This window comes from Sutcliffiella horikoshii (assembly GCF_020524325.1).
Classification (GTDB): Bacteria; Bacillota; Bacilli; order Bacillales; family Bacillaceae_I; genus Sutcliffiella_A; species Sutcliffiella_A horikoshii_D.
In genome coordinates, this window is sequence record NZ_JAIVKY010000007.1 from 115,344 (window position 1) to 173,014 (window position 57,671).

Annotated in this window: 55 protein-coding genes and 1 riboswitch (2 of these 56 cut by a window edge); of the genes, 37 read left to right on the top strand and 18 right to left on the bottom strand. The window is 42.9% G+C overall.

What is annotated here, in order from left to right; translation table 11 throughout:
• A protein-coding gene (locus tag LC091_RS09530) for an ABC transporter permease subunit (RefSeq protein ID WP_226681795.1) crosses the window boundary here: on the bottom strand, positions 1-627 show its 5' portion. It extends 66 nt beyond the left edge of the window; only the first 627 of its 693 coding nucleotides appear in the window; its start codon is at positions 625-627; its stop codon lies off the left edge, out of view.
• A gap of 93 nt (positions 628-720) precedes the next feature.
• Between LC091_RS09530 and LC091_RS09535 the strand changes: the two genes are divergently transcribed.
• On the top strand, positions 721-1,425 hold the full coding sequence (locus LC091_RS09535) for a response regulator transcription factor (protein ID WP_226681796.1): 705 nt from the start codon (positions 721-723) through the stop codon (positions 1,423-1,425).
• Positions 1,426-1,427: 2 nt separating this feature from the next.
• Positions 1,428-3,143 carry a sensor histidine kinase gene (locus LC091_RS09540; RefSeq protein WP_226681797.1) on the top strand — a complete coding sequence of 572 codons (1,716 nt, stop codon included), beginning with the start codon at positions 1,428-1,430 and terminating at the stop codon, positions 3,141-3,143.
• Positions 3,144-3,189: 46 nt separating this feature from the next.
• Here LC091_RS09540 and LC091_RS09545 read toward each other — a convergent pair whose 3' ends face one another.
• Entirely contained in the window at positions 3,190-4,587 is a 1,398-nt protein-coding gene (locus LC091_RS09545) for a hypothetical protein (RefSeq protein ID WP_226681798.1), read from the bottom strand.
• Between the two features lie 157 nt (positions 4,588-4,744).
• The gene (locus LC091_RS09550; RefSeq protein WP_226681799.1) at positions 4,745-5,089 is read right to left on the bottom strand and encodes a general stress protein; all 345 of its coding nucleotides are present in this window, start codon (positions 5,087-5,089) and stop codon (positions 4,745-4,747) included.
• A gap of 157 nt (positions 5,090-5,246) precedes the next feature.
• On the opposite strand from LC091_RS09550, the gene LC091_RS09555 reads away from it, so the two are divergent.
• Entirely contained in the window at positions 5,247-6,143 is an 897-nt protein-coding gene (locus tag LC091_RS09555) for an NAD(P)/FAD-dependent oxidoreductase (protein ID WP_226681800.1), read from the top strand.
• Positions 6,144-6,273: 130 nt separating this feature from the next.
• Positions 6,274-6,966 (top strand): tryptophan 2,3-dioxygenase family protein, encoded by a 693-nt coding sequence (locus LC091_RS09560; RefSeq protein WP_226681801.1) that lies wholly within the window; start codon positions 6,274-6,276, stop codon positions 6,964-6,966.
• A 552-nt stretch (positions 6,967-7,518) separates the two neighbouring features.
• On the opposite strand, the gene LC091_RS09565 is transcribed toward LC091_RS09560, so the two are convergent.
• A complete protein-coding gene (locus LC091_RS09565; protein WP_226681802.1) occupies positions 7,519-9,072 on the bottom strand; it encodes an ABC-F family ATP-binding cassette domain-containing protein in 1,554 nt (517 codons plus the stop codon).
• A 176-nt stretch (positions 9,073-9,248) separates the two neighbouring features.
• Here LC091_RS09565 and LC091_RS09570 point away from each other — a divergent pair, with 176 nt between their 5' ends.
• The 4 genes from LC091_RS09570 to LC091_RS09585 all read left to right on the top strand — a co-directional run bounded on the left by LC091_RS09570 (position 9,249) and on the right by LC091_RS09585 (position 14,306).
• Positions 9,249-10,280, top strand: coding sequence for a S16 family serine protease (locus LC091_RS09570; protein WP_226681803.1), 1,032 nt, complete (start codon positions 9,249-9,251; stop codon positions 10,278-10,280).
• Between the two features lie 10 nt (positions 10,281-10,290).
• The gene (locus LC091_RS09575) at positions 10,291-10,662 is read left to right on the top strand and encodes a hypothetical protein (protein ID WP_226681804.1); all 372 of its coding nucleotides are present in this window, start codon (positions 10,291-10,293) and stop codon (positions 10,660-10,662) included.
• Positions 10,663-10,738: 76 nt separating this feature from the next.
• Entirely contained in the window at positions 10,739-12,928 is a 2,190-nt protein-coding gene (locus LC091_RS09580) for a DNA topoisomerase III (RefSeq protein ID WP_226681805.1), read from the top strand.
• A gap of 280 nt (positions 12,929-13,208) precedes the next feature.
• Positions 13,209-14,306: a PRK06851 family protein gene (locus LC091_RS09585; protein WP_226681806.1), complete on the top strand. Its 1,098-nt coding sequence runs from the start codon at positions 13,209-13,211 to the stop codon at positions 14,304-14,306.
• A 76-nt stretch (positions 14,307-14,382) separates the two neighbouring features.
• Here the strand turns inward: LC091_RS09585 and LC091_RS09590 are convergent, their stop codons facing one another.
• Together LC091_RS09590 and LC091_RS09595 are read right to left on the bottom strand one after the other, a co-directional pair.
• Positions 14,383-15,177: an endonuclease/exonuclease/phosphatase family protein gene (locus LC091_RS09590; protein WP_226681807.1), complete on the bottom strand. Its 795-nt coding sequence runs from the start codon at positions 15,175-15,177 to the stop codon at positions 14,383-14,385.
• A 6-nt stretch (positions 15,178-15,183) separates the two neighbouring features.
• A complete protein-coding gene (locus LC091_RS09595; protein ID WP_226681808.1) occupies positions 15,184-16,827 on the bottom strand; it encodes a PTS transporter subunit IIBC in 1,644 nt (547 codons plus the stop codon).
• A 278-nt stretch (positions 16,828-17,105) separates the two neighbouring features.
• Between LC091_RS09595 and LC091_RS09600 the strand changes: the two genes are divergently transcribed.
• The 3 genes from LC091_RS09600 (at position 17,106) to LC091_RS09610 (ending at position 20,499) form a co-directional block, all read left to right on the top strand.
• A complete protein-coding gene (locus LC091_RS09600) occupies positions 17,106-17,600 on the top strand; it encodes a hypothetical protein (RefSeq protein WP_226681809.1) in 495 nt (164 codons plus the stop codon).
• Positions 17,601-18,236: 636 nt separating this feature from the next.
• A riboswitch (SAM riboswitch) is annotated at positions 18,237-18,349 on the top strand.
• Positions 18,350-18,438: 89 nt separating this feature from the next.
• Positions 18,439-19,491: an LLM class flavin-dependent oxidoreductase gene (locus LC091_RS09605; protein ID WP_226681810.1), complete on the top strand. Its 1,053-nt coding sequence runs from the start codon at positions 18,439-18,441 to the stop codon at positions 19,489-19,491.
• 51 nt (positions 19,492-19,542) lie between these two features.
• The gene (locus LC091_RS09610) at positions 19,543-20,499 is read left to right on the top strand and encodes an ATP-grasp domain-containing protein (RefSeq protein ID WP_226681811.1); all 957 of its coding nucleotides are present in this window, start codon (positions 19,543-19,545) and stop codon (positions 20,497-20,499) included.
• 229 nt (positions 20,500-20,728) lie between these two features.
• Here LC091_RS09610 and LC091_RS09615 read toward each other — a convergent pair whose 3' ends face one another.
• Both LC091_RS09615 and LC091_RS09620 read right to left on the bottom strand, forming a co-directional pair.
• A complete protein-coding gene (locus tag LC091_RS09615) occupies positions 20,729-22,084 on the bottom strand; it encodes a YjiH family protein (RefSeq protein ID WP_226681812.1) in 1,356 nt (451 codons plus the stop codon).
• 143 nt (positions 22,085-22,227) lie between these two features.
• The gene (locus LC091_RS09620; protein ID WP_226682386.1) at positions 22,228-23,259 is read right to left on the bottom strand and encodes an HD-GYP domain-containing protein; all 1,032 of its coding nucleotides are present in this window, start codon (positions 23,257-23,259) and stop codon (positions 22,228-22,230) included.
• A gap of 190 nt (positions 23,260-23,449) precedes the next feature.
• Here LC091_RS09620 and LC091_RS09625 point away from each other — a divergent pair, with 190 nt between their 5' ends.
• Positions 23,450-24,322 (top strand): Cof-type HAD-IIB family hydrolase, encoded by an 873-nt coding sequence (locus tag LC091_RS09625; RefSeq protein WP_226681813.1) that lies wholly within the window; start codon positions 23,450-23,452, stop codon positions 24,320-24,322.
• Positions 24,323-24,510: 188 nt separating this feature from the next.
• Here LC091_RS09625 and LC091_RS20490 read toward each other — a convergent pair whose 3' ends face one another.
• Positions 24,511-25,338, bottom strand: a complete 828-nt coding sequence (locus tag LC091_RS20490) for a methyl-accepting chemotaxis protein (protein ID WP_319003652.1) — start codon at positions 25,336-25,338, stop codon at positions 24,511-24,513.
• 226 nt (positions 25,339-25,564) lie between these two features.
• Here LC091_RS20490 and LC091_RS09640 point away from each other — a divergent pair, with 226 nt between their 5' ends.
• The 8 genes from LC091_RS09640 (at position 25,565) to LC091_RS09675 (ending at position 34,039) form a co-directional block, all read left to right on the top strand.
• Entirely contained in the window at positions 25,565-26,446 is an 882-nt protein-coding gene (locus LC091_RS09640; RefSeq protein ID WP_226681814.1) for a carbon-nitrogen hydrolase family protein, read from the top strand.
• 344 nt (positions 26,447-26,790) lie between these two features.
• Positions 26,791-27,300 carry a PTS sugar transporter subunit IIA gene (locus LC091_RS09645; protein WP_226681815.1) on the top strand — a complete coding sequence of 170 codons (510 nt, stop codon included), beginning with the start codon at positions 26,791-26,793 and terminating at the stop codon, positions 27,298-27,300.
• Positions 27,301-27,417: 117 nt separating this feature from the next.
• Positions 27,418-28,242 (top strand): PRD domain-containing protein, encoded by an 825-nt coding sequence (locus LC091_RS09650; protein WP_226681816.1) that lies wholly within the window; start codon positions 27,418-27,420, stop codon positions 28,240-28,242.
• 438 nt (positions 28,243-28,680) lie between these two features.
• Positions 28,681-30,066, top strand: a complete 1,386-nt coding sequence (locus tag LC091_RS09655; protein WP_226681817.1) for a sucrose-specific PTS transporter subunit IIBC — start codon at positions 28,681-28,683, stop codon at positions 30,064-30,066.
• A gap of 195 nt (positions 30,067-30,261) precedes the next feature.
• The gene (locus LC091_RS09660) at positions 30,262-31,206 is read left to right on the top strand and encodes an aminoimidazole riboside kinase (protein ID WP_226681818.1); all 945 of its coding nucleotides are present in this window, start codon (positions 30,262-30,264) and stop codon (positions 31,204-31,206) included.
• A gap of 15 nt (positions 31,207-31,221) precedes the next feature.
• On the top strand, positions 31,222-32,670 hold the full coding sequence (locus LC091_RS09665; protein WP_226681819.1) for a sucrose-6-phosphate hydrolase: 1,449 nt from the start codon (positions 31,222-31,224) through the stop codon (positions 32,668-32,670).
• A 363-nt stretch (positions 32,671-33,033) separates the two neighbouring features.
• Positions 33,034-33,507, top strand: a complete 474-nt coding sequence (locus tag LC091_RS09670) for a hypothetical protein (RefSeq protein ID WP_226681820.1) — start codon at positions 33,034-33,036, stop codon at positions 33,505-33,507.
• Between the two features lies 1 nt (position 33,508).
• Positions 33,509-34,039: a hypothetical protein gene (locus tag LC091_RS09675; RefSeq protein WP_226681821.1), complete on the top strand. Its 531-nt coding sequence runs from the start codon at positions 33,509-33,511 to the stop codon at positions 34,037-34,039.
• Between the two features lie 45 nt (positions 34,040-34,084).
• Here the strand turns inward: LC091_RS09675 and LC091_RS09680 are convergent, their stop codons facing one another.
• Positions 34,085-35,401 carry a short-chain fatty acid transporter gene (locus LC091_RS09680; RefSeq protein WP_404819676.1) on the bottom strand — a complete coding sequence of 439 codons (1,317 nt, stop codon included), beginning with the start codon at positions 35,399-35,401 and terminating at the stop codon, positions 34,085-34,087.
• A gap of 190 nt (positions 35,402-35,591) precedes the next feature.
• On the opposite strand from LC091_RS09680, the gene ccmA reads away from it, so the two are divergent.
• The 4 genes from ccmA to nfsA all read left to right on the top strand — a co-directional run bounded on the left by ccmA (position 35,592) and on the right by nfsA (position 38,794).
• The gene (gene ccmA, locus LC091_RS09685; RefSeq protein WP_226681823.1) at positions 35,592-36,317 is read left to right on the top strand and encodes a heme ABC exporter ATP-binding protein CcmA; all 726 of its coding nucleotides are present in this window, start codon (positions 35,592-35,594) and stop codon (positions 36,315-36,317) included.
• Entirely contained in the window at positions 36,314-37,324 is a 1,011-nt protein-coding gene (locus tag LC091_RS09690) for an ABC transporter permease (RefSeq protein WP_226681824.1), read from the top strand. The genes ccmA and LC091_RS09690 overlap by 4 nt, the downstream gene beginning before the upstream one ends.
• 24 nt (positions 37,325-37,348) lie before the next feature.
• The gene (locus LC091_RS09695) at positions 37,349-37,972 is read left to right on the top strand and encodes a TetR/AcrR family transcriptional regulator (RefSeq protein ID WP_226681825.1); all 624 of its coding nucleotides are present in this window, start codon (positions 37,349-37,351) and stop codon (positions 37,970-37,972) included.
• A gap of 72 nt (positions 37,973-38,044) precedes the next feature.
• Positions 38,045-38,794 (top strand): oxygen-insensitive NADPH nitroreductase, encoded by a 750-nt coding sequence (gene nfsA / locus LC091_RS09700; protein ID WP_226681826.1) that lies wholly within the window; start codon positions 38,045-38,047, stop codon positions 38,792-38,794.
• 429 nt (positions 38,795-39,223) lie between these two features.
• Here nfsA and LC091_RS09705 read toward each other — a convergent pair whose 3' ends face one another.
• Positions 39,224-39,775, bottom strand: a complete 552-nt coding sequence (locus LC091_RS09705; protein WP_226681827.1) for a VanZ family protein — start codon at positions 39,773-39,775, stop codon at positions 39,224-39,226.
• A gap of 76 nt (positions 39,776-39,851) precedes the next feature.
• Positions 39,852-40,340, bottom strand: coding sequence for an SRPBCC family protein (locus LC091_RS09710; RefSeq protein WP_226681828.1), 489 nt, complete (start codon positions 40,338-40,340; stop codon positions 39,852-39,854).
• 142 nt (positions 40,341-40,482) lie between these two features.
• On the opposite strand from LC091_RS09710, the gene LC091_RS09715 reads away from it, so the two are divergent.
• Positions 40,483-40,740, top strand: a complete 258-nt coding sequence (locus LC091_RS09715) for a GlsB/YeaQ/YmgE family stress response membrane protein (RefSeq protein WP_148965265.1) — start codon at positions 40,483-40,485, stop codon at positions 40,738-40,740.
• 49 nt (positions 40,741-40,789) lie between these two features.
• On the opposite strand, the gene htpX is transcribed toward LC091_RS09715, so the two are convergent.
• Positions 40,790-41,668 carry a protease HtpX gene (htpX, locus tag LC091_RS09720; RefSeq protein WP_088019828.1) on the bottom strand — a complete coding sequence of 293 codons (879 nt, stop codon included), beginning with the start codon at positions 41,666-41,668 and terminating at the stop codon, positions 40,790-40,792.
• A gap of 170 nt (positions 41,669-41,838) precedes the next feature.
• Between htpX and LC091_RS09725 the strand changes: the two genes are divergently transcribed.
• Positions 41,839-42,483, top strand: a complete 645-nt coding sequence (locus LC091_RS09725; protein ID WP_226681829.1) for a DUF1836 domain-containing protein — start codon at positions 41,839-41,841, stop codon at positions 42,481-42,483.
• 139 nt (positions 42,484-42,622) lie between these two features.
• Positions 42,623-44,032, top strand: a complete 1,410-nt coding sequence (gene gndA, locus LC091_RS09730; RefSeq protein ID WP_226681830.1) for an NADP-dependent phosphogluconate dehydrogenase — start codon at positions 42,623-42,625, stop codon at positions 44,030-44,032.
• 370 nt (positions 44,033-44,402) lie between these two features.
• Here the strand turns inward: gndA and LC091_RS09735 are convergent, their stop codons facing one another.
• On the bottom strand, positions 44,403-45,017 hold the full coding sequence (locus LC091_RS09735; RefSeq protein ID WP_226681831.1) for a cyclase family protein: 615 nt from the start codon (positions 45,015-45,017) through the stop codon (positions 44,403-44,405).
• A gap of 32 nt (positions 45,018-45,049) precedes the next feature.
• Positions 45,050-46,528, bottom strand: coding sequence for a glucose-6-phosphate dehydrogenase (gene zwf / locus LC091_RS09740; RefSeq protein ID WP_226681832.1), 1,479 nt, complete (start codon positions 46,526-46,528; stop codon positions 45,050-45,052).
• A gap of 353 nt (positions 46,529-46,881) precedes the next feature.
• Here zwf and LC091_RS09745 point away from each other — a divergent pair, with 353 nt between their 5' ends.
• The 8 genes from LC091_RS09745 to LC091_RS09780 all read left to right on the top strand — a co-directional run bounded on the left by LC091_RS09745 (position 46,882) and on the right by LC091_RS09780 (position 52,838).
• Positions 46,882-47,553 carry a uracil-DNA glycosylase gene (locus tag LC091_RS09745; RefSeq protein ID WP_226681833.1) on the top strand — a complete coding sequence of 224 codons (672 nt, stop codon included), beginning with the start codon at positions 46,882-46,884 and terminating at the stop codon, positions 47,551-47,553.
• Between the two features lie 64 nt (positions 47,554-47,617).
• Entirely contained in the window at positions 47,618-48,370 is a 753-nt protein-coding gene (locus LC091_RS09750) for an ion transporter (protein WP_264179278.1), read from the top strand.
• A 519-nt stretch (positions 48,371-48,889) separates the two neighbouring features.
• Positions 48,890-50,593: a methyl-accepting chemotaxis protein gene (locus LC091_RS09755; protein ID WP_226681835.1), complete on the top strand. Its 1,704-nt coding sequence runs from the start codon at positions 48,890-48,892 to the stop codon at positions 50,591-50,593.
• A 111-nt stretch (positions 50,594-50,704) separates the two neighbouring features.
• Positions 50,705-50,908, top strand: a complete 204-nt coding sequence (locus LC091_RS09760; protein ID WP_226681836.1) for a hypothetical protein — start codon at positions 50,705-50,707, stop codon at positions 50,906-50,908.
• A gap of 13 nt (positions 50,909-50,921) precedes the next feature.
• Positions 50,922-51,443 carry a DUF420 domain-containing protein gene (locus tag LC091_RS09765; protein WP_226681837.1) on the top strand — a complete coding sequence of 174 codons (522 nt, stop codon included), beginning with the start codon at positions 50,922-50,924 and terminating at the stop codon, positions 51,441-51,443.
• 23 nt (positions 51,444-51,466) lie between these two features.
• Entirely contained in the window at positions 51,467-51,811 is a 345-nt protein-coding gene (locus LC091_RS09770; RefSeq protein ID WP_226681838.1) for a YwdI family protein, read from the top strand.
• A gap of 153 nt (positions 51,812-51,964) precedes the next feature.
• Complete coding sequence (locus tag LC091_RS09775) at positions 51,965-52,264, top strand: hypothetical protein (RefSeq protein WP_010197523.1); 300 nt, start codon at positions 51,965-51,967, stop codon at positions 52,262-52,264.
• A gap of 205 nt (positions 52,265-52,469) precedes the next feature.
• On the top strand, positions 52,470-52,838 hold the full coding sequence (locus LC091_RS09780) for a DUF423 domain-containing protein (RefSeq protein WP_226681839.1): 369 nt from the start codon (positions 52,470-52,472) through the stop codon (positions 52,836-52,838).
• 153 nt (positions 52,839-52,991) lie between these two features.
• Here the strand turns inward: LC091_RS09780 and gerQ are convergent, their stop codons facing one another.
• Together gerQ and hemQ are read right to left on the bottom strand one after the other, a co-directional pair.
• Entirely contained in the window at positions 52,992-53,525 is a 534-nt protein-coding gene (gene gerQ, locus LC091_RS09785; RefSeq protein WP_226681840.1) for a spore coat protein GerQ, read from the bottom strand.
• 693 nt (positions 53,526-54,218) lie between these two features.
• Complete coding sequence (hemQ, locus tag LC091_RS09790) at positions 54,219-54,962, bottom strand: hydrogen peroxide-dependent heme synthase (RefSeq protein ID WP_010197518.1); 744 nt, start codon at positions 54,960-54,962, stop codon at positions 54,219-54,221.
• Between the two features lie 278 nt (positions 54,963-55,240).
• Between hemQ and pta the strand changes: the two genes are divergently transcribed.
• A complete protein-coding gene (gene pta / locus LC091_RS09795) occupies positions 55,241-56,215 on the top strand; it encodes a phosphate acetyltransferase (protein ID WP_226681841.1) in 975 nt (324 codons plus the stop codon).
• A 188-nt stretch (positions 56,216-56,403) separates the two neighbouring features.
• Complete coding sequence (locus LC091_RS09800; RefSeq protein WP_226681842.1) at positions 56,404-57,285, top strand: lipoate--protein ligase family protein; 882 nt, start codon at positions 56,404-56,406, stop codon at positions 57,283-57,285.
• Positions 57,286-57,351: 66 nt separating this feature from the next.
• Here LC091_RS09800 and LC091_RS09805 read toward each other — a convergent pair whose 3' ends face one another.
• Positions 57,352-57,671: the 3' end of an RsfA family transcriptional regulator gene (locus LC091_RS09805; protein ID WP_226681843.1), read on the bottom strand. 448 nt of this gene lie beyond the right edge of the window; 320 of the gene's 768 nt are visible here — the last part of the coding sequence; its start codon lies beyond the right edge, outside the window; the stop codon is at positions 57,352-57,354.

The following is a 57,671-nucleotide window of genomic DNA, read 5'->3' on the forward strand; positions in this document are numbered from 1 at the left end:
TATCAAAATGTAATAGTCTGCTAGAGAAGAATAGTAATACGGGGTGAGGAATTTAAACCACGTAATATACACCTTCCCCGAAAATATCGCCCAAAAGCTTAAAGCTGGAAACACTAAAGCAAAAGTAATCCCGACAAACATTGTAACGCCGGGCTTTGGTATCACAACGGAAAACACCAGGTTTAATGCCAACGCTACAGAAAGAAAGAGCATAGTATCTACTAAACCGAGCCACAAAAAGTCATTTGACTTAATGGTGATTAATAGAAAACAGATAATCATACAGAAAAGCCAAAAGAACCATACGCCTAAATATTTTCCCATTAATACATTCAATCTAGAAGTCTTCGTCACTAGAAACCGCATCGTTCGCTCGCTGACTTCCCGGTTTATGATGTCGTGAGAAAGACCGGTAATAAAGAAAAAACCAAGCACAAAGATTAAAATAATAATCCCCGTGGCATATCCGTCCGTCCCCAGCTCTGCCGCCTCTTCTGGGAAACTTGCCATCAGATTACTCATCAAATCAGCGGTTAGATACGTAACACCAAAAATAATCGCAATCACCACAATTGATTTGAAACTCTTAAAATGACCTTTAAATTCATTTATACAAATTGCCCACATTTCATCTCGCTCCCTTCATAGTTTAGTATAATAATGGTAGTTTATTAGAAAATTAAGGGAACCTTAACATTACCTTAAAAAAGGAGTTCACAAATGGAACACGCAAGGATATTAATGGTCGATGACGAACAATCCATAATAGATATGATGAAATTAGTGTTAATAAAAGAGGGATTTCAACAGGTAGATACATGCAGTACGGGTGAAATGGCCTTAAATAAATTGAAGCAACAGTCTTATGACCTGATTTTGCTCGACATCATGCTTCCTGATATGACAGGTTATGAGATTTGCCAGGCAATCAGGAAAACGACAGAGGCACCAATCTTTTTCCTCTCAGCCAAAACCTCAGACCTTGATAAATTGACCGGCTTTGCACACGGTGGAGATGATTATATAACCAAGCCGTTCAATCCGTTGGAAGTAGTGGCCAGAATAAAAGTGCAATTAAATCGATATTTAAAAAGCGCTCCAATCAAAGAGGAAGATGTCCTCGAATTTGGCAGATTCAAATTGAACCTCCAATCAGCAGAACTTACCGTGCTTGGGGAGAGCGTCGTATTAAGCGGACAGCTTTATCACTTGCTAGTGTTCTTCTGTAAAAATCCAAATAGAATCTTTACGAAAGAACAGCTTTATTACCACGTATGGGGAGATCATATCCTGGTTGATGAGAACACCGTCATGGTTCATATCCGCAAGCTCAGAGAAAAAATAGAAGAAAACCCAAGCAAACCCGAATATATTAAAACGATTAGAGGAATCGGGTATAAACTAGTACCTGCTACAGGTAATTAGAGATGAATGTTAGTAAAAAACTTGCTTTTCATTTTGTTAAACAACTGTTTGTCCTCTTGATAGTCATTATTATCGCTTTGACCTCTGCATTATTTTTTTTCGCCTCCCACTTAACAGAGTCGGAAATGAAAGCAAGTTTTACAAGGACGGACCCATATTTCCTCGAGCTTGAAATGGATGTGAAGTCAGAAGAGGATATTCAAATTAGTGAGGCCGTTAAAACAGCAGTCCGCCAAAATGACGGCTGGCTCCAACTGATCAATAAAGATGGAGTGGTATTGAAAGAGATAAATGCTCCTGAAGACTTAAAGGATGCCTACACCTTTCAAGAGCTTGCAGATTTTGAAGTACCCGGTTATCGGATTTCACACTGGAGGGTATTCAAGGATGACAGTGACCTTGCCGTATTGTACGGGGAGAAGAACCTGAGCGAAGGAATACTTACTGAGCTGCAAAAACTAGGCGAGTTATCAGCTATTACAGAGGAAAGTAGAAAGTTCCTTGAGGACCAAGAGGCATGGATACAAGTATATGATTCCAACGGGGAGAAAATCGAGCATTGGAATGCCCCGGAAGATCTTACACTTACAGCCAGGGACTTCCTTTCCATTAAGGAAAGCCCGTGGAACTACGCATATGATATATCCACCTTAACAGAAGGGGACAAGGTCTATGTTGTTGGAATGGAAAATGCCTATTATGCGCCGGATCACGTACTGGACGGTTTGGTAGGAGCCTCTTTGGTTAAAAGTTTCCTACTTGTCCTTGTAGTGCTTCTTGTGATCATCATCGCGCTCTCCATCTGGTACGGCAGGACGTTTGGGGTGCCTTTGCTTTACATGATGAACTGGATTAAAAGAATGTCTAAGGGTGACTTATCTGTACCAAGGAACAAAAAGGGTAAAATCCCATTCCGGAAAAAGAACGGCAAGCTTCACAAACGCTTCCGGATTTTTCGCGACATCCTTTTTTCCATACGAAAGCTTGCCAACACGCTGGAAAAGAACAAGCAATACCAAAAACGAGTTGATCAGACAAGGGAAGAGTGGATTACCGGCTTAAGCCATGACCTTAAAACGCCCTTAAGCTCCATCTATGGCTACGCAAAAATACTGGAAACAGGGTCATATAAATGGACAGACGAAGAGATTCAGTCGATGGGAAGCACCATGACAGAAAAAGCTTCCTATATGAGTGATTTGATTGAGGATTTGAATCTTACTTACCGTTTGAAAAATAATGCACTACCTATTGAAAAAAGCATACAAAACATTGTTCCACTTATGAAGGACGTCATCAAGTCGCTGAACAATACAGACTCGACCATCCTCATGGAAAACGTGGAACCGGAAATGCAGGTGGCGGTTGATGCTAAATGGTTCACCCGCATTCTCACCAATCTGCTTGCCAATGCACAAAAGCACAACCCTAAAGGAACAGACATTACGCTGAGTGTCTCTACAAATCCTGACCATACTTTCATCACAATAAAGGATAACGGAGTGGGGATGGATGAAGAAACCCAAAGTAAACTGTTTGACCGTTACTACAGAGGCGGCAGCACAACCGATAAATTAAACGGAACAGGCTTGGGTATGGCCATCGCTCATCAGCTGGTCTTGGCACACGGAGGAAATGTCTTTGTAGAAAGTGAAAAAGGAAAAGGGACGACCATCACCATAACATTGCCTAACGGATTGAGAGAACGTACTTCTTAAAAATAAGGGGTCTGCCTGTATAAGCTGGCAGACCCTCTGTTATTATTCAGCTGCCATCCCTCAACATATATTGATACGACTTGGATTCCTCCACCATGCCCATTTCCAGATAGAGCTTCGACAACCATTTTATCGACCGTGTATTGGAAGGATCTAGCTCCAGCTCCCAGTTAAAGCACTCCACCGCTTCTGACAGCTGTTTAAACTCATAATATAGTTCGCCGAGTGCATACATCTGGTCCGGGTCGTCCTTGAGGGCAGCCATCTTCTTTACCTTCATCAGGATTGGGATGCCTGGATATCTTGAGTTATAAGGAGAGATCCACTGCTCCGTATAATCCAGCCCCTTTAACTGAAGCAAATTTGGGACAAAGGATTGAAAGAGTGTCTGAACTTGTTTGGGTGAAATGTCTTCATCAAAATGGAAGGTGAGGTCGCTGAGCCAACCGGAATTCTCCACCCAGTTTATATGCAGCAATGCCTCATGCACGTATGGTAGGTCTTTTTCAGTGATAAGGGCTTTGTTTTTTGTAAGAAGAATCAAAAGATCTTCATATCGGTTGGATCTTTTCAATAAACCGAGCAAATCTTGGTACAGCCCTTCATGATGAGTGGCGCGCTTCCTTAAGATATAGCTGAGAAGATTCACTTTATCATCGTTTGTGAAATCAACAGGTAAGTTGGCTATCATTTGTTCATAGTAGGTGTGGGCCTTGTTTGAGTTGGTGACAAGTAAGTGTGTATATAGGCAGAGTTCTTCCATTTTCCTGCCTTCTTTTTGCAGCAGCTGCAGCAGGAGGGCGATCGAACCGTCTTTTTCTAGATGCTGGTAGCAGTATTTCTCTACATATAGCGAATCCTTGGAAACCAAGGAGGATGGATGGGACGTATAGAGTGATTGATAGGACTGATATTGAAGACTTTTGGACATTTCCTGTGCCCATTTGTTTGCTGGGTAAATGTCGGTTATTAGTCGCAGAAGTTGGTAGGTGTTCAGGAGTTGACCTTCCCTGCGGTATTGCAGCGCAAACTCTTTCATCACTTTGGTGATTTTTTCTTTTTTCATATAGTTATCGAAGATGGTAAGAATGTTGGAAGCTTCAAGCGGCGAGTATCTTTTCTGTATTTTTTCCCACAGCGGAGTCAGACCGGGAAATGTATGGATTCGGTTATGGTTGAGTAGATGGGCTAATAGCGGATGTTCTGGTGAGAAGCGGATACCTTTTTGAAGAATGGTGCTTAGCTGAGATTTACGTTTGATTTTTGATGTGGATTTTCCGGTGAGGTAAGATGCTTTATAGAAAAATAAATAATAACATTCTGTGTGCTCTTGGTTATAAGCTTCTATGACTTGAAATGCCTGATACATGTAAAGGTCAGTAGGTGTGAGGTGTAAGTGCTTTTTTTCATGCTGCATTTTTATGCTGTTCGATTTGTTTGTCATATGATTCCCTCCTAATTGGTCGTACGCCTTTATGAGAGATTGCTTATATAGAGTGTAACACGAAAAGGAAAAAAAGAAAAAACGAAGAAGCGGACGACCAATGGCCATCCGCTTCTCTATATTTTAAGGGGGGGGGGAGTCAAACTTTGTTCAGTTCTTATAACATGCTGCTTGCTGTTTTATCTTTTACAACTAGAATTACTTTACCTTGATCAAGTTTTTCCTCTAATTGTTCCGCTTCTGGAGCTGTAAAACCTAACTCCTCGAATTGAGCGCGAAGCTCATCGCCTTTTTTGCGGAAAATATTTTTTACATAAGTATCCATACCAACTTCACCGGCGCCAACAGTATTAGCATCAGCGTTATCAGCTACACGTTTCGTACGGTCATCATCATGAGTAATGACATAAATATCATCCTCGTGAACACCTCTTGTTTTTAGCTCTTGTACTGCTCCTACTACTTGTTCATCATTTTGAAACTCTTTATAAGTGGGTTTCATTTTTTATCGCCTCCTTGGTTATGTAATAAAAATACCCGGCTGACTGAAAATGAAACATGCTCTTTAAAATTTTTATTTTGTCTACATAACTTGTTTGATAATACGCAGAAAAATTCAAATACTAGTAAGCATCTGATGAAAGAATGGGGAGTTTTCTGTGGTTTATGACTGCATTATTATAGGGGGAGGCATTGCAGGTCTTCAGGCAGCCATCCAGCTTGGACGGTACCAACATAAAGTGCTTGTGTTGGATGAAGGAAAAGGGCGTTCGAGTATATGTCATTGCTATCACAACCTTCTAGGGTGGCCGGATGGGGTTAGCGGGATGAAACTTCGGAGCCTTGGGAAGGATCATGCGCTGAGATTGGGTGTGGAGTTTGAGGAAGAGCGTGTGGAAACGGTACGTGGGTTGGAGGGGCAATTTTGTGTAATTACTGCTAACTCTCATGAATTTTTTAGTAAGAAGCTTTTGCTGGCTACAGGTATCAAGGATAATATTCCGCCTTTTGAAGGTCTGTTGCCGTGTCTTGGAAAAAGTATATTTGTTTGTCCGGATTGTGATGGGTATGAAATTTTAGATAAGTCAGCCCTAGTGATCGGCTCAGGTAATGCAGGTGCTTCTATGGCGCTGACCCTGACCTATTGGACAGATGCGCTCACCCTTATCAATCATGGAAAAGGGAAAATTGATGCTGATTTAAAGGGAAAATTAGTTGCTAAGGGGATCAATCTTGTTTCTGATGAGCTTTCGAAAATTCTTGTGGATGGTTCGGAGCTTAAAGGGGTAACGCTTGCGAATGGCGAACGGATTAATTGTGGTTATGCATTTTTAGCACTCGGTGGCAATAAACCAAATGCGGAACTTGCTCTCCAATTGGGAGTGGAAGTGGAAGATAATAAACATATCCTTGTAGATCCCCGAACAAAAATGACCTCTGTAGAAAATGTTTGGGCTGCGGGTGACATTACGGTCCATTCGGAACAAGCAGCCATTGCCATGGGGGACGGCATACAAGCGGCCATCTGGATTCATAAAAGCTTGCTGGAAAGTTGACTTGGAGCTTGACAGTTATTTGTCCAAGTGCGTAACATAAATGTAAGGGTTTACATAAACGTGTGAATGGAAGATAGAAGATATTAGTTGCTAGCGGCATTCCATTTATCCGGTATTTGGAGGAGAAGAAATGGAAGAGAGAAAAGTGACAGATTATGAAAAGTATATTCGTACGGAAGAACTGTTGGGCTTACAAAAGGGGGATGGGGAACTCTCTTGTGATGACGAACTGACATTCCAGATGATTCATCAAATCGCTGAGCTGCATTTCAAGCTCATCATTCAGTACATTCACTTAGCGGATGCCAATATGAAGCATGGGGAAGTGTTGGGGGCTACACAACAACTTCAAAGAGTGAACATGCACCTGAAGCATTTGCCGCCAGTGTTTGACATGGTAAAAGTGATTACTCCAAGAGACTACCATACTATCAGACTAGCACTTGGACGTGGAAGCGGCCAGGACTCACCGGGATTCAATGAAATTTTAAGACTTGGACCGACACTGTGGGGGCCGTTTGAACAGCTGCTGAATGACAAACAACTGACACCGTTCATGCTGCACAAGGCTGCCGGTGACAACTATGAGCTTTACTTGCTGATGCAAGAATTGATTGCGTTTGATGAAAACTTCCAGACGTTCCGTAAGCATCATATTCAATTGGTGCGAAGAATGATTGGCTTGAATACGAAGAGTTTAAAAGGAATACCTGCTCAGGCTTTGGAAAGAGGAGCAAAGTTTGAGTTTTATCCGAAGCTTTGGGAAGCAGTTTGTGAATTGACGGACTGGACGGGTTCGAGTTACGATCCGAAGCCGTTGTAATAAGGGATTTTGGGGCTGTTCTGGAGGGCATGTGTTGTTGCTGCCTTTTGGGGCGGTCTTTTTTTGGTTGGTGTGGGGAGTGAGGGTCTGGGGTAGACGGAGGCGCGTTGTAAATGCCCGGAGAGAGTGTGGAAACAGAGGAAAGGTCGTATAGGAGCGCTCTAAATGCCCGAAGCGTGCGTGGAAATAGTGTAAAGGTCGTATAGGAGCGTTCTAAATGCCTGAAGCGAGTATTGAAACAGAGGAAAGGGCAAATAGAGGGCATCTCAAGTCCCGAAGCGCCCAGGCAAACGGCAAAACGGTAACAGAGAAGCCATCTCAAGTCCCGAAGCGCCCAGGCAAACGGCAAAACGGTAACAGAGAAGCCGCCTCAACGCCCGAAGCGCCCAGGCAAACGGCAAAACGGTAACAGAGAAGCCGCCTCAACGCCCGAAGCGCCGCCGCAAACAGCAAAACGGTAACAGAGGAGAAGCCGCCACCACCCCCTAACTCCCTCAAAACAACAAAAAGCAGCACGGGGCTCATCCCCCATGCTGCTCGAAGTAACATCTCTTACTGTTTCTGCTCCGCCCACTCTTCCACATTCCAAACCTTCGTCACCCAGTCCTCATAGAAGCTAGGTTCGTGGCAAACAAGAAGAATAGTACCCTTATAGGCTTTAATAGCACGCTTCAATTCCTCTTTCGCTACTACATCCAAGTGGTTTGTCGGCTCGTCAAATAGCAGCCAGTTACTCTCATGCATCATTAACTTACATAAACGCACCTTGGCTTGCTCTCCACCGCTCAACTGACTCAACGGACGGGAGATATGCTCGTTCTTCAACCCGCAGCGCGCCAAGATTGCACGAACTTGGTGCTGATCAAGGGAAGGAAACTCGTTCCAGACATCATCAATCGGCGTGATATCCTTCGCTTTAACCTCTTGTTCAAAATAAGAAGGGAACAAGAAGTCACCGCGAATTACAGAACCGCCAAGAGGATCTATTTTACCCAGGATTGTTTTCAATAAGGTCGACTTCCCGACACCGTTGCATCCGACAATCGCAATCTTATCTCCTCGCTCGATTTCCATCGTAAGCTTTGGTAATAATGGCTCAGCGTACCCAATCTCAAGATCTTTCGCTTCCACCACATAACGGCTGCTTGCGCGGGACTCTTTAAATTCAAAAGTCGGCTTAGCTGCTGTTTCTGGGCGGTCAATTCGATCCATGCGGTCCAGTTGCTTTTGACGGCTTTTCGCTCGGCCAGTTGTGGAGTAACGCGCTTTATTTTTCGCAATAAAATCTTCTTGCTTCTTAATGAATTCTTTTTGCTTCTCATAAGCGTTAATATGTTGATTTTTGTTAATTTCCGCAAGCTCTAAGAATTTTTCATAAGACGCTGTGTAGCGAGTCAGCTTGGAGAATTCCAGATGGAAAATAACATCCACCACACCGTTCATGAACTCGGTATCATGCGAGATCAATAGGAATGCATGCGGGTACTCTTTCAAATACGAGCTTAACCAACGGATATGCTCCACATCCAGGTAGTTCGTCGGCTCATCCAGTAACAACACTTGCGGCTGCTCAAGCAACAGTTTCGCCAAAAGAACCTTTGTACGCTGTCCACCACTTAGTGCAGCAACGTCTCGTTCAAGGCCGATTGCGTCCAAACCAAGACCGCGCGCAGCTTCCTCGACCTTTATATCCAAGTTGTAAAATCCGCCGGCATCCAGATGGTCTTGGATTTCGCCCATTTGTTCCAACAGCTCTTCCAATTCTTCTGGAGTAGCCGTTCCCATTTTATCGGTAATGGCATTCAGTTCTTTTTCTTTTTCATATAAGGGCAAGAATGCATCGCGCAGGATGTCTCTGATCGTTCTTCCAGGCGTCAGCACTGTATGCTGGTCCAAGTATCCGTAATGCACACCTGGTGTCCACTCAACGCGCCCTGTGTCGTACACGATCTCCCCAGTAATAATATTCATTAACGTCGATTTACCGACTCCATTTGCCCCTACAAGGCCAACATGCTCGCCTGCCAATAGGCGAAGGGAAACATCTTTAAATAACGTGCGGTCGCCAAAGCTATGGCTTAAACCATCTATGCTCAATAAACTCATGTTTGTATCCATCCTATCTAAAAAAATATCTACTTTTCATCATACTAAAATTTTCTAGGAATGGCTATGTGGGAAATGAAAGAAGTTTCTTCCTCCTTGCCTAGAATATCTATACTAAATTCTACCAATCTACTATAAAATAAAAAGTAGATAAAAAGGAATGGTGGGGGAACCTGATGAAGAGACGGGCACCGTGGATTGTTTTAGTAGTTTTGTTAATGATTATAGGGAGCGGATTTATACCGACTGGGTATGATGTATTATTTGCAGGGAACCCGTTTAATCTGGACGAATTTGTTCAGTATGAGGGGGGCTCTGAACTTGACGGTGATTTGGGGATGACCTATGTGGCCAGCCTTCAAAACAGTAAATGGCCAATAATGATACTTACGCATTTTTCCAAGAAGGGGGTAGAGATTGTCCCATCCGTCACTGGGCAACAAGACTTGGGATTTGAGGAGCTTGACTACCAAAATAAAATAATGATGGAGCAATCAAAAATCAAGGCGGAATACATAGCACGCGGTCTATTAGGAGAAGAACCCAAGCTTGAGCTGCAAGGATTCTATCCCGTGTATTATTTTCCAGATTGGAAAAACAAAGATGCGGTGAAAGTAACAGACATTCTGGTAGGCATTGACGGAGAAAAGCTGGAATCATATGAACAATTAGATCAACTAATTGTAGAAAAAGAACCGGGAGAAATGCTCACGTTGTCGTTGGTACGAGAAGGTAAGGAAATAGAGGTCGATGTTACGACATATCCGTACAAGGATTACTACGGGAACACCTTGCTTGGAGTATTTTTCGAGGAAGTATTTGAGACATCAAAGGACGAAAACATTGAGTGGCAGAACATAGAGAACTTGGGAGGGCCAAGTGCCGGGCTCATGATTACGCTCACTCTTCTAGATAAAATGATGGAAGAATCTCTGCTCAAAGGAAATGCGGTAGCAGGTACGGGAACCATCACGATTGACGGGGAGGTGGGTCCAATCGGAGGCGTGAAACAAAAGGTGATTGGAGCTGCTAATGCAGGCTTTGATTACTTCATCGTTCCATTGGATGGCGAGTGGGACAAAAATGAATCCATTGCGAGAAAGACCATAAGCGAAGAAGGTTTAGATATTGAACTTATACCGGTAGGGACGATAGAGGACGCTGTGGATGCGTTGGAGAAGCTTCCGGAGAAGAAGGGAAGAGAATAGAGGGAGATACATGCTTATCGTTCAAATTGGAGTGATTTTATGGATTGCATTATTAGGCTGTATATATGCAAGAAGAGAATACAAAAACCTTACAAAAGAGGGAAAAGAGCAGTTGAAAAAGGAACTGAAAAATCCTATTTTGGTCTTCCACATACTACCTAACATCGGATATATCTTCTTTTTTATAGGGTTGGTACTTAATATCAGCACATTAAAATATATCGCCTTTTTGTTAATGGGTTTAGGGTGGATAATTGATGGAGCTGAGATATGGGAAGCGGATAGTAAAAGGGGTCTAATTGTTGTATTACTCGGTTCAATAACACTTTTAATCACAACATTTTTAGCCTTAAAATTCCTTTTTGAGTTTCCTCTTTTTTAGCTTAGTCTTCTCTTTTTGACTCCCCTCACACAATATGTAAAGATTAGAAGACAAGAAGCTTGAAAGGATTGTTACTATGCCAAAAACTGTCGTCCTTGCAGAGAAACCCTCTGTAGGTAGAGATATAGCAAGAGTATTGAAATGTACGAAAAAAGGAAATGGATTTTTTGAAGGGGACAAGTACATCGTAACGTGGGCGCTTGGTCACCTCGTCACCCTTGCAGATCCAGAAGCCTACGACGCAAAATTTAAAGCGTGGAAGCTGGAAGATTTGCCGATGCTTCCGAACGAAACGAAGCTTGTCGTCATCAAGAATACGAGCAAACAGTATAGCGCGGTAAAAGCTCAGCTCACCCGCAAGGATGTAAAGGATATTGTCATCGCTACTGATGCAGGTCGTGAGGGAGAGCTTGTTGCCAGATGGATTTTGGAGAAAGCCCGCATTCAAAAACCAGTAAAGCGACTTTGGATTTCCTCTGTCACAGACCGCGCTATAAAAGAGGGCTTTGCAAAGCTTCGTGATGGAAAAGAATACGAAAACCTCTATTACTCTGCCGTTGCCCGCGCCGAAGCGGATTGGGTAGTGGGGATGAACGCGACTCGCGCGCTTACCACTAAGCACAATGCCCAGCTGTCATGCGGAAGAGTCCAGACTCCTACCCTTGCCATGATTGCCAAACGGGAAGAAGAAATCAGAAGCTTTGTTCCAAAAGAATACTACGGAATGAAAGCCATCACAGAAAAAGGATTCCAGCTGGTGTGGCAGGACGCTAAAACGAAAGAACGAAGAAACTTCAACAAAACTGCAATGGAAAGCTTGCACAGCAAGGTAAAGAACCAGGATGCAAAGATAACCGACATAAATAAAACAGAGAAGAAAAGCTATGCTCCTGCACTTTACGACCTGACCGAATTACAGCGCGATGCCAACCGCATTTTTGGCTATTCTGCAAAAGAGACGTTATCAATCTTGCAGCGCCTATACGAACAACACAAAATCGTTACGTATCCAAGAACGGATTCCAGATACATTTCCACTGATATGGTGGATACATTAAAAGAGCGTGTGGAAGCGATTCGTGCACACTCTTACAAGCCAATTGCTTCTAAGCTGCTAACGAAACCGATCAAAGCGAACAAGTCGTTTGTGAATAATGAAAAAGTGACGGATCACCATGCGATCATACCGACAGAGGAAGCGGTCTTGTTAAGCAAGCTTTCCGACAAGGAGTACAAAATTTACGACCTGATTGTGAAACGTTTCTTGGCCGTTCTTTTACCGCCTTTCCTATATGAACAGACAAATATCACTGCTGCAATTGGAACAGAACAGTTTGTGGCAAAAGGGAAAACGGTCATCTCCCAAGGCTGGAAGGAAGTTTTCAGTTCCATGGAGGAACAGGAGGATGGAAGTGACAGTCTTACAGATCAGCTGTTGCCAAGCTTAAATAAAGGCGACGTTTTGCCGGTCAAAAAAGTTGAACTGACATCTGGTAAAACAAAACCACCTGAACCTTTTAACGAAGGTACATTGCTTTCTGCGATGGAGAACCCTGCAAAGTACATGGAACAAACGGATCAGAAGCTTGTGAAAACACTGGGTGAAACAGGCGGGATTGGCACGGTTGCCACAAGAGCGGATATTATTGAGAAGCTTTTCAACAGTTTTCTGATGGAAAAGCGCGGTAAAGGGCTGCATATTACCTCTAAAGGGAAACAGTTGCTGAACCTTGCTCCAGAGGATTTAAAGTCCCCAGCCTTGACCGGTGAATGGGAGCAAAAGCTTGGCATGATTGCAAAAGGACAGCTGAAAAAAGCAGCCTTCATCAATGAAATGAAAGCTTATGCGAAACAGATTGTTCATGAAATAAAAAATACCGATCAAAAGTTCAAGCATGACAATATCACAGGTAAACGTTGCCCGGACTGCGACAAGCCGATGCTTGAAGTGAACGGAAAAAAAGGCAAGATGCTCGTTTGTCAAGACAGAGAATGCGGTCATCGTAAAAATGTCTCTAAAGTGACCAATGCGCGTTGCCCGAAATGCCGTAAGAAGCTGGAGTTGCGCGGAGAAGGAGAAGGGCAAATGTTCGCTTGCGTTTGCGGACACCGCGAGAAATTAAGCACCTTCCAGGAACGCCGCAAGAACAACTCTAACCAGAAAGCATCCAAGCGCGATGTGAATCAGTATTTGAAAAAGCAGAATAATGATGAACCGGTGAATACCGCACTTGCGGATGCATTGGCGAAATTGAAGTTGAAATAATGGTTAAGGCCGCACTCTCTGGATGGGAGTGCGGCTCTTTTTCAAGTTTAAAGCAGGATATCGAGAAAAACCGGAATATATCAAGAAAAATTTCAGGATATCAAGAAATCTAAAAATATATCAAGAAATTTCAAGTTTTATCGAGAAAAATTGAGTTATATCAAGAAATGGCACCTCTCGCGCCTTCGCCAGGCTAGGCTTTCACCCATACAACCCCTGCCGCATAGGCTAAATGGAATTGCAATTGTAAGATAACCTACCATTGAAAGGGTGTTAGATCTTGGCAGGGAAAATTTTAAACTATTATGCTGGTGGAAATACAGCGCGTGGATTTTATAGTCTTTATGAATCGAACATAGAAGGATTGGACCGCATCTTTATTTTAAAAGGCGGGCCAGGGACAGGGAAATCATCGCTAATCAAAAAGATCGGGAAAGTCTGGAACGAAAAAGGGTATGACATTGAACTGCTTCATTGTTCATCTGACACAAGCTCGGTGGACGGGGTGGTCATCCGTGCGCTTGGCATTGGAATTGTGGATGGAACGGCGCCGCATGTTATTGAACCGAAAGCACCGGGGGCAGTGGAGGAATACGTGAACTTAGGAGAGGCGTGGGACTCCAAGTTACTTGCGGAACAAAAAGCAGAAATACAACAATTAGCGACCAAAAAGAAGGAAGCATTCCAGACTGCTTACCAAACCTTTGCGAGAGCCCTGAAAATACATGACGATTGGGAAAGATACTATATTCATAATATGAATTTTGAAGCGGCAAATAAGCTGACACAGGACCTTGTGGAGCAATTGTTCCAAGGTAAGACTTTAGATAAAAAAGCGGATGTCAGACATCGTTTCCTTGGTGCAGCGACTCCTGCAGGAGCAAAAGATTTCGTTCCAAACCTGACAGAAGGGCTCACAAATCGTTATTTTATAAAAGGCCGTCCTGGATCAGGGAAATCCACCATGCTGAAAAAGCTCGCTAAAGCTTCTGAAGAAAAAGGATTTGACGTAGAAGTATATCATTGCGGATTTGATCCATATAGTCTTGATATGATTATTTGCAGAGAGCTTGGTTTTGCCATTTTTGACAGCACAGCACCACATGAATATTTCCCAGAACGCGAAGGAGATTCCATCGTGGATATGTACGATATTACGATTCGCACCGGGACAGATGAACGGTATGAAAGAGAAATTGCTCTTGTAAAAGACCGCTATACAGAAGCGATGCAGGAGGCCATTGGGAAATTGGCAGAAGCAAAAAGCTGGCACGGCAGCCTAGAAGAGATCTATGTGAAGGCAATGGATTACAAGGTAGTGGATGAGTGGACAAAGAAAATCCAAGCAGAAATTGAAGCCATTGCTGCTACGAAATAATCACACAAAAAAGGTGAACAGCACCTAAATGCCGTTCACCTTTTTACATTTTCCCAGGAAATACGTCAAAACTCGACTATATTTCCACAGTTACTTCTACTCCATAATGGTCTGAGACAACTTCTCTATTTTGCCCGTTAAAGACCACTTTAGAAGAAGTCGCCGAAACAGGGGAGCTTGCTAGGATCAAATCAATCCGCAAATCCTGTTTGTTTTCATCCCAACCAGCAATCTTTCCTTCCACCGTCACTCCTGAATCCTTTTCAGAAGCCAGTAAATACGTATCGTGCAGCCTTGCTGTAGAAGTCAGATATTCATAACCTTCTCCTTTAATATGGGCGCTATTATTAAAATCCCCCATTAGGAAGTAAGGGTCTTTGCCCTGTACCTTTTCAAGAAGCTGTTCCATCTGATACTTTGCAGGTTCCTCTTCATCACTCCACCAACCTAGGTGACATGTATAAAAGGACATCTCCTCACCATGCACTTCAGCGGTCACACCGACAATTTTTCGTGTTTTCCAAAAGTCAGTGTCCGTACTTTTAGAAACAAAGAAGGAATGTGTCTTTTTGATAGGATGGCGAGTCAAGATGGCAAGGCCTTCCTCGTACGTATCATATCCCATATGGGCGAAGTCCCAGACCAACTCGTAGTCTGACACTCCAAGCTTCTCAAGCTCTTGCTGTAAAACAAGGCCGAAGTTGTTTTGCTTAACGTTCCCTTTGACTACTTCGGCATCGATGCTTTGACTAACCTCTTGAAGAGCGATGACATCGTATGCTTGTTCCTTAATGGCTCTCGCGATATGCTGTATCTTTTCCATTTGGTTCTCTTCCTGCCAAGAGTGGCAGTTAAGGGTTAGTAGATTCATCGTTTATTACGCTCCCAACAAGTCTTGAATATCAGATTTGATTACATCTGCTTTTGGTCCGTAGATTGCCTGTACACCGCGGTCTTTCACGATTAGTCCAAGCGCACCTTTTTCTTTCCAAGCAGCTTCATTTGCAACTTTTTCTCTATCTTTTACTGTAACACGCAGACGAGTCATACATGCATCCACGTCTTCGATATTTTGTGCTCCACCAAGTAAGTCGATGATTGCAGGTGCCAAAGAATCTGCTTGTACACTTGCAGCTGCACCGTTACCAGCGCCTTCTTCTTGCTCGATATAGTTTCCGTTACGACCCGGAGTAGGGAAGTTGAATTTCTTGATCATGAAGTTCGCTACCGCAAAGTTCAATCCGAAGAATACTAAACATGCAATCACAAAGTTCACTAGATCTAACCATAAACCAGCTTTTACAATCATCGGTGTACGAGTCAATAACTCAATTACCCCAAATGCATGAACACGGATATCAATAATATCAACAATGGCGAAAGCAAGTCCTGTCATAATCGCATAGATTACATATAACACAGGAGCAGCAAACATAAACATGAATTCGATTGGCTCTGTAACACCAGTTAAGAATACTGCAAGTCCAGCAGAGAAGAACATAGACTTATACTTTTTACGCTTATCCTTGTCCACATTGCGATACATTGCATAAGCAATACCAATTAGTGCCGCACAAGAAAGAATCATTTGTCCTACTTTAAAACGGGCAGGTACTACTTCACGTAGAAGTGCTTCATAAGACTCAGTGTCACCAGCTGCCAAGAAGTTGTTCAAGTCAGCAATCCAAGCTAACCATAATGGATCTTGTCCTGCTACAACGGATCCAGCGCTGCCGCCAGTTAAAATAGTGTAAGTTCCACCAAGAGACGTGTAGTTCATTGGTACCGTTAACATATGATGCAATCCGAAAGGCAATAATAGACGCTCTAACGCACCGAAAATGAATGGTGCAACGATTGGCGCACTGTCTCTAGAAGAAGCTATCCATACACCGAAATCGTTTAACAATCCTTGAATGAACGGCCAAATAACACTAAGCGCAATACCTGCGATAACAGAACCACCAATTACAACGAATGGTACAAAACGTTTACCGTTAAAGAATGATAAGGAATCCGGTAATTTACTATAGTTATAAAATTTATTGAAAAGGTTAGCACCAAGGAAACCGGCAATGATACCAACGAATACTCCCATGTTTAATGCAGGAGCACCCAACACAGTAGTAAAGTAGTCACCTACAACAAGTTCTTGTCCAAAAAGAGTGGTGAAAGTAGCTTCAGGGTCTGCCACCATAGCGTTGTTAACACCGAAGATTGCACCAGTGATACGGTTAATAAGAACGAATGCGATCAATGCTGCAAAAGCACCTCCTGCACGCTCTTTCGCCCAAGATCCACCAATGGCAACTGCGAATAATACATGCAAGTTGGTGATGATTCCCCAACCGATATCTTCCATTACTCTTGCAATCGTTTGCACAAGAGCGATGTCTCCACCAGTCATGCCGACCAACTTACCAAGAGAAATCATAATACCAGCAGCAGGCATAACTGCAACCACTACTAATAAAGCTTTACCGAATTTCTGCCAGAAATCAAAAGACAAAAAGTTCTTCATTTTTAACAGCCTTCTTTCTATAAAAGTTCTATTTTTTGTTGAAAACGAATTCATTTTAATGTAAAACTGTGCACGCTTGGTGCAACCGTTTGCATTTTCCTATTGTATGGGATGTTAAGAAACAATGCAAGTAGAAAATATTATTTTAATAAATTTTTAACAAACAAAAAAGAGATGTAAGAATAAATAGAAGAATGCAACTTTAGGTGGAGGTATATACAGGTTATGTAAAAACGAGTACACTGTTTTCGTAATGTTTGAAGAAAAGGAGACTTAATATGAAAAAGTGGATTTTCTCTATGGTACTTGTTTTAGTGGTTGTGCTATCTGCATGCACAGAAGAAGCGAACAATGTGAACACTTCTGATTCCAAACAGGTTCCTGCTGACCAGAGTGGGGAGACGGTAACCGTCCTTATGAATATACAGATGGAAATGATTCAAACCATCCGCAAGCACCTTGAACCTGTCACATCTTATGAAATGTCAGAAGGCGCAGGAGATCTTGAGGCAGCGGTAGAAGCTAGCAATCGTATTGCTAACGAACTTCGTGGGATTGAGATCCCGGAGAACTTGGATTCTAGCCTTCAGGCTGACATAAAAGATTCCATCGAATTATTGGCTTTATATTTTGAAGAACGTGCGGCAGCAATGTCTGAGGGTTCGAATGGTGAAGAAGTGGCAACTGCTTTGGAGAACTTTCATCAGAAAATAGGAGAGACGTTTGAAGCAGAAGGTCTGCATGCTCCTAATTTTGAAAAGGATGTACAATAATAGATTTAAGTAGACGCCTTCCTGGTTTTGGGGGGCGTTTTTTCTATGCGTTTTTTCTATGGGGTAATTACGGGGACTTTGGGTAAATGGAGGAGTTATGGTCGGGATGAAGACCTCAGTGGGAGGATTCCATGCTCGGGAGTGTCTTCATAAGGCGGATGAAGACCTCAGTGGGAGGATTTCCGGCTGGGAAGTGTCTTCATAAGGTGTATGAAGACCTCAGTGGGAGGATTTCAGGTTTGGAAGTGTCTTCATAGTGCGGATGAAGACCTCAGTGGGAGGATTTCCGGCTGGGAAGTGTCTTCATAAGGCGAATGAAGACCTCAGTGGGAGGATTTCAGGTTCGGAAGTGTCTTCATAGTGCGGATGAAGACCTCAGTGGGAGGATTTCCGGCTGGGAAGTGTCTTCATAAGGCGAATGAAGACCACCGTGAAAAGTTTTTACGCTCGAAAGTGTCTTCATCCCCACCCCATCCACCCCAATCTCCCGAATAAATCCATAACCATCAGTTCATTATTCCTCCACCAGCTAATAAGCTAATAATACAACAAGAGTATTTAGCCATCCGAAACACTTGTCCATTCCCAAGTTTCGTGATAGGATTAGTGCAAATAATAATAATTGAATAGTAAGTTTTCTTATCAAGAGAGGTGGAGGGACTGGCCCTGCGAAGCCCGGCAACCATACAGGACAGATTAACTGTATAGGTGCTAATTCCAGCAAGACAAACGTTCTTGGAAGATAAGTGGATGTTACGGGCTTGTACTCAAACTTCTTCTTATCGAAGGAGTTTTTTTGTTTGTCTACATACACAAACATTGAAGGGGGAAGCGTGAGATGAAGTTTGGATTTTGGTTGCCGATATTCGGCGGTTGGTTGCGAAATGTGGAGGACGAACAAATGCCCCCGACTTTTGAGTATGCAAAAAAAGTGATTCAGCAGGCGGAAAAGCTTGGGTATGACACAACTTTGATTGCAGAGCTATTCTTAAATGATATTAAAGGACCGAAAGAGGATACTCTTGAGGCTTGGTCTACTGCTGCAGCTTTGGCAGCCGTAACCGAAAAAATAGAAATTATGACGGCGATTCGGCCTGGATTTCATAACCCTGCTATTGCGGCAAAAGCAACCGCAAACATCGATCATATCAGCAACGGCCGTTTCACCCTCAATGTCGTATCGGCGTGGTGGGAAGAGGAGGCCCGTCAATATGGCGGGATCTTTACCGAACATGACGAACGATATGACCGCACGAAGGAGTTTATCGATGTTCTTAAAGGCTTATGGACAGAGGACTCTTTTAGCTATGACGGGAAGTACTACCAGCAGAAAGAGACAAAACTCCATCCTAAACCGGTGCAACGGCCAAACCCTATCCTTTATGCAGGAGGCGAGAGTCCGAAAGGTAAGGAAGTTATCTCCTCGCACTGTGATGCCTATGTCATGCACGGGGGCACAGTGGAGGAAGTGGCGGCTAAGATCAACGATATGAAACAAAAGCGAGCCAAGACTTCCAATCCTCCTTTTCAATCCTTTGGGATGGCTGCTTATGTCATTTGCAGGGATACAGAAGAGGAAGCGCAAGCGGAACTTGCCCGGATCACAGCTGTTAAAGAATCCGATGCGTATGCTGGGTTTAAGGACTTCACTAGCAAATCACAACTCGAACAACAAATACAATTACAGGACTACTCTGTATCAAATAGGGGATTGCGTCCCAATTTGATAGGCACGCCAGAGCAAATTGCTACAAGAATACAAGAATTTGAGAAAGCGGGAGTGGACTTATTGTTATTACAATTTTCTCCGCAGCTTGAAGAAATGGAGCGCTTCGCCAAAAAGGTGATGCCGCTTGTAAACACACAGACAGAAGAGCTTGCCCAATCATAAGATTAAGCAGCGAATACATTAGCATATATGCACAAACTGGAGGCAAACAACGTGGAAAAAATCTATATTATTCATGAAAATAAAGAGTGGACAACACATTTAACTACTAGATTGGAAGAGTTGGGATTGCCATATGAAGAATGGCATTTAGACGAAGGAGTAGTGCCTTTGACAGAAGAACCACCAGAAGGCGTATTTTATAACAGAATGAGCGCGTCCTCCCATACGCGGGACCACCGCTTTGCACCTGAGCTAACAGGAGCGGTACTGGCATGGCTCGAACATCATGGACGGAAAGTGCTCAATGGAAGTCGCGCTCTTCAGTTGGAATTAAGCAAGGTTAATCAGTATACTGCCCTTGAAAAAGCTGGAGTAAAGACACCAAAAACCATTGCGGCTGTAGGTAAGGAACATATTTTGCAGGCGGCAAAAAGGATAGGCTCCACATCCTTCATTACTAAACATAATCGTGCTGGAAAAGGACTTGGTGTCCAACTATTTCACTCCACTGCTTCCCTTGAAGAATATCTCTATGGACCTGATTTTGAAGAGCCGGTAGATGGAATCACGCTTATCCAAGATTACATTCAGGCCCCGGAACCGTTTATTACTCGTTGTGAGTTCATTGGTGGGAAATTCATGTATGCCGTTCAGGTTGATACGTCAGAAGGCTTTGAGCTGTGCCCGGCCGATGCCTGCCAAATCGGTGACCTATTTTGCCCGGTAGGAGAAGAAGTTGAGGAAAAGCCGAAGTTCCGTATCGTGGAGGGCTTTGCGGACCCAATCATCGAAAAATATGAAAAGTTCCTACAAGAAAACGAAATCCAAGTGGCCGGTATTGAATTTATCCGCAACAGTCAAGGAGAAATCTTCACCTATGATGTCAACACCAACACGAATTATAACGCAGATGCTGAAAAAGTTGCCGGGAAATACGGCATGCTGGAGCTTGCGCATCTATTAGGAAAAGAGCTAGAAGCTGTAACAGAAAAACAAGAAGTTTACTAAAGTGGTTTTGTTAATAAAATGAGTGAATTGGAGCGGAAGGCACTCGACTCCAGCGGGGGGAACGGTAGGTTGAGACCCCTGAAGCGTTGTGAGGAGGCTCAAGCACCGTCCCGCGGAAAGCGAGTGCCTGCAGCGAAAAGGAACGGCATTAGTAAGTAAATACATTAAACAAAAAAAGCTATCCATAAGTCCCCACAGGACCCAATGGATAGCTTTTTACATTCTAATATTAAAAGAAAAATACATGCGCCATCAGCGCAATAACTGGTAACGTAATCAACGTACGTAAAAGGTAAATCACGAACATCTCCCAAAGCGATACAGGAACTTTAGAACCTAAGATAACGCCCCCAACCTCAGAAAGATAGATCAGCTGTGTTACAGATACTGCCGCAACCACAAAACGAGTTAACTCACTCTGAATATCTGAAGCTAAAAGAGCTGGCAGGAACATGTCCGCAAAACCAACAATAAGGGATTCAGATGCTTTAGCCGCTTCTGGAATTTGCAATAACTCTAACAACGGAATGAACGGCATTCCAAGATACACGAAAAGGTCTGTGTTTTCAGCAAGGATTAAGGCAATAGTACCGAATGCCATAACTATCGGCGCTACACCCATCCACATATCAAGGACATTTTTTCCACCGTCACGGAAGAACTTTCCTGCGCTCTTATTTTTAGCGGCACGTTCTACTGCTTGAGTATAACCCCACTTTAACGGAGAATAGCCGGAAGGAATCAATTCTTTTTCATCCTGCTCTTCGCCGTTATAATACGTATCTGCCTTTCTGGATAAAGGAGGGATACGTGGCATGATGATGGCTGCTACAAGACCAGCCACCCCAATCGTGATGTAAAATGGAATGAACATGGACCCAAGCTTTACCTGAGTAATAACAACAAGGCTAAATGTAATCGAAACGATAGAGAAAGTAGTAGCAATAACCGCTGCTTCTCTTTTCGTATAATAACCGTCTTCATACTGTTTACTAGTTAGTAGGACCCCGATGGTTCCATCCCCAAGCCATGATGCTAAGGCATCGATGGAAGATCGACCTGGAAGTTTAAATAACGGACGCATGATTTTTGTCAATAATGCGCCAAATAACTCCAACAGTCCAAAGTTTAATAACAACGGCAAAAATAATCCGGCAAAAAGGAATACGGTAAATAGCACGGGTAGCAAATCGTACAGAATAACAGAACCTGTAACGTCACTCCATACTGCCTCTGGACCAAGTTCAAATAGGGTCATAATGGCCAGTACCATCGCTAGCACTCTTACAACCGTCCAGAAAATAGATACGTTCAATAACGTGTTAAAGAATCCTGGCTCTTTTGTAAACGCGGGCTTTATTAGTTTTGTCACTACCGTTGCGATGGCAGTGACGGTGATGACACCTGTCATAATGTAGGGGATGCTATTACCTAAAAGGTCTCCTAGTAACCCAGCTAATATGGCAATGGGTATCGTTAACTCGTCATTGTACATGACGGGAAACATGAATAATAAAATACCAATAATAGAAGGTATGATGAATTTTAATTTATCTGCTGTTCTAAAAGATGAATGGTTTTTCAATATAATAATCTCCTTATGCGTAAATATGCAACGTTAGTTATTTTAATACATTTCTCGAACTTTTCAAAGGTAGTTACTGGAATTATGTATGATCTTTCACTTGGATACCCCGAAAAAAGTATTGTCAAACCTGCATAATAGGCTTAATTAGCAAAATCCAGAATCTCTAATTCTTTATTTTTTCTAAGGTCAATAAAGTGGTCATCTACTTTAATAATAGGTAGATGCGGTTCATCGGCATGTATGAAAATAATTTCCGCAAGCTTGCCGTTATTAAGCACCACTTCCTCGCGAAGATGATTGGAAAGAACATATCGGACAAACGGATAGACGATGGCTGGATTCAATCTATTGTAATTTGCCTCTTGAATAAGGATTTTAGTAGTAGTAAAGATATTTTGCTTTGGTCGATAGCTTCTTTCTGAGGAGAGGGCATCATACATATCCGCAACAGATAGAATCTGAACAAAGTAGGGTATCTTCGAATGCTTGATTCCTGTTGGATAACCGCTTCCATCAAGTCGTTCATGATGGAGCAACGCACCTTGCAATATATGTGGATCTATCGTCCGATTCTTTTTAAGCAAATCATATCCGTAGGTGGTATGCTTTTGTATTTCCAACCATTCTTTTTCCGTTAAGCGGCCTGGCTTTTGCAAAATACCTTTGTCGATAAGTAGCTTTCCGACGTCGTGGAACACTCCCATTTGACCGAGCAAGCTGATGCTGCTTTTATCGAGTCCTTGGAGCTTACCGATTAAAGAGGAGTAGATTCCGACATTTAAACTGTGGGTATAGGTGTAATTGTCATAGCTTTTTACTTGTTCTATGTATCGGGTGAAAACCGGATCGTCCACAAGCTTATCAATTAGAGGCGTCAACATTCCTTGTATTTCCTCTATTGGAGGCAAGGGTTCCCCTTCAAGACTGGCGAATATGGATTGGAAAGTATGGATGCTCGATTCGTACATATTTTTAACATGCTGAAAATACTCTTTGGACAAATGGTGGGGCTCGTCTAAAATAAAGGCCTGGTCAAAGTAGTAGGCATGCTTTTGCAGGCTTTCCACATGATTTGCATTCAGGACCGTCCCTTTTTTTAATAAAAGATTCCCCGACAAAGAGTAAATATCATTTTTTAGAATTTTGCCAATATGATTGGAGGAAATTTTCATAAAGTTCAACCTCACCTGATCGCGTTTAATACCTTTATTATAAGGGATTTAGCGGTTATAAAACAGGATTAATTATACTTTTCAAAATTTTTAGCAAAAAGCTTTTGCAGTATAATGTTTGTAATGCGAAGAAAGATTAACTAGGATAGGGTATATACAAAAAATCATACATATAAGAAGGTGAATTCACTTGGTAAAATGTATTGCCATAGATATGGACGGAACATTATTAAACAATAACCATGTAGTTAGTGAAGAGAACGCGGATGCCATTCAGCTTGCAAGGAACAATGGAGTGGAAGTGGTGATTGCGACTGGTAGAGCTTACTCTGAGGCCAAGGATGTATTGGCAGAGGCGGGTATCCATACTCCGATTATTTGTGTAAATGGAGCGGAAGCGCGCACGTCTGAAGGGGAAATCGTAGCAACAAATCCGATTAATTTGGATCTTGGCAGAGAGCTGGCGCGTATTTTGGACAAGCATGATATTTATTTTGAGATCTATACGCAGAACGGAACATTCTCAAAGGATTATGATAAGGCGATTGCCACGATTATGGATGTATTCATGTCAGCAAGTAACGATAATGACTATGATAAAGTCTTAAAGGCGGCACAAGAAAGAATGGAAGACGGAAATGTGAAAATGGTGGATAGCTTTGAACCTATCTTACAAGATGAGTCAAAGGTAATATACAAGCTTCTTGCTTTTTCCATGGATAAAGAAAATCTGGAAGCGGCACGTGCTGAACTGCTGGAACTTGGAACGGTTGCAGTGAGTTCATCTGGTAAGGACAACTTGGAGATCACAAGTGTGGATGCTCAGAAGGGAATCGCTTTGACTACATTCACTGAAGAGCGAGGTATTTCGATGGAAGACACGATGGCGATTGGGGACAATTACAATGACGTGTCGATGTTGGTGCGTGTTGGCAGAGCCGTTGCGATGGGGAATGCACCGGATGGTGTTAAGGAAAAGGCGCATATGGTAACAGATACAAATGTAAATAGCGGTGTTGCGAAGGCGATTGTTGAGGCAATGGCGAAGAGTGAGGTTGGATAAGTGAAACCGGGCGGCTTTAGTGCTACCCGGTTTTTTTATAAAAGAAAGGAAAATTAATAGAACTGTTGATTTCCGTTCCAGGCGCTTCGCTTGCCTGCGGGCGGTCCGTGAGCCTCCTCACTCCGTTGCGGGGTCTCACCTGTCCCTTCCTCCCGCGGCGTCTGCGCGCCTTCCACTCCAAAACTTTTCTACTTATTCAAATTCTCCAGTTCTGTGACGACTTTTTGGAATTTTGATTCTGTTTCACGGATTAGTTTTTGCAGGTCGTCGGTAATGTGGTTTACTCTTAGGGCTTCTTCTCGAATGTTTTCTACATTTTCGTTTACTTGATTGATGGATTTGGCTACACTTGCAGCCAATTTGCGAACTTCTTCCGCAACTACACTGAAGCCTCTTCCATGTTCTCCTGCACGAGCTGCTTCAATCGCCGCATTTAAGGCAAGGATATTTGTTTGAGAGGATATATTCTTAATAAGTTTGGAAACGTCGCTGATTAAATCTGTTTGTGTATTCAACGCTTGTAATGCTTCCAACTTTTCTTTGGAGTTATCGACCACTATATTCACTAATTCAACTGGCATTTCTTTTAACTCAGTCAATATTTTCAGGGAGTTTCTCTCGCGCTCTGTGATGTCGGTGGCTATTTTCAGGACAGCTTCTACTTGCCCTTCATCATTTACAATTGGGATATATGTTGCTTCTAACCAGAGGATATTGCCGCGTCTGTCCACTCTCTCAATTTTCTCTTGGAATTTGACCCCGTTACTCAAATTTGCCCACAGTTCTTCGTAAGCTCTACTATTTTTATATTCTGACGTACAAAACTTTGGATGTGACATATTCTTCATCTCATAAGCGGAATAGCCCATTGCCTTCGCAAAATTATCGTTTACCCAAACAACCTCTTTATTTAAATTAAACTCTATCATTGCTAGATTTCTTTCGAGTGCGGATAAAACGGAGTTCTCTTCTAGTATTTGCGTACTCACGTTAAAACTCATTGTACTGCTTAACATGTACCAAGCCCCTCTGCAAAAAATTGCTTACTTTTCTATTCTAGAGTAAATTCTTTCCTTTTACTAGGTAATAATAACTACAGACTTTTAAGTTTGTTGATTCCATAATATCCCACAAAACTAACGTTGAGACTCTTGGATCCAATCCCTTATAATAGACTAGTTGCAACAAAAGAATTTCGACTTTCTAACTAATAGAGTTACATATATAAGGGGGCCTGTTGTCATGAAGTTTCGTGCTTCTGCCGTGCAATATCCATTGCACACGATCTCAAGCTTTGATGAGTTTGCGAATCAAGTCATTCATTATGTGAAAACCGCTGCTGAATTTGAAGCGGATTTTGTCCTGTTCCCAGAGTTTTTGACGACCCAACTAATTTCTTTTCCAGTGGATGGGAGAGAGCAGACCATTCATGATCTGCCAAAATACACCGAACACTACCAACAACTGTTCAGCGGTATTGCCATACAAACCGGCATGCATATCATAGGCGGCACACACATTATTGAAAAAGAAGGAAAACTTTACAACGCAGCCCACCTTTTTTACCCTGATGGTCGCATCGCTACACAATCAAAGCTGCATTTAACACCAACAGAAGTGTATGAGTGGGGTCTGACCCCTGGTGAGGACTTACAGATTTTCCATACCGACTTTGGCACCATTTCGATGCTGACATGCTATGATATTGAGTTTCCGGAAGCGGTAAGGCTTGTGAAGGCGATGGGTGCGGATGTGGTGTTTTGTCCTTCCTGCACAGATGACCGTCACGGTTTTCACCGCGTACGATATTCTTGCCATGCGCGCACGATTGAAAACCAAATCTACGTGGTGACGACCGGAACCATTGGTTCCCTTCCTACGGTTGACTTTATGCGTGGCAACTTTGGGCAGGCTGCCATCATTTCACCAAACGACGTTCCTTTTCCTCCTCGAGGCATTGTAGCGGAGGGAGAGTTAAATACGGATATGATTGTTACAGGTGACCTAGATCTAACCCTTTTACACAAAGTAAGAGAAGCAGGATCTGTCACTACTTGGAGAGATCGCCGTAACGACCTATACCCGGACTGGGAAAAGATAGTTAAAGGCACCCTCACGTATTAATTGACAAACGGGTAGAGATGTCATACCTTTATAAGATAATAGATCCGTTAAATGAATCCATAGCTGTAGCTTGGAGCATTGGGCGAAGACTCCGGCGGGAGGTAGCGGTAGGTTGAGACCCCGCAGGTTTGCCGAGGAGGCTCAAGCATCGCTCCGCGGAAAGCGAAGCCCAATGCGGAAATTAGCAGCGTTGTTTAACAGAGCCAAACATAATAAAATACACACACATATATAGGATTGTGACTGGTAATGCAGGCAAGACCTAATACGTTTACTCCCCTAAAGAGTAGCGTATTGGGTCTTTTTCTATTTCCGCACAATTCCGACAATAGGAGGAAACACATATGTCATTTTTCAAAAAACTATTCGGCGGTAAAGAAGAAACCAAAACTGAAGAGATTCTAGTAGCACCTATTACAGGAAAAATCGTTCCACTTGAAGAAGTTCCAGACCCTGTATTCGCGCAAAAAATGATGGGTGATGGCATCGCAATTGAACCCACAGAAGGAACAGTTGTATCTCCAGTAAACGGAGAAATCGTTCAATTTTTCCCAACAAAACACGCGATCGGCATCAAGTCAGAAACTGGTGTGGAAGTACTGATCCACGTTGGTCTTGAAACAGTTGGCATGAAAGGGGAAGGTTTTGAAGGACTTGTGGAAGTCGGAGACAAAGTAAAAGTCGGCACGCCACTTTTAACATTTGATATCGACCTTATTAATGAAAAAGCAAAAAGCATCGTCACACCTGTTATCCTGACAAACGGGGATATCATTGATACAGTGACAAAACATGCTGTAAAAACAGCAACAAAAGGTGAAACAGCATTATTGGATTGGAATATTAAAGCGTAAATTCCCCGTCGTCTCCGTGCTTTCTATTCGTGAAGCATGTAACTGCTTTGTATAGCCCCTTTGATTGGTTATAATAAGAAGTAAAATAGGGCGGTTTGTAAATGGGGAGAGACAAGATTGAGAATAAGTAAAGTGTTAAACAATAACTCGGTTGTCGTCAAAGAGGATAATCAGGAAAAAATCGTGATGGGCCTTGGTGTCGGCTTCCAAAAGCGGAAGAACGATTTGGTAGACCGCAGTAAAATAGAAAAGATCTTTGTGATGAAAGAGGAAAGCGACAAGTTTCAAGAGTTGCTTTCCACTCTTCCTGTTGAGCATATAGATGTGGCAGAGGAAATTATCAGCTATGCAGAAGGTAAGCTGATGGTTCCTTTGAGCAATCACATCCACATTTCCTTAACAGACCATCTTTCTTTTGCAATTGAACGTTTGGAAAAAGGTTACACCATCCAGAATAAATTGCTCAACGAAATAAGAGTCCTCTATAGGCCAGAATTTGAGATCGGCCAATGGGCGCAAGGTTTGATCAAAGACCGGTTGGGCGTGAGCATCCCTGATGATGAAGTGGGACATATTGCCCTTCATCTTCACACGGCGAAAATTGGCTCCAAAAGCATGGCAAACACGATGCAGCTGGCTTCCATTATCCGTGATGCGATTGAGATTATCGAAAAGGAATTTGGTATAACGATTGAGGAAACATCCATCAATTATCAACGCTTGTTGACGCATTTAAGGTTTGCGATTAACCGTGTGGAAGAAGGGGAACCCTTTCACTCCATGGACCCTGAAATGCTAGAATTACTTCAGATGAAATTTGGGAAGGCATTTGGAACGGCGCAAAAAATCGCCGACTTTCTGGATGCAGAATATAACATTCATTTTCCTTTATCAGAAGTAGGATACATCACGCTCCATATCCAAAGGTTAACAGGGAAATAAGAAGCGTTGGACTGTTGACGAATTATGGCCGACTGGTTAAAATGAAAACGTATTCGCTAACAAGTATATACAGGATTGTGACTGGTAATGCAGGCAAGACCTAAAACAGGCAAGGACGTAGGGACCACTCTACCTTCTTGCAGGTTTTAGGTCTTTTGTTTTTGGTTTTGAAGTTAGGTTGCGGAGGGGCTGTATTTCCAATAATGGATAAATGGTCGGTTAGGGTGGATAAAACAATTTTACAATGGATAAATGGGTCTTTAGCGTGGATAAATCCCACTTACAATGGATAAATCCCACTTACAATGGATAAATCACATTTACAATGGATATGTCAAAATTCACCCTGATTCTTCTGCCGAAGCTAGCGAAAAAAGGTAAAAATCAACCTGATTTCACTTAAATGAATAAAACAAATAGGAAAAAGAGGTGCTCATAATGAATTATAACAAGATAGCGAAAGACTTGATTCCGCTCCTTGGTGGAGCAGACAATGTCATCAGTGCCACACACTGCGCGACTCGTCTAAGACTTGTTTTAAAAGATGATGAACTAGCAACAGCAAATCGTGACCAAATAGAGGAGCTTGATGGAGTGAAAGGGGCATTTGCCAGGTCCGGACAGTTCCAAGTTATTTTCGGCACAGGAATTGTAAATAAAGTATACGGCGAATTTGCAGAAGAAGTTGGACTTAAGGAAAAGGACACTCAAGACCATGCAGAAGCAGCGAAAAAGAAGATGAACCCGTTCGCGCGTTTCGCGAGAACACTGTCTAACATTTTCGTTCCAATCATCCCTGCCATCGTGGCAAGCGGTCTACTAATGGGGCTGCTGGGAATGGTGACAACATTCGGCTGGGTCGCGGATGACAGCTCCCTTGTGAAAATGCTGAATATGTTCTCCAGCGCAGCTTTCATCATTCTCCCGATTTTGCTAGGTTATAGTGCGGCAAAAGAATTCGGAGGAAACTCGTTCCTTGGGGCAGTTGTCGGCGGAATCATGACACACCCTGATCTGCTGAATCCTTGGGGACTTGCGGAAGCTAACCCGGAATACATGGATTTCATGGGACTTGATGTCGCACTGATTGGCTATCAAGGTACTGTTGTTCCGGTTCTTTTAGCAGTATTTGTAATGAGCATCATTGAGAAAAATTTACGAAAAATCGTACCAAGCGCAGTAGATTTACTTGTAACGCCATTTGTGACCGTTATCTTGACTGGTTTTATCACGCTACTTGCAATCGGGCCATTAGGAAATGCCATCGGTTCAGGTATCACAGTTGTGCTTAACTTTGTTTATGACTACGGAAGTGTCTTTGCCGGTCTTATTTTTGGCGGATTGTACTCCCTGATTGTAATCACAGGTGTCCACCACAGTTTCCATGCTATTGAAGCAGGACTTTTAGCAGAACTGGGCTTCAACTATCTCTTACCGATCTGGTCCATGGCAAATGTAGCTCAAGGTGGAGCGGGACTAGCTGTTTACTTTTTAGCAAAACGGGCGAAAACGAAAGAACTTGCATTGCCGGCAGCACTTTCAGCTTTCCTTGGTATTACAGAACCGGTAATCTTCGGGGTTAACTTAAGATATCGTAAGCCATTTATCGGAGCGGCCATTGGTGGCGCGTTAGGTGGAGCATATGTCGTGTTTACCAATGTTGTTGCGAACGCATACGGTTTGACAGGTATTCCGATGATCGCCATCCTTGTGGAGTTTGGAACTGTCAATGTCGTGAACTATCTGATTGGTTTCGCCATCGCGGTAGTAGGTGCCTTCATCGCAACATGGTTCATGGGCATTAAGGAAGACGAGGTAAAGTAAGATTCGGTTTAACACCGCTGTTGCTTTCCGCAAATGGCTTCGCTTTCCGCGGGGCGTGTGCTTGAGCCTCCTCACTTCGTTGCGGGGTCTCAACCTACCGCTACCTCCCGCCGGAGTCTCCGCCTTTTGCTCCAAGCAACAGCTATAAAATTTTCGATGACAGTAACCATTTTAAAATAAAGGAGGAACCATCCCATGAAAAAAGGAATCATCTCACTGGGTGAAGCACTGATAGATTTCATCCCACTAGATGCAGACAATATCACCTATCAAAAAAGTCCAGGCGGAGCACCGGCAAACGTAGCAGTCGGGGTTGCACGACTTCAGGCTAAATCCACTTTTATCGGGAAAGTTGGAAACGACGTACTCGGAAGGTTCTTGCAAAAGACGCTGGCAGACTACGGAGTCAACACAAGCTCGATGTTGTTAACAGACGACATCCGCACAGGAGTTGTATTCGTCACATTAGAAAATGGAGAACGCAGTTTTGACTTCTATATCAAACCAAGTGCAGACCGCTTTTTAACAGAAGAAGAGATCGACGAGAAACTTTTTGATGAAAATAAAATATTGCATTTCGGTTCCATTTCCCTAATAAGCGAGCCAACAAGAAGTGCCACCATCAAAGCGGTGAAGCTCGCAAAAGATAAAGGCATGACAGTCTCCTACGATCCGAATTTACGCCTTGGCCTGTGGGACAGTGAGGAAGCGGCAAAAGACCAGATTATTTCCATGCTTCCATATGTCGATATTTTAAAAATATCCGAGGAAGAACTAGAGTTCATTACTGGTGAAAAGGATATTGAAAAAGGAGCAGAAAAGCTTGCTGCCTACGAGGTCCCTCTTTTACTTGTAACACTTGGTTCAGAAGGCAGTTACGTTTTCACTCGTGAAGGCCATCAGCATGTGCCGGCACGAAAGGTGACAACAGTGGATACAACAGGAGCTGGGGATGCATTTGTCTCTGGAATTCTATATATGGCAAACGAGTGGAATGGAGATATCTCCACCATTACACTTGTAAAAGCCGTCGAAATGGCGACTTTCGCTAGTGTTTCTGGATCTCTAGCTGCCTCTGAAAAAGGTGCGATGACAGCCCTCCCTTCATTAGAGCAGGTTCAATTAATCTTAAGTAAATAAAGGAGTTTTTCTTTTATGACAGAAAGAGAGCAAGAGCTTATTAGACTTGCAAAGGAAGAAGTGGAGAAAAATAAAGAGGTCGTCGAAAGCGCCCCTTACCGTTTACGCTATCACCTCATGCCACCTGTCGGCTTGTTGAATGATCCAAACGGCTTTATCCAGTGGAACGGCACGTACCATCTTTTCTATCAATGGATGCCATTCAAAACAGGTCATGGAGCTAAATTTTGGGGGCATTATTCCTCTAAAGATCTCGTTAATTGGAAGCATGAGCCGATTGCCTTGGCTCCTAGCGAATGGTTTGAGAAGAATGGATGCTACTCTGGAAGTGCCATCGAGCATGACGGGAAGATGGTCCTCTTTTACACAGGAAATGTAAAGGATGCCGATGGGAACCGTGAAACATACCAATGCATGGCCGTTTCAGAAGATGGGGTGACATTTGATAAAAGAGGTCCAGTAGTGGAGCTGCCAGAAGAATATACTGCCCATTTCCGCGATCCCAAGGTGTGGAAGAAGGGTGCGGACTGGTACATGGTTGTTGGAGCGCAAAGTAAGGATTTGACAGGGAAAGTGGCTCTGCTGCGGTCATCTGATTTACAAGAATGGGAGCATCTTGGTGCTATTGCCGGTTCTAGTATGAATGGTTTAGGAGAATTCGGTTATATGTGGGAGTGCCCTGATTTGTTTGAACTTGGTGATGTGGACGTACTTATCGCTTCCCCTCAAGGCTTGGAAGCGGAAGGTATGAAATATCAAAATGTATACCAGGCGGGCTATTTTAGCGGAAAGCTTGATTACGAGACTGCTTCGTTTAAACACGATGATTTTGTCGAACTGGATCGTGGATTTGAGTTCTATGCTCCCCAAACCACTTTGGATGAGAAGGGCCGCCGCTTAATGGTCGGCTGGATGGGCGTACCAGAGCAAGACGAGGACAAGCATCCGACCATTGCCCACATGTGGATACATGCGTTAACTTTGCCGCGTGAATTGAAGTGGATTGATGGGAAGTTGTTGCAGGTGCCGGCGGAAGAGTTGGCTCTTCTGAGAAAAGAACAGCTTGTTGAAAAAAGTGAGTTGTTGCTTTCTGATGACGGAGTTGTATTGGATATTAGGGAGAGTAAAGCATTCGAGATGAGCTTTTCTTTTGAAAAGGGTGTATCATCATTTGAGCTGGAGCTGAGCGATACTGTCAAGTTGAATTTTGACGCTTCTTCTCGTGTGTTTTCCCTTCGACGTAAGAGTTTTGTTACAGAAGAATGGGAAAGTAGGAGCTGTAGTTTGCAAGTCTTAACTGAGCTGCAAGCATACGTAGATACATCCTCCATAGAAGTGTTCTTGAACGGTGGGGAAGAGGTATTTACTGCACGGATATTCCCGGATGGAGCTGTTCCCGAGATGGTAACCGTGGCTGGTAATGGTACGATTGGAGAGTTGAGAGTTTGGGAGTTATCAGGTTAAATTAGTCCGTTTTAACGGATTGGTGAAAGATGAAGACATTTTCAAGAGAAAAAGCGGTCTGAGAGTGTCTTCATATATTGGATGAAGACACTTTCATCCGAAAAACCAACATGAGAGTGTCTTCATAGGTCGAATGAAGACACTTTCCCCCAAAAAACTAGCGTGAGATTGTCTTCATCACCTCCAGTAGTCGTCAAACTCGTATTTCCACTGCATCTAAATTCTTAAGTTCTCCAATGTATTAGATAAAAACTATATGGAATGCTAAAGAGAAGCCTAGATATAAAATAGGGCTTCTCTATTTGCTTTTCAAATAGGCAAAAGGTCCCGCAATCCCCACATTGAAAAAAGGAGGCGCCAACCATGGAATTAGTGATTTATCTCATACTCACTTGGTTCATTGCGACCTATTTCTTCTTCCAAAAGAAGCGTCTACTATTCATAGAGAACCTTATGCTCTTTCTGTTATTCCTTTTTATCAACAAATGCGTACTGACGATGATCAGCATGAATTTAAGTCTTATTATGTACAGCAAGGAACCGCATTTGTTTCTGTGCTTTTGGCTGCAACGGAATATTATTTTCCCAGTGATTCTTCTCATTTTCGTAAATGGTGTGTTCACGAAGTCGATTGGCAAAAAGGTTACGGGAGGCTTGTTCACAATAATCGTTATTTTGTTGACCGAGGCGTTGGCTATTCATTTCTCCATCATACTCTACCATATGTGGTCATTTTTTATCTCATTTGTGGTCGCTGCCTGTTACCTCCTTATTGCCTTGGGAATTTCGACGTTTTACCGCCGATTGTTAACAAAAGAAGGGATAGTGAACTTTTAAAATGGAACCAACACCCACTATCAACTATGATTTTTATTTTAACTCTAATGAATGGTTCATCCTTGCATCCCTGCTAGCTGGCTATGTACTCATTTTCTTTTTGCCAAAAAGATTTCCTTTACCATTATCTCTCCTGTTTATCATAATTGGGATCAACAGCGGCATTGTGTTCGATCATACCATCAGCATCCCGCCTTTTGATTTTTACGATGTAAATGACAGTTCGTATTTTGAGTTGTTCGATTTTCTCTCCTATATCCAGTATGGACCGTATGGTTACCTGTTCTTCTACTTGCACAGCTACCTCAAAATCAAGGGGTATTTTAATATGCTTTATATTGTCATGTGGTCGATTATTGCGATGTTCACGGAGGCAATCGCTACATATTTTGGAGTCTTTCATTATAAAGAGGGGTATGTGTTTATCTTTTCATATCCGTTCTATTTTTACATTCAAACAATCACCCTCGCCCTTTATCTTTACATCATGAAAATCACTAAGCTTCCAGAAAAATACCCTCCACACCAATGACAAGTGTAGAGGGTGATTTTTTGTGCCCGGCATAGACCCGGTCAATTAGAGAAGCAGGAAGGCCAAGGAGATAATGGTGCCGCTGACGAACAGCACAATCACACAGAAGCCCATGATGTCTTTCGCTTTTAAGCCTGCAATGGCAAGTGCCGGCAAAGCCCAGAACGGTTGAATGAGGTTCGTCCATGCATCTCCCCAAGCGACTGCAAGAGCTGTTCTTGCGACGGAAACATCCATAGTTTGCGCTGCATCTAACATGACAGGAGCTTGAACCGCCCATTGTCCGCCACCGGATGGAACAAAGAAGTTCACAATTCCGGCACTAAGGAAAGCGAAGAAATGGAAGGTGTGTTCATTCGAAATGTTCACGAATGCTTCCGACATGACTGCAGCAAGGCCGGACAAGGTCATCATTCCCATTATTCCTGCATAGAAAGGGAATTGAATGATAATGCCGCTTGCTCCTTTGACCGCATTTGTAACAGCCTCCAGGAAATACTTTGGACGCCAGTGGAACAAAATCCCCAAGAACAGGAATAGGAAATTGACGATGTCCAAATTTAATTTAAACCCGTTTCCAGCAAAATAGTAAAACAAGAATACTAGCCCGAGAACAGATACTATCAAAGAGAGAACCCAACTATTTTCAAGACGTTCAGCTGGTGTCATTGCAGACTTTTCGAGAGTGGCTGCCTGAAGGCTTGATGCATCTTCCAATATCGCAGGATCAACCGTAATTGTTTCGTCCTTTGAAGGCATCATGAAACGGTTTAATATTGGCAAAGTCACAAAAAGTGCAGCAAGAATAATTAGGTTAAATGGTGCAAAAATGGTCTGATTGGTGGAAATGACCCCAATCATATCTTCAGTAAAATGTCCTTCTGTCGCAATGGTAAGTGGAATGGAACCAGAGAAACCACCGTGCCAAACAATAAATCCGCTGTAAGCGCTTGCAATTAAGAGTCTATAATCCACGTTCTGAACCCTTTTTGCAAGCTCTTTTGCAAACAAAGCCCCAATAACCAATCCGAAGCCCCAGTTAATCCAGCTGGCAATAATGGAAACAACCGTAACGATAATGATGGCACTTCCAGGAGATTTAGCTGTGGAAGCCAAAGCACCAAGAAGCTTTTTGAAAATAGGGCTGCTTGCCAATACATGTCCTGTTACCAAAACAAGTACCATTTGCATAGAGAAGGCTAGTAATCCCCAGAATCCGCCGCCCCAATGCTGTACCATATCAGCAGGACTGCTGTCAGTAAAAATAAGTCCAAGTCCGAAAACCACAAGCGTTAGGATAATAACGAATAAGAACGGATCCGGCAAATAACGTTGCATTAATCGATTAAAAAATGAAATCACGCATATCCCCCCAATAAGTTTTTTGTCGAAATTTAATCCCATCCCTCCTTTACATTTCTCTACTTATAGATATATTCCTTCTTTTTTTGTGGTAGTCCAATGTACAGTTTTTCTTGACAGAAAGGTTGTACTTCCAGTATGTTTTAATAAAAAGTGAGTAATCACTCACTTTTTAGAGAGGAGTAATACAATGACAACTCAAATTTGCAAAGTATCTAATTTATCTATTTCATTCGGTAAACAAGAAGTATTGAAAGATATCAATTTATCCATTAATAAAGGGGAAGTCTTTGGTTTTTTAGGCCCATCAGGAGCGGGAAAAACAACTCTTGTGAAAGCAATCGCTGGGCTTCAGCCCATTCATAATGGGGAGGTAGAGGTGCTTGCACGTAAAATGCCTACTTTATCACTCTCTGAGAAAATAGGTTACATGGCGCAATCAGATGCCTTGTATCAAGATTTGACTGCCCAAGAGAACCTCCATTTTTTTTCATCACTGTATAAATTAAACAGGAGTGATAGAAAGAAGAGAATTGGCAAAGTGATGGAGCTTGTAAATCTCAGTGAGCATCTCCACAAACCTGTGCAGCAATTCTCAGGCGGAATGAAACGTAGACTCTCACTTGCAATCTCCCTTCTCCACAACCCGGAGATTCTCATTTTAGATGAACCTACTGTAGGTATTGATCCTCTCCTTAGGAAATCAATATGGCAGGAACTGAAGGCACTAAGCAAAGAAGGTACCACCGTACTTGTTACGACACATGTAATGGATGAAGCCCAAAAATGTGATCGCCTTGCAATGATAAGAGAGGGAAGCCTGCTCGCGGTAGGAAGTACAGAGGAACTACAAAGAAAGACAGGTACAACTAACATGGAAGATGCATTTTTGACTTTTGGGGGTGCGACCGTATGAGAGTAACTGCTGTGATCATAAGAATTTTACGTCAGTTTTTCCGAGATAAAAGAACACTAGGTTTAATGATAATTGCACCTATGCTCATCTTGGCTCTCATGAATGTGGTATTTGCAGACCAGGAATCGAATATTGAAATCGGAGTGGTGGAAGAGGTTCAAACACTAGTGCAACATCTTGAAGATGAAAATTTGGAATTAATTTTAGTCGGCAGTGAAGAGGAGGGATTGGGAAAGATAGCAGAGTCGGAAATCGATGCCCTTTTTACACAGGAAAAATTAGTGTTAGAGGGAAGCGATCCATCTGTAAATAAAGGAATCCTGCTTAAGCTGCAAAAGTTGAGTCAGCCTGACGAAAACAAGGAACTACCATTTGAAGTAGAGTATGCATATGGATCAGAGTCAATGGAGATGTTTGATAATATTGGTCCCTTTCTTATCGTCTTCTTCGTTTTCTTTTTTGTCTTTTTAATTGCGGGTGTATCTTTTCTTCGCGAACGGACCAGTGGAACATTGGAAAGGCTGATGGCAACACCAATCAAAAGGTGGGAGCTTGTAATGGGGTATGTAGCGGGGTTTGGAATTTTTACGCTCATTCAGTCTAGCATCATTGTCTTTTTTACTATCTATATTCTAGATATTCAAATGGAAGGAAATATACTATCCATTCTTTTTGTTACCTTTACTGTCGCCATCACGGCGTTGACACTCGGAACCTTGTTATCTGCATTTGCCAAGAATGAGTTACAAATGATTCAATTCATTCCGTTGGTTGTTGTTCCGCAAGTGTTCTTTTCCGGCTTGTTTTCGATTGAAGCTATGCCTTCCTGGCTTCAAAAAGTAAGTTTATTGATGCCTTTAACCTATGCAGGAGAAGCAATGAAAGATATTATGATTAGAGGGAAAGGGATAGAAGAGATTTATAGCTATATTCTATTGCTATTTGGATTTTCACTTTTATTTATCTTATTAAACATTAGAGCTTTAAAAAAATATCGACCGACATAAGGCTAAATACGGAAAGGAGCAAGCATGGGCAATCAAGAAGAGAAAAAAATGAGCGAAAAACACCAAAAAATACTGGAGGCAGCCATCGATACTTTTGCAGAGAAAGGGTATGCGGCTACTTCTACCAATGAAATAGCAAAAAAAGCCGGAGTTGCTGAGGGGACCATATTTAGACATTATAAAACGAAAAAGGAATTGCTCCTCTCTATTGTTTCTCCAACGGTTGCCAAGTTTGTTGCACCACATTTTGTAAAATCCTTCTCAAAGGAAGTATTGGAGGGTGAGTATCACAGCTATGAGGAGTTCCTCAGAAAACTAGCATACAATCGCTATGATTTTATTAAGCAGAATTTCCCGATTTTAAAAATTTTCATTCAGGAAGTCGCGTTCCATGAAGAGTTTCAAAAACCATATTTCACACTCTTCAAAGACGTTATCCTGCCTAACTTTACAAATGTAGTCGTGCATTTCCAAGATAAGGGGGAGTTGAAAAAGCTTCCTCCTGAAACCATTATCCGTTTTACTATATCAACTATCGCTGGAACGATCTTTACTCAACGGCTTCTAGATGAAAAACAGGATTTTAATCATGAACTAGAAGCCGCCATTTCCTTTTTAATGGACGGTTTAAGTCCGGGGCAAAAATAAACGGAGCGGTGAAAGTGGAAAAGGGAGATCCTCCATGTGTACAATGGAGAAAAGACCACAGGAGGGGACATCTTGAATAAGACTATTGAAACCTTACTTTCGCATCGCTCCGTTCGAAAATTTGAAGATAAATGCTTAACGGAGGAACAAATAAAAACGATCGTAAAAAGCGCTCAAGCTGCTTCCACGTCAAGTTTTGTTCAAGCCTATTCTATTATAGGAGTAAAAGATAAGGCGAAGAAAAAACGCTTGGCTGAGCTTGCCGGAAATCAATCATATGTAGAAGATAATGGACATTTCTTCGTGTTCTGCGCGGATTTCCGACGCCATGCACTAATTGGTGAAATGGAAGGAACAGATGTTACCTCTTCCATCGAGAGCACGGAAAAGTTTATGGTGGCGGTCATTGATGCATCGCTTGCCGCACAGAATGCAGCTGTTGCTGCAGAATCCATGGGCCTTGGCATCTGTTATATTGGGGGACTTCGTACGAATATATATGAAGTGGCAGAGCTTTTAAAAATGCCGGCCAATACGATTCCTTTATTCGGCCTCGCAGTAGGCTATCCCGCTCAGGATACAGGAGTGAAACCTCGTTTACCGATGGGGAATGTGTACCACGAAGAGGAATATCAACAGGATGAAAAGGTCTTTAAAGCGCAATTGGAAGACTACGACCGGGAGATTTCTTCTTATTATCATGACCGTACGCAGGGGAAACGTTCCGACACATGGACTAGTCAAATGGCAGGGATGTTGAAAGAGCCGAAGCGTATGCATATGAAGGGGTTTGTGGAGAAGCAGGGATTTGCGAAAAAATAATATTACACAAATAAGAAGGCAGCCTCGTTATCGTTAATGGGGATGCCTTTTTCAAATTTATTTTACCGTTGATTTCCGTTCAAGGCGCTTCGCTTGCCTGCGGGCGGTCCGTGAGCCTCCTCACTCCGTTGGAAGCCACTGATAAACTGAAATCTCATGTACTTAAATGATTTCTAGCTGGTGATTGGAGAAAAAGGCGGAGACTCCTGAGGGAGATAGTGCTAGGTGGAGACCCCGCAGGCGAAGCCGAGGAAGCTCCAGCAGCGCCCCTAGGAAAGCGAAGCCTTTTTCGGAAATCAACAGCGGTGTCAATACAACATCTTAATTAATAGACTTTTTCAGTGGCGTCCTCTGTTGCGGGGTCTCACCTGTCCCTTCCTCCCGCGGGCGTCTGCGCGCCTTCCACTCCAATCAACAAGGTTACTTCATTCACTTTATTAGTACAATCTTTCTCACGAAAGGAACCAATGCATATCCTATATAAAACCCTAGTACATTCAAAATCAAATCGTCAATATCCAGGCTGCCTCTATTGGTAAGCAACTGGGAGATTTCAATACAAAAAATTAGTGCAAAAGGAAGGAACGCTCTGATTAAAAAGCTTCTAGTCCAAAATGCCAGTAAAACCCCAAAGGGTACAAATAATCCTACATTAGCAGCCAAGTTGTAGAAAGAAACAAACCAACCAGCATTACCAGAAAGGTAAAGTGAAATGGTTTCAAAAGGAACAAGATTGCTGTTATCATAGGCCGGCTCGCTAGGCCTCATGAATAGAAGAACCAGCAGGGAAAGGGTGTATAGAATAAAGGCGCCGATTAGGTAGGGGCGTCTTACCATCACTTGTTGATTCGTTAGAAATAAATAGATGGCTAGGTTAACAACTAGCAAGCAAAAAAAGAGCACTACCAAAACAACAGGATGCAAGTAAGTAGTGAGAGTAGTTGTGATGGGAATGAAAATAGTAAAAATTATGAAGCTCAATATGAAGGGAATAAATATTTTCTTCAAAAAGTTGCAACCTCCGCTCAAAGAAAAAACCGGGTCGTATACCGCCCGGTTACTCTTTTGTTTCCGTTTCTTCTTCCTCGGCAGTTCCTTCTAACAGTTTCTTTAATTGGGAAAGATGGTCGCCGTCTTCTTTTTTCAAGATCTTTCGGATAATAGGCTTGGTGAGCTTCATGACGATGCCTGAAGTATGGATGTCCCCTTGGAAGTGAACCTTCGTGCCACCCTCCACGGTTGGCTTAAAGTCATAGTGGTAAATAACCTTCAGCCCATTTGCTTCACTTTGGACCACATAACGTTCATTCGGTAAGAATTCGATAAATTCAATGATAGATGATGCTTGACGCCCACGAATTTCACGGGTTTCTTTAAACTTGGTACCAACCTGTACTGGTCCTTCTGTTAACTTCTCAATAGCCACAACATTTTGCATTATTTTTGAAGAGTTGTCCATATTGGCCGCATAAGAAAATACCTCTTCCAAGGGCTTGGAAATAATGACGGAATCCTGAATATCTGGCAAGGTGATTGCTCCTCTCATAAACCATGTCTTTTGATTTAATAATAGCACAGAAAAAGGAAGGACTAGCGAGAATTTGAAACAAGGAAGTTTAAAAAGTTCACGAGACGGAAATATACACAGTAACAAGTTGAACTTATTAAAATTCGAGGAGGAAATTATTATGTTAGGATTATTAATTACCCTTATAATAGCAATTGTTATCGGTATGATTGGAAGTGCCATCGCACCTGGTGGCATGCCTGGTGGAATATTGGGAGCTATGCTTGCAGGACTTGTAGGGGCTTGGATTGGTCACGGCTTATTCGGAACTTGGGGACCTGTCATTGCTGACTTTGCCATCGTCCCAGCCATCATTGGTGCCGCAATCTTCGTATTCTTGTTAACATTGATTTCAAGAGGTATGAGAAGCGCAACATAATAGTAGGATAATAAAAAAAGGCAACCATCCGGCTGCCTCTTTTTATTGCTTATTTTGCTTCTAAACGACGGATACGTTCATTTAAATCAGGGTGAGTAGAGAATAAAGAACTCTTTCTCTTCCCGTTGATTTTAAGAGATGCAATCGCAGTATCTTTCTCTTCTGTCACACGGTTTGTGTAAGCTTGAAGGGAACGTAATGCATGCACCATTTTGTCTTTACCTGCAAGATCTGCGCCTCCACGGTCAGCGTGGAACTCACGGTAACGGGAGAAGGCAAATACGACGATGCTTCCAAGGATTGAGAATGCGATTTGGAATACGATAATGGCAATGAAATGTACGATCGGTGCCATTTCTTCTTTTACAAAACGAGACGCGATGAAAGCTGCGATACGAGCCAAGAATACAACGAATGTATTCACAACACCTTGTAATAACGTCATGGTTACCATATCACCATTGGCGATGTGGGCAACCTCATGGGCGATAACCCCTTCAACAGCGGCTTCGTCCATTTCATCTAAAAGGCCAGAAGAAACAGCTACTAATGAACGGTTCTTGGAAGGACCTGTAGCAAATGCGTTAACCTCTGGAGAGTAATAAATTCCAACTTCTGGCATTTTCGTGATACCAGCAGCACGGGACATGCGGTGAACCATTTCAACAATTTGACGCTCTTGTGAGTTCATCGGACCATCTGGATCGATGACTTTCACGTTCATCATTTTCTTAGCCATCCAACGGGACATCAATAAGGAAATGAAGGAACCTGTGAAACCAACAATGGCACTAAATACTAGAAGTGCTCCGAAATTTATTCCGCCATCTTCAATATAGTTTCCAGCACCAGTCACCATAAAGATGATGGAAATCGTTGTTAAGACAAGTACGTTCGTAAGGATAAAAAAGAATATACGTTTTGCCATGTTTCTCCTCCTGAAAAGTTTTGAGGTCTTTTGAACCTCTATCTCTAATGTCTCTATTATAGATGGAATGGCCTAACTTTTCAACGAAAGTGTCTGACATTATTTGACGAAACCGGCTGGCCATTTTACTATAAATGCAGGAATGTCGGATGAAGAGGGTGTGTTAGGGTATGAGTAAAGAGTGGACCAGATTGGAGTTGGCCGAGTTTTTAGTCAAGATGGAACAAGGGACGCTTTCTGTTGAAAAGGGGAAGGACATGCCGAAAAGTTTCCAAAATCTTTCTTCTAAAAAAGAGAAAGAGGAAGTGGGCTTAACAATGTCCAATATTGTGTGGCTCGGTAATCAGTTGGAAAGCGCCCATTATACAGAACCGGCTTTGAAAAATTGGGTGAAACGTGAAATAAAAGAATACATAGGTGCCCCTCAAGTAGGACGGAAATATTCTATCCAGCAGGCCGCATTGCTTTTTATTGTTAAAGACCTTAAAGTGCTGCTAGATTTTGAAGCAATCAGGAAGGTGCTTGGCTCTATTTTCAATAATCCTGTGGATAGGGAAGATGATATCATCAGTCCTTTGAAGTTTTATCAAGGCTATGCTTGTTTGTATGAGCAGTTGATGAAAAAGACAAATTTACTGACAGAGAGCAACATTAAAAGTGAAATTGAACAATTTTTAATAACGGAAAATGGATTTTCAGTAGAAGATAAAGGTAAGATTTTTGATGCGATGATGGTGGCAACGCTGGCTGTTAGAACTAATTTTTTGAAAGCGTGGGCACAACGGTATGTGATGGGGAAAAACGGAAAAGAATAAGTTTATTGCATGTAAACGCTTCACTTTCAGAAGTTAGGTTATAATAGGTTTAAAGCTTGATTTGACTGGGCTTAATATGGTATTTTCAATGCGGACTATCGCGAAATAAATTACCTTGAAGAAGGGAAGTTTTTATATTATGGCAAAGCAACAAATCGGCGTAATCGGTTTAGCAGTTATGGGTAAAAACCTGGCAATGAACATTGAGAGCAGAGGTTATTCCGTTTCCGTATTCAACCGTTCCCCGGAAAAAACAGAAGAATTCCTTCAAGAAACAGAAGGAAGAAACTTCAAAGGTACATACAGCATCGAAGAATTCGTTCAATCTCTAGAGTCCCCTCGTAAAATTTTACTGATGGTAAAAGCAGGCGGACCGACAGATGCTACTATTGACTCTTTAAAACCTTATCTTGATAAAGGTGATATCCTGATTGACGGTGGTAACACACTTTACACAGATACTATTCGTCGTAACAAGGAACTTGGCGAGCTTGGTTTGAACTTCATCGGTACAGGTGTATCAGGTGGGGAAGAGGGAGCGTTAAAAGGTCCTTCCATCATGCCTGGTGGACAGAAAGAAGCCTACGAGCTAGTAGAAGATATCTTGAAGAGCATTTCTGCAAAAGTAGAAGGCGATGCTTGCTGCACATACATCGGTCCAGACGGTGCCGGACACTATGTAAAAATGGTGCATAACGGTATCGAATACGGCGACATGCAATTAATCAGTGAAGCATATTTCTTATTGAAGAATGTACTTGGTCTTTCTGCACAAGAGCTTCACGAAGTGTTTGCAGAGTGGAACAAAGGTGAATTGGACAGCTACTTGATCGAGATCACAGCAGACATCTTTACAAAAGTGGATGACGAAACAGGCAAGCCACTTGTAGATGTTATTCTTGATACAGCTGGACAAAAAGGTACTGGTAAATGGACAAGTAAGAGCGCATTAGACTTGGGCGTTCCACTTCCAATCATCACTGAATCTGTATTCGCACGCTTCATCTCTGCAATGAAAGAAGAGCGCGTAAAAGCAAGCGGAATCCTGCGCGGACCAGAAGCGGTCGCTTTTACTGGTGACAAGGAAGCATTCATCGAGAGCGTGCGCAAAGCACTTTACATGAGCAAAATCTGCTCTTACGCTCAAGGATTTGCACAATTGCGTGCAGCATCTGAAGAGTACGGTTGGGACCTGAAATACGGCGAGATCGCCATGATCTTCCGCGGCGGTTGTATCATCCGTGCCCAATTCTTGCAAAAAATCAAAGAAGCATACGACCGTGAAGCTGGTCTTGCAAACCTATTGCTTGACCCATACTTCAAAGAAATCGTGGAAAGCTACCAAGGTGGCCTTCGCGAAATCCTTGGCGTTGCGATCCAGCACGGCGTACCTGTACCATCCTTCTCAAGCGCGCTTGCATACTATGACAGCTACCGCTCTGAGACGTTGCCTGCAAACTTGATCCAAGCGCAGCGAGACTACTTCGGTGCTCACACGTATCAACGTGTGGACAAGGAAGGGATCTTCCATACGGAGTGGATGAAGTAAGTTTTAGTTTTTGATAAATTGGACCAATCTGTGGTTCCTGCTTGATGCGGGGGCTGTGGGTTGGTTTTTTTGTGGGGTGGTGGTGTTGGTTGATATATCAGGTGCGTGGTCACAGATTCCGTTCGGTTTTTATTGATTTACTTATTTTTCTAGTTATTTCTTGATATATTTGTTTTTTTCTCGATATCCACCCGAGTTTTCTTGATATATCTCAAAATTTCTTGATATATCCCGAAATTTCTCGATATAATCCCAGAATTATTGATATCCCAAATATCACCTCTTTCAAATGGCCCGCACACCTCCAATACACACAAAAAACCACCCCGCCCCCAAAACCCGGGGACAGAGTGGCAAATCTACTCAAATCTTATTTCATATCCATCAATACAATACGTGCCGGTGATGCATCCACACCGCTCAGCTTCAATGGCGCTGCACACATGATGTACTCGCCTTCTGCGATATCCTTCAAGCGCAATCCTTCAATGATGATAACACCATTTGCGAAAAGCGTTTTGTGTGTAGGGTGGCCTTCTTGGCTGCGCTCAATGCCAAGTGCATCGACGCCAACGCCGCTCACGCCGATTTCAGCCAAGTACGCCGCAGCATCCTCTGCTACAAACACAAAGTCAAAGTTGAAATCTTCATCAAAGGAATTTTTCGTTTTGAATAAAAGGAAATCGTCTTTGCCAATATCAAGCCCTTCAATATCCTTCACCGTAATGCGGTCCTCAACTGCTGTTAAATCGAAAACTTTACAAGGACCTACAAGCTTGTCCAATGGCAAGGTTTCGATTGTTTCTCCGTCTACCACCATATGAAGCGGGGCATCGACGTGCGTTCCTGTGTGGACATCCAGCTCCAGGCGGGTTTCAGTTACATAACCGTTTGTGTTGGTCGTTTGTTTTGGTTGCTTTTCGGGTTTGTTTTTATATACTGGCATTCCCGTGTAAATTGGGGATGATACGTCGTAAACTTTCATATGTTAAAGTCTCCCTTCTATTATTCAAGTACTTACAATGGCCACCAATGGAAGCCGTCTTTTTCTAATAATCCGTCGGCCTGTTTTGGACCCATGGAACCTGATTCGTAGTTCGGGAAATCAAATGCCCTCGTGTTTTCCCACGCTTTGGAGATCTCATCGATAAAGCTCCAAGAAAGGGCCACTTCATCCCAGTGAGTGAAGTTTGTCATATCGCCTCGCATCGCGTCATAGATCAAACGCTCATAAGCTTCAGGCGTGTTAATGCCGTCGATGCAGTTGTTTGTATAATCAAGTCTGATAGGAGTGGTTGTTACATCCTTACCCGATTTTTTCGCATTTAAATGCAAGGTAATCCCTTCTTCCGGTTGAATGTTAATGACCAGTAGGTTAGGATCTACCTTTTCCCCACGATTATAGTATAAATTCATCGGAATATCCTTGAACTGAACGATAATCTTCGTGGATTTTTCACTCATTCTCTTTCCAGTACGAATATAGATGGGAACACCAGCCCAACGGAAATTATCAATCAATAATTTACCTGCCACATACGTTTCCGTATTGGAGTTAGGATCCACTGAATTTTCCTCGCGATAGCCTTGTACCTGGTCACCGTCCACAATCCCGGCGCCATACTGTCCGCGAACGAAATAGTCCTCGACGTCATCTTGCTCAATCTTTCTCATCGCACGCAAGACTTTCACTTTTTCACTGCGAATCTCTTCTGGATTCAGTTTGATAGGCGGCTCCATCGCAAGAAGCGCAACCATTTGAAGCATATGATTTTGCACCATGTCACGCAGTGCACCAGAGTTTTCATAATAACGTCCGCGATCCTCGACTCCAAGCACTTCACTTGAGGTAATTTGGATGTTAGAGATGTAACGGTTATTCCAGAGCGGCTCGAAAAGAGCGTTGGCAAAACGGATTACTTCTATATTTTGGACCATTTCTTTTCCAAGATAATGATCAATACGATAGATTTCCGATTCATCAAATGCTTGACGAATTTCAGCATTCAAATCTTTTGCAGATGGAAGATTGTGACCGAACGGCTTTTCTATGACAAGGCGCTTCCAACCGTCTGTTTCAGTAAGGCCTTCTGACTTCAGGTTCGTGGCAATCGTGCCGAAGAACTCAGGAGCCATGGCAAGATAGAAAATTCTATTCCCATTCGTTTCGTAGTCGGAATCCAGTTCACCGCACAATCCTTTTAGCTGTTGGTAAGATTCGCTGCTTGTCACATCAAAAGGATGATAATAGAAGTGAGAGCTGAATTCTTCAACATTTCCGTCGCCATTGGCCACGTTGCTGACAGAATTAGACACATTAGAACGGAACTCCTCATTTGTGAGCGGACGTCTTGCAACGCCGACAACAGCAAAGTTTTTAGAGATGCTACCATTTTTATAAAGACGATAGATGGAAGGATACAGCTTTCGTTTCGCTAGATCTCCTGTTGCACCAAAAATGACAATTAAAGATGTCGGATTTTCTTTTTTACTCACCTTAAGAACCTCGCTTTATGTACTATTCTTCAAAATATGTGTTATAACATTACCGTTGATTAGGCTGATTAATTATGTAAAAATGTAGCAATTACAAAAATAAGTATGAAACATTGAAAAAATAACCTACCCAAGTATTTTATTTTATCTGTTACTGGGAAGGATTTCAATCTTTATTAAGCCTTATTTACTTACCAATCACTATATCACATCTGAGGTTAAATCTCAGAATGATAGGACTTGTCTTAGTATGAAAAATTAAGGGCAAAACCATTCATATGAAAACTTCGGAAACCAATTAATTCATCTATATGATAAAGTAAGAATGACAGGTATGAACGGAGGTACAAGCAATGGAGAATGTTAGTGGAACGTGGAAGGATTTGTTGGAAAAAGAGGCGTCCCAAAAGTATTTTAAGGATCTGATGACTTTCCTTGAAGAGGAATATGCAACGCAAACCGTCTATCCAGAAAAGGAAGCCATCTTCTCAGCATTCCAAGCTACAAGTTTTGAAGATGTAAAAGTCGTTATATTAGGGCAAGACCCTTACCACGGGAAAGGACAGGCGCACGGCATGAGTTTCTCTGTCCAAAGAGGAGTGCGAGTCCCACCTTCGCTAAAAAATATTTACCGTGAGCTTTATGAAGACCAAGGCTTAGAGCCTGTAAATCATGGCTTTTTGATGGAGTGGGCAAAGCAAGGTGTGTTATTATTAAATACGGTTTTGACGGTCAGAGAAAGCAATCCGAATTCCCATAAAGGAAAGGGTTGGGAGCTATTTACCGATGAAGTCATCCGAGCGTTAAATGAGCGCGAAAAGCCAGTCATTTTTATCCTTTGGGGCAAACATGCGGAACAAAAGGAAGCGCTGATTACGAATGATCATCATTTTATCCTGAAAAGCGCGCACCCGAGCCCTTTCTCCGCGCGAAAAGGATTTTTTGGCAGCAGGCCTTTCTCAAAGGTAAATGCCATCTTGGAAGAAACCGGTCAAGATACAATCGATTGGCGATTAACGCCTTAAAAAATATAAGGAAGTGCACGAATTGAAAAAGACGATCCAACATATAGTCCGACACCGTTATTTTATGAATACTGTGATGTTTGTTATCCTCTTAAACGCCATCTTAATCGGGGTCGAGACTTATCCTGATTTAAGAGCGGAATATGCGGGGCTGATTTATGGCTTTGAAGTGTTTTTCTTATGGTTTTTTACCATTGAGATTATTTTAAGAATGCTTGCTGAAAAGAAACTTCACCATTTCTTCAAAAGCAGATGGAATGTTTTTGACTTTGTCATTGTCGCAGGGGTTCTGTTCTTCAGCGGAACTTATTTTATATCAGCCATCCGAATCTTACGTGTGCTAAGGGTTTTGCGCGCCATTACGGTCGTTCCATCCTTAAATCGACTTGTGACGGCATTCCTTAAAACCATACCGTCGCTCGGAACCATTATGATGTTACTATCTCTAGTCTTTTACGTGTACGCAGTATTGGGCGTCCTGCTTTATGGAGATATTTCACCAGAGTATTTCGGGTCACTGCATTTAGCGCTTGTCTCACTGTTCCAAGTCATTACATTGGAGTCTTGGGCAAGTGGTATTTTTCGTCCCATATTCGCTGAGAGCTCGCTTTCATGGGTATACTTCGTTTCCTTCATCCTAGTTGGAACGTTTATCGTCTTGAACCTGATTGTCGGGGAGATCTTGAACAATATTCAGGAAGCAAAGGAAGAGGAATTGAAAGAAGATAAAATAGAAGTTAGCAAAAAAGAGCTGGCGAAAATTACGAATGAAATTGCAGAGCTGAAGCAACTTTTACAAAACAAAGAAAAGATATAAGTCAAAGGACGCGCAGGAGTGTTAGTACTCTTGGCGTCTTTTTTAAAGTATATAATACCCGTTGATCCCCGTTCTAGGCCCTTTGCTTGCCTGCGGGCGGTCCGTGAGCCCTCACTTCGTTGGAAGCCACTGAAAATTGAAATCTCATGTGCTTAAATGATTTCTAGCTGGTGATTGGAGAAAAAGGCGGAGGCTCCAGCAGTGCCCCTAGGAAAGCGAAGCCTTTTTAGGAAATCAACAGCGGTGTCTATACAACGTTTAAAAAAAAAGACTTTTTCAGTGGCGTCCTTCGTTGCTGGGTCTCACCTGTCCCTTCCTCCCGCGGGCGTCTGCGCGCCTTCCACTACAATCAACATGGATATATCATTCAACTTTTATCAAAAGATAAAATAATTTAGAAATGATACTTAAGACCCAGCTGTTTTGTGCCGAAAATAAATAAAAGAGATAAAACAATTATGAGCATTTGTGCAAACGGTTTCATCTTCGAGGGTGAGTTTATTTGTGGGGGGAAGAAAAATGGGGAGTATGAGAAAGAGGCTGTTAGTTTTGACTCTATTAATCGGGAGTATCGGCCTGGCAGCGTCCCTTGTCATTTGGGTGAACAGCATGCAGGTGCAAAAAGGGGTCAAGGAGTTAGACGAGATTACGAAAATCAATGAGAGTTATTTTGAGCTGGTGCAATCCTATCAAAGTACATTGGCAGATATGTATTTTGTCGTATCAAGTGGGTATTCCAAAACACATGTACAAAAAATAGAAGAAAATTTAACGCAAACCGAAAAGAAGCTCCAAGATTTCGAGCCTTATTTTGAGGAATTTGAGGAATTTGGTCAGCTGAAACAGTATTTTGTTGTTTCACATGAAACATTGTCAAAACAATTCGACATCATTAGCGATGTTTCGAATGCCGCCAACATGGATCGTGTTCGAATCACGACATCGGAAGACCTAGCCAAAGCGCGGAATCAAATCGAGCGCGCAAATGATAGTGGCATGGAGTTCTTACAGGCATTTAATGATGAAAACAGACAGGTCATCCAAGATAAAGTAGTCTCTACCGAACGATGGACTTTGATAACATTGGCTATCCTTGTATTGGTTCCAATCCTTGCTCTTCTATTGTTCAGAACGGCATTTAACAAAGGAGTCAACCAGGTTCTTAGTCGCGTGAACGCCTATCAGGAGGGCGACTTCTTATATGAAGCAGAGCAATCTTCTTTGAGAAAAGATGAGTTTGGACAGATCGAGACGTCTCTCACCACCATGGGACAAAATATTGAGCAACTTATGCAAGGAAGTCTTGGGGCAAATCAACGCCTTCAGCATGTCATGAAAGAGCTCTTGGTGGCAGCAGAACAGAACTTAGAAGAGTCTGCAGGGATCAAACAGCGGTCAGAACAAGTAACCGAAAAAGTGTCCATGCAGTATGAAGGGACAGCTGCCATTTCAGCGGTTACGGAGCAGGCATCTGCTAGCACGCAAGAGATTTACAGCATTGTGGATGAGATGAAACGCAACCTGGAAGGAATGGAGAGCCTTTCGAAAAGAGGCGCGCAGTCATTGCAGCAGATGGTTGCCGACATGCATCAATCTTCCAAGGAGACGGAAACGATTGTAGATCGATTTACAAAAATAAAAGTAGATATTGATGAAGCGAACAGTTTCCTCAAGGGAATTACCGAAATTACCACACAGACAAACTTGCTTGCCCTTAATGCCTCCATTGAAGCTGCACGGGCAGGGGAGGCTGGCAAAGGGTTTGCAGTCGTGGCAGATGAAATCAGGAAGCTATCCGGCCAGACAGATCTCTTTTCCAAACAAATTAACGGCATCACGGGTCGCATTCAGGAAGATACAAATGAAGTGCTGAAAGAGTTTCAACTCTTTAAAGAAACGATCGAGCAGACGAACGAAAAAAATGAAGCTTCCGCGAAGTTGTTCCAGGAAATTGCCACGAACAGCGGAGCACTGCTTGAACAGGGAACTCATATCACGGTGACAATGGAAGAAATCAGCCAGGGAGTAAATGAGATTGTCCACTCTGTAAATGACTTGGTTGCATCGTCTTCCGAGCTTACTGAGGAGATGGGTGAGGTCGTAAAGGCTGCAGATCACCAGGTGGACTTATCCAATAACATGAGACGTACGGTTGATACAGTAAAAGAGACCGCGGAAGACTTGGCGGCCAACATTGCATCCATAAACATGAATAAATCGTGAACATGAAGCCTGCGGGGGTGATTCTCCGCAGGTTTTTTATTTTATGGGAAGTTGGAAGATGGTAGAATGAAGGATGGACAAAGAAGGATTCAAAAGGAAAGGGTGGGGAGCATGGCAAAACGGATTAATTGCTTGAAATGCAAGCATTACTATGTCACCTGGGATGCTAAGTTCCCAAAAGGATGCCGGGCTTTCGGTTTTAAAACAAACCAGATGCCTTCCAATGCTGTCCTGCGCTCTTCAGGAAGTCCTTGTTTGAAGTTCGACGGAAAAGATTCGCCAATAAAACCTGGCGAGAACGGGTATTATGTGTAAAAGGAGATTAACTATGAAAAAAATAAATTATTTACCATGGATTATCGGAATTTCGATTGCGGTAAATGCCCTGGTTGTCGTGCTGTTTTTCCTTCCTCAGTATGAAGGTTTGGCGCATGTCGACTTAACGTTTTTGCCGATGATGAACGCAATTTTCAATAGCTTTACTTTTGTCTTTTTGGTGTGTGCCTTAATTGCTATTAAGAAGAAAAACATTACGGTCCATCGCCGCTTCATCTTTGCTGCATTTTCATCTACCACCTTGTTTTTAGTTACATATGTGACGTATCATTCCTTAACAGAGTCCACTCCATTTGGAGGAGAAGGAATTATCCGGTCCATCTATTTCTTTATTTTACTGACTCATATCGTGTTGGCCGTAGTTATAGTGCCATTGGCGTTATATTCCTTGGCAACCGGACTAAGCATGCATAAGGAACGTCACAGAAAGATTGCGCGCTGGACGATGCCATTATGGTTATATGTCAGTCTTACAGGTGTTATTGTGTACTTAATGATTTCACCGTATTACTAGGATTTTTCAAGGAGGGAAGAAGGATGAGTATCACAATCGATAAGGTTCTTGCTCGCTTAGAGTCTGAATTGGAGCGTGCCATAGACACTGGAAATGTGCAAAAGAAGCGGGAGCACCTTGCTGCGATAAAATCCCTGTGTGAGTTGGCGTTGGAGACGGATTCGGAAGGAGATGGGTTTGCTTCCTCAAGAGCGGCATCACAACCAGCTGCTGCTAAAACGACTCGCAGCATTCAAAGAGCGCCCGTATCATTCGAACAAGCGGCACCCATCTACACGCCGCCCACCCAACCACCAACCATCACAAACGCCCCATCCAAACCCATCAAAGAAGACGACGCGAACGGGGACTCTTTGTTTGACTTTTAAGAGGAGGGGTCAGACCCCTTGTTACTTCTCTAAAGGGTTAAAGTGTTTTTCTTATTGTTATCTGCAGGTGGTTTCTCCCCACAACTTACCATACTAAAAACGGCGTGGTAACTTAAACTATAAACACCCCAGTAAGTAATGGAGGTGTTTTACATGCCTGGTGGTACAGACGGATCGATGTATGGTTTGATGGCGGCGTACGTAAGCACTAATTTTGACTCGTCGACAAAACTTTCCCACGATCGTTATGAAGTGTATGTAAATGGTGACTTTGTTGGGCAGAAAAATTTGCTCTCCACAAGAGAAGACGTTACAAGTGTCAATGAATTCTTACATTCACATGGATATAATGACTTTTTGTCTAACATAGATGGTGATCATTATCATATACAAACGGAAAAAAAAGAACGGGAGCTTAAACAGGCTCTGCAAATTTATCTTCATTCAAGATGATTTCGACGAAATGCTCTTACTGCTTTCATGAACGAGGCGGTGGGGGCGTTTTTTTATGATAGGAGGGAGTAAGTGAACATTATGTGTACTCAGGTTAAATAACGGAGGGCAGCTTAGGTATCCCGCTTGGTCCGGGGAAGCTAATACTATATAATTCATTATATTGAAGAAATTAAACAGACCTTTTGAAAGGTGGAAAATGGACATGAATTTATTTATCATCATTGCAGCAATAAACGCATTTTTGGCAGTGGCTCTCGGGGCATTTGGAGCCCACGGACTGGAAGGAAAAGTATCCGAGAGAATGATTGAGATCTGGAAAACCGGTGTTACATACCAAATGTTCCATGCAGGCGGACTTTTCGTCGTGGCGCTACTCATGGAACGCTTCAACAGCACAGGCCTATTAAACGGAGCAGGCTGGTCCTTCCTCATCGGAATCATCCTATTCTCCGGAAGCCTGTACATCCTCACCCTCTCCGGCGTAAAAATACTCGGAGCCATCACCCCACTAGGCGGCGTAGCCTTCCTCATCGGATGGGTGCTCATCATTGTGGCAGCGGTGAAAGGGTAAAAGGGTTTTAGATAGTTTGGTTTATTGCGTTTGAGTTGTAAAGAGGTAAAGGAATAAAGAGGGGTCTGACCCGCTGTGCGTTAATGCGTTAACACACAACATCGTCAGCCCCTCTTTTTTATTTGTTTTCTAAAGCTTTTCTTTAGTTTGTTTTTACCTTGGTTGGTATTGGGTCAGGCCTCCGCCGTTGAATGGGTATTCGTAGTCGAGCTCTTCGTCGAATGTGATGTAGTCTAGGTAAACCATCAGGAGTAGGTAGCGTTTGCCGGTTTGTGGGTCACTCAGGATAATGTGATCGCGTCCTGCCGCTTCTATGATTCCTTTAAATATTTTTGCATTCCATTCCCGGTTGTTCTCGAATGTCATGTACACGGTTGCCAGTTTCCCACGATTTAAGCGAAGAATATTTTCAATATAGGATTGCTCTAGCGGAAGCATGCCTGGAACATCCTGCCCACCTTGCTGGCCGCCAGGTTGAAATTGAGTTGGATAAGATGGTATTCCTGTTTGCTGTCCTGCCACTTGCTGTTGTTGAGGTTGCTGCTGTTGCATTTGCTGCATCGGAAAACCGCCTCCACCGCCACCATACCACTGTTGCCCATAGTTTCTGTAATAGGATGAGTAAGGATCTGCTCCGTACCCCGTAGAAAAAGGGGTACCTGCTGCCTGAGAAAACTGTTGATTCATCTGTCATTCCCTCCTCAAAAACTTTTATCTGCTTCGTTGTGAGAAATAACTCCCATCTCCATGCCCAAACCCACCTCGCTCGGGCTGAAAAGGGTGCTATGGTTCAAAAGATTAAGTCGCACTACTTGATTGTATGAGTTTTTAAGAAGGAATATGACAGGGGTGGAGAGGGGGGAGGAGTAATAAGAAAGTTAGAGTACGAAATTGTTTCAACAAATGTAACAGGGAAGACGTCTCAAGGCCCGAAGCTCGAAAACCCAAAGAGGTTCGGTAACAGAAAAGACGTCTCAAGGCCCGAAGCTCGAAAACCCAAAGGTGTTCGGTAACAGAAAAGACGTCTCAAGGCGCGAAGCTTCAAAAACCAAAAGCGTTCGGTAACAGAAGAGACGTCTCAAGGCCCGAAGCTCGAAAACTCAAAGGCGTTCGGTAACAGAAAAGACGTCTCGAGGCCCGAAGCTTCAAAAACCAAAAGCGTTCGGTAACAGAGAAGGCGTCTCAAAGCCCGAAGCTCGAAAACCCAAAGAGGTTCGGTAACAGAGAGGACATCTCAACTCCCAAAGCTCCCCCAAAAATAGTGTTCGATAATAGAAAAATAGACAAGTCGTCTCAGATCCGAAACATCACAAAAAAACGCCAAGCCACCAAACTGGGAATCCAACTGGGCGGCTTGACGTCAGCAAATCAATCTTTATTTTACACGTGCAAGAAAGAATAAACGCGATCTTCTTCCAACAGGTTACCTACATAGAATGCACCAAACTCACCGAAACGCGCACTAACTTCGTCAAAGCGCATTTCATATACAAGCTTCTTGAACTGAAGTGCTTCGTCCGCAAACAATGTTACGCCCCACTCGTAGTCGTCAAAACCGACAGAACCAGTGATGACCTGCTTCACTTTTCCAGCATACTGACGGCCAATCATCCCGTGGCTGCGCATCATACGGCGACGGTCTTCCATCGGCAGCATATACCAGTTGTCTTCCCCGTTACGGCGCTTGTCCATCGGGTAGAAGCAGACATGCTTTGCTTTTGGCAATTCAGGGTATAGTCTAGCAAGGATTTGCGGATTCTGATAAGGATCCTCGCCTTCAGGTAAGTAGTTGCTAAGCTCTACAATCGACACATAAGAGTGTACAGGAACTGTGTATTGAGCTAAAGTTGTTTTATTAAATTCGTTTTCGATTTCATTCAATTCTTCTAACGTCGGACGAAGAAGCATCATCATGAAGTCCGCTTTCTGCCCCACGATGGAGTACAACGCGTGACTTCCGTTCTTTTCTAATTGAACCGTGTTCCATTTCTCCACAAGTCCAAGGAATTCATTAATAGCCGTTTGGCGTTCTTCGCTTGAAAGCGTCTTCCAAAGGGCCCAATCTACCGTACGAAAATCATGGAGGCAATACCAGCCATCCAATGTTTGAGCTGCTTCACTCATTACAATCACTCCTTAAAAAGATTGTGTATGTATCCTTCCTTACTATATCACAGTTTCCCCATGACTTCCTGTAAGTAAAACTCCAAAATTGTGAAAGCTTCATGAATAGGAAAAGGCAGCACAGATACAATAGTAGGGCATAGACGGAGGACTTTTTTTAGAAAATAAAGACTTTTTTCTGTAAGCGATAACAATAGAAGGTATCGGTTGCTTTTCCATGTTGAAGGAGTATCCTAAACAATAGAAGCGAAAATAAAGCGGATTAAGGAGTGACCTTTGTGAGCGATTTATTTCAAACATTAAAAGACAAAGTGGCAGGAAAAGATATCAAAATTGTATTCCCAGAAGGAAATGATGAGCGTGTATTAACGGCTGTTGCACGTTTGGCTGCAGAAAATATGGTGAAGCCAATTGTGGTTGGAGATTTGGACGAGATCAACGGACTTGCTTCCGAGTTAAAGCTGACTCTGGACGGCGTAGAAATTTACGATCCAAAGACATACGAAAACATGGACGAGCTTGTCGCTTCTTTCGTGGAGCGTCGTAAAGGTAAAGCGACGGAAGAGGATGCACGTAAAATCTTATTGAACCCGAACTACTTCGGCACCATGCTTGTACACGTGGACCGTGCGCAAGGACTTGTAAGTGGAGCGGCGCATTCTACAGCCGACACAGTGCGTCCGGCATTACAAATTATCAAAACAAAAGAAGGCGTACGCAAAACTTCTGGTGTTTTCATCATGGTTCGTAACGACGAGAAGTATGTATTCGCAGACTGCGCAATCAACATTTCTCCTGACAGCAATGACCTTGCAGAAATCGCAGTTGAGAGTGCGGCAACAGCGAACATGTTCGGTATTGAGCCGAAAGTGGCAATGCTAAGCTTCTCTACAAAAGGATCTGCAAAATCACCGGAAACAGAGCGTGTGGTAGAAGCGGCACGCATTGCATCAGAACGTGCACCTGAACTTGTGGTGGACGGAGAGTTCCAATTTGATGCAGCATTCGTACCATCTGTTGCGGAAAAGAAAGCACCAGGTTCGAAAATCCAAGGTGACGCAAACGTATTCGTATTCCCAAGCTTGGAAGCAGGAAACATCGGCTACAAAATTGCTCAACGCCTAGGAAACTTCGAAGCAGTAGGACCAATCCTACAAGGACTCAACAAACCAGTAAACGACCTATCCCGCGGCTGCAGCGTAGAAGACGTCTACAAACTGGCCCTCATCACAGCAGGCCAAGCGGTTAACTAACTTACTTAATAGAAATAACATAAAAAGAGGTATGTGCCACCAAGCACATACCTCTTTTAAGTATTCGACACGGAGAGGGAAAACCCTTTGGGGGTCTGACCCCCAAAGGGTATTTTTTTTCTCGAAAACCATGTATTATAATGCTAAGTAACCTATAAGTACGGTATTTAAGAGGAGCATTCAAGATTATGACAGAACCAACAGGATCAACAGAATCAACATCAATTCACACGCCTGCGCTTCAGTTGTTGAAGCAGCCGAGTTGGCGAATTATAGATCAGTCATCCTTAGGGACAAATTTTCATGCGCTGCAATCTTTTGCGATGGATGACACATTATGCACCGCTGTTGGCAAAGGAGACAGCGGAGCGACATGTCGGACGTGGGTGCACCATAACACGGTGGTGTTAGGCATTCAGGATACCCGTCTTCCGCACTTACAAGCAGGAATTGATTATCTGAACAGTCAAGGCTATGAGGTAATCGTCAGGAACTCGGGTGGACTTGCAGTCGTCCTGGACCAAGGCGTCCTGAACATTTCCCTTGTTTTTCCGGAAGGAGAGAAGGCAATCGATATCAATCGTGGGTATGATGCGATGTGGGAGCTCACAAAGCATATGTTTCGTGATATGCCTTACAACATGGAGGCGAAGGAAATTGTCGGTTCCTATTGCCCTGGTAGTTACGACCTCAGCATTGAAGATAAAAAGTTTGCAGGCATCTCTCAGCGTCGTATTCGCGGAGGAGTGGCTGTTCAAATTTATTTATGCATTGACGGAAGTGGATCGGAGCGGGCAAAGATGATCGGAGAGTTCTACAAACGCTCCCTTCAAGGTGAAACGACCAAGTTCGCATTTCCGACTATTGTGCCAAACGTGATGGCATCCCTAACAGAGCTTACTGGTCAGAATCTAACAGTGCAAGACGTGATGCTGCGCCTTCTCACCTCACTGAAAGAAATTAGCGGCACCATCTTCTCCAACACCTTACAGGGCCATGAGCTGGACTTGTACGAGCAATACTACGCAAGAATTGTGGAACGAAACGAAAAAGTTCTGGGAGAAAAATAAAAAGGGTCTGACCCCACTTTAACGCATTAACGTAAGTGGGGTCAGACCCCTTTTATCTTTTTATCTCTATTCCGCCAGTTTCTCCAGATTGCCGTTGCGGTCCATCATGAATTTGGATGGGACGTGTTCTTCTTCGTCGAAGAGGACTAGTTTGCGGGCACGGTTCATGATTTTCATGAGTGTTTCGTAGTCTTCTTGGACGGTGACTTGTTCGTCTTGTAGTTTTTGCACGCGTTTTTCCAGTTCGTTGTTAGCGCGCGCAAGTTCTGCGTTTTCTTTTACTAATCTCTCATTTTCTTGTTGTAGAGCACTAGTATGAACGTTTGAGTGTTTCATGGTTTGTAAGAAACTTATTACTTGCTCCATCGATAAAGAAGATCCCATGC

Excerpts from the sequence above, each read along its gene's own strand:
- LC091_RS09575 (WP_226681804.1), top strand. The coding sequence starts at position 10,291 with ATGCTTATCGTTCAAATTGGAGTGATTTTATGGATTGCATTATTAGGC.
- LC091_RS09565 (WP_226681802.1), bottom strand. The coding sequence starts at position 9,072 with ATGAGTTTATTGAGCATAGATGGTTTAAGCCATAGCTTTGGCGACCGC.
- LC091_RS09545 (WP_226681798.1), bottom strand. The coding sequence starts at position 4,587 with ATGACAAACAAATCGAACAGCATAAAAATGCAGCATGAAAAAAAGCAC.
- LC091_RS09535 (WP_226681796.1), top strand. The coding sequence starts at position 721 with ATGGAACACGCAAGGATATTAATGGTCGATGACGAACAATCCATAATA.
- LC091_RS09715 (WP_148965265.1), top strand. The coding sequence starts at position 40,483 with ATGTTAGGATTATTAATTACCCTTATAATAGCAATTGTTATCGGTATG.
- LC091_RS09600 (WP_226681809.1), top strand. The coding sequence starts at position 17,106 with ATGAAAAAGTGGATTTTCTCTATGGTACTTGTTTTAGTGGTTGTGCTA.
- LC091_RS09640 (WP_226681814.1), top strand. The coding sequence starts at position 25,565 with ATGAAGTTTCGTGCTTCTGCCGTGCAATATCCATTGCACACGATCTCA.
- LC091_RS09660 (WP_226681818.1), top strand. The coding sequence starts at position 30,262 with ATGAAAAAAGGAATCATCTCACTGGGTGAAGCACTGATAGATTTCATC.
- LC091_RS09775 (WP_010197523.1), top strand. The coding sequence starts at position 51,965 with ATGCCTGGTGGTACAGACGGATCGATGTATGGTTTGATGGCGGCGTAC.
- LC091_RS09735 (WP_226681831.1), bottom strand. The coding sequence starts at position 45,017 with ATGAAAGTTTACGACGTATCATCCCCAATTTACACGGGAATGCCAGTA.
- LC091_RS09595 (WP_226681808.1), bottom strand. The coding sequence starts at position 16,827 with ATGAAGAACTTTTTGTCTTTTGATTTCTGGCAGAAATTCGGTAAAGCT.
- htpX (WP_088019828.1), bottom strand. The coding sequence starts at position 41,668 with ATGGCAAAACGTATATTCTTTTTTATCCTTACGAACGTACTTGTCTTA.
- LC091_RS09645 (WP_226681815.1), top strand. The coding sequence starts at position 26,791 with ATGTCATTTTTCAAAAAACTATTCGGCGGTAAAGAAGAAACCAAAACT.
- LC091_RS09550 (WP_226681799.1), bottom strand. The coding sequence starts at position 5,089 with ATGAAACCCACTTATAAAGAGTTTCAAAATGATGAACAAGTAGTAGGA.
- LC091_RS09540 (WP_226681797.1), top strand. The coding sequence starts at position 1,428 with ATGAATGTTAGTAAAAAACTTGCTTTTCATTTTGTTAAACAACTGTTT.
- LC091_RS09620 (WP_226682386.1), bottom strand. The coding sequence starts at position 23,259 with ATGAAAATTTCCTCCAATCATATTGGCAAAATTCTAAAAAATGATATT.
- LC091_RS09725 (WP_226681829.1), top strand. The coding sequence starts at position 41,839 with ATGAGTAAAGAGTGGACCAGATTGGAGTTGGCCGAGTTTTTAGTCAAG.
- LC091_RS09755 (WP_226681835.1), top strand. The coding sequence starts at position 48,890 with ATGGGGAGTATGAGAAAGAGGCTGTTAGTTTTGACTCTATTAATCGGG.
- LC091_RS09675 (WP_226681821.1), top strand. The coding sequence starts at position 33,509 with ATGGAACCAACACCCACTATCAACTATGATTTTTATTTTAACTCTAAT.
- LC091_RS09800 (WP_226681842.1), top strand. The coding sequence starts at position 56,404 with ATGACAGAACCAACAGGATCAACAGAATCAACATCAATTCACACGCCT.
- LC091_RS09765 (WP_226681837.1), top strand. The coding sequence starts at position 50,922 with ATGAAAAAAATAAATTATTTACCATGGATTATCGGAATTTCGATTGCG.
- LC091_RS09580 (WP_226681805.1), top strand. The coding sequence starts at position 10,739 with ATGCCAAAAACTGTCGTCCTTGCAGAGAAACCCTCTGTAGGTAGAGAT.
- LC091_RS09745 (WP_226681833.1), top strand. The coding sequence starts at position 46,882 with ATGGAGAATGTTAGTGGAACGTGGAAGGATTTGTTGGAAAAAGAGGCG.
- LC091_RS09590 (WP_226681807.1), bottom strand. The coding sequence starts at position 15,177 with ATGAATCTACTAACCCTTAACTGCCACTCTTGGCAGGAAGAGAACCAA.
- LC091_RS09570 (WP_226681803.1), top strand. The coding sequence starts at position 9,249 with ATGAAGAGACGGGCACCGTGGATTGTTTTAGTAGTTTTGTTAATGATT.
- LC091_RS09770 (WP_226681838.1), top strand. The coding sequence starts at position 51,467 with ATGAGTATCACAATCGATAAGGTTCTTGCTCGCTTAGAGTCTGAATTG.
- LC091_RS09605 (WP_226681810.1), top strand. The coding sequence starts at position 18,439 with ATGAAGTTTGGATTTTGGTTGCCGATATTCGGCGGTTGGTTGCGAAAT.
- LC091_RS09560 (WP_226681801.1), top strand. The coding sequence starts at position 6,274 with ATGGAAGAGAGAAAAGTGACAGATTATGAAAAGTATATTCGTACGGAA.
- LC091_RS09760 (WP_226681836.1), top strand. The coding sequence starts at position 50,705 with ATGGCAAAACGGATTAATTGCTTGAAATGCAAGCATTACTATGTCACC.
- LC091_RS20490 (WP_319003652.1), bottom strand. The coding sequence starts at position 25,338 with ATGTTAAGCAGTACAATGAGTTTTAACGTGAGTACGCAAATACTAGAA.
- LC091_RS09695 (WP_226681825.1), top strand. The coding sequence starts at position 37,349 with ATGGGCAATCAAGAAGAGAAAAAAATGAGCGAAAAACACCAAAAAATA.
- LC091_RS09665 (WP_226681819.1), top strand. The coding sequence starts at position 31,222 with ATGACAGAAAGAGAGCAAGAGCTTATTAGACTTGCAAAGGAAGAAGTG.
- LC091_RS09710 (WP_226681828.1), bottom strand. The coding sequence starts at position 40,340 with ATGAGAGGAGCAATCACCTTGCCAGATATTCAGGATTCCGTCATTATT.
- ccmA (WP_226681823.1), top strand. The coding sequence starts at position 35,592 with ATGACAACTCAAATTTGCAAAGTATCTAATTTATCTATTTCATTCGGT.
- LC091_RS09655 (WP_226681817.1), top strand. The coding sequence starts at position 28,681 with ATGAATTATAACAAGATAGCGAAAGACTTGATTCCGCTCCTTGGTGGA.
- LC091_RS09780 (WP_226681839.1), top strand. The coding sequence starts at position 52,470 with ATGAATTTATTTATCATCATTGCAGCAATAAACGCATTTTTGGCAGTG.
- gerQ (WP_226681840.1), bottom strand. The coding sequence starts at position 53,525 with ATGAATCAACAGTTTTCTCAGGCAGCAGGTACCCCTTTTTCTACGGGG.
- hemQ (WP_010197518.1), bottom strand. The coding sequence starts at position 54,962 with ATGAGTGAAGCAGCTCAAACATTGGATGGCTGGTATTGCCTCCATGAT.
- LC091_RS09690 (WP_226681824.1), top strand. The coding sequence starts at position 36,314 with ATGAGAGTAACTGCTGTGATCATAAGAATTTTACGTCAGTTTTTCCGA.
- LC091_RS09750 (WP_264179278.1), top strand. The coding sequence starts at position 47,618 with ATGAATACTGTGATGTTTGTTATCCTCTTAAACGCCATCTTAATCGGG.
- LC091_RS09670 (WP_226681820.1), top strand. The coding sequence starts at position 33,034 with ATGGAATTAGTGATTTATCTCATACTCACTTGGTTCATTGCGACCTAT.
- gndA (WP_226681830.1), top strand. The coding sequence starts at position 42,623 with ATGGCAAAGCAACAAATCGGCGTAATCGGTTTAGCAGTTATGGGTAAA.